This is a genomic window from Kiloniella laminariae (assembly GCF_027214005.1).
Classification (GTDB): Bacteria; Pseudomonadota; Alphaproteobacteria; order Kiloniellales; family Kiloniellaceae; genus Kiloniella; species Kiloniella laminariae_A.
Genome location: NZ_JAPWGY010000001.1, coordinates 854,847 through 912,517 on the forward strand (window position 1 = coordinate 854,847; position 57,671 = coordinate 912,517).

A 57,671-nucleotide genomic window follows, 5' to 3' on the forward strand; every position below is an offset into this window, starting at 1 on the left:
CTTTGCTCCCTGGTCGCAGTTTTTTTAATACGCATGTTAGCAGCAAAAAAAAACAGTAACCATCACCTTGGGGTGTGGTTTAGTTTATTATATCAACCCATGATAACAGCGTTGCAGGGTGAATTATAGGGGAGAAGCAGGTTTTTTTGGGCAATGACCGGATTATCCGGCAAGAGGGTTGAGCGGGCCAGAGCCTATGCCTGTATGATACAGATCTTGTGATCAGCGATAGAATTCTGGGTAATTGCCCTGAAGAAGTAACCTGAACAAACAGCCTGAGTAAGCGTTCTCGGCACCCGCACCGTCATTCTGACTGTCCCGCGCAAGAACCAGGGGGGAAGCAAAAATCCTGGTCCGCAATTTGGCGCAGGATTTCGCTTTCCAGACTTGTCTATTTTGTCTTGATTTTACGCAAGATGGCCATGGCTTCTGCCGGACTGTATGTCTTGTCTTTTTCTTTTGTACAGGCAAAACCTGTGACGATATCGGTGGCGGAGCTGGCCTGTTTTCCGGAAACCAGATCGCGGTAAAACCAGAGACAGCTGCTTTTTGCTTCCGGGAAAAGGAAGCTGTAGCACTTGTAGCCGTCACACGCGATTTCCTGCATGCTTTCTTCTTTTATATTTTCAAAATCAGGCCAGATATAGACATCTTTCTTGCTGATATTTGGCGCTTGTCTCCAGACCTGAAAACTTTTTATCGGTTTATAATACAGGCGCCCAAAACTTGCACCTTCATCCCAGAACCAGGTGCCAATGAAATTATAGGTTTTCCTGTCTGCTGAAGTCTGGCGCTCACAAGCAAGCTGAGTGATTTCCTGTGGGGTCGTTGCGCCGAAACCCATGGGGCAATCTTTGGCAGTCAGCTCTTTTGCGGTTGCGGTTTGAATGACAGGGCCGAATTGGAGGGCAGCCCCAAGAAGAGTTGCTGCCAAGAGCAGGGGGAATTTATGGTTCACGATATAAAACGTCCCAAAGGCATAAGTTGTTTATTTGAATTTTGTACAGCTTCTAGATGAAGGGGGTGTCTTTTGCAACCATAAAGCCCCGGTTTGTGCTGTGGGAATAGGGGAGGGCTGATCACAAACAAGCCAAAAAACGTGTCGAAATGGGGTGCTGCTCAACAGGGGTATTATAAATGCGTTAAATCAGGATCGGGTTCTGGGGTACAGCCATGGGGCGGGTGCTTTTTCTTGAATTCGCCTCTGGGTAGAGGTATCTTGGATGCCGTTATTTTTTATTGGTTCAGTATTGGAAGAGGAAAAATTCAAAAAACAAGGAGTAGACAATGTTAAAATATCTATTGTTGTTCCTGTTATCCCTGGTGTTTATGACCGGATTGTCCGGCAGTACAATTGAGCGGGCCACGGCCCATGGCCTGCATGATATAGACCTTGCGATCACCGACAGCGCCCTGAGCAAACGCCCCGCCATCCTGATTGCCTGGCGCAATACCCAGAAAATTTTTGAAGCAGAAGTCCTGGTCCGTAATTTTGGCCAGGATGAAGGCCATGGCGAGGTCAAGCTGGAGATTATCGACGAGCTGGGCAATGTTCTGATGAGCCGGCCGGAAAGTGGGCCGGGTATTCCGGTGGTGGTTCCCGGTCGTGACGAGGGCGGGATTGATGGTGCCGTTGTCCAGATCCTGGGGTCAAAAGCCGCCAACCAGTTGATTGACCGCCTTGACCGTCAGGCCGTGCATTATTCGATCCGTGCCACGGTTGATACCCTTGAGGGGGATGCCAACGATCTGAACAATGTCAATTCCAAGACCTATAACACGGAAACGCGGGTCTTCCCCCAGAGCACAAATTTTTTCACCTACAGATTTGGCAATCCTGGGATCGTTCCCAAGAAAATCAGGCTGGATCTGGCGCATAACGACTTGCCCGAAGGCTGGTCTCTGGTTTCAGTGCCTGCGGCAGGAAGTGAAATAGAAATCCCGCCGGGGGGATCTGTTCAGGGCTATGCCACCTTGAGCGCTGGAGAAGCCGTGCCGGATGGCTCGTACAGTGATATTACCTTCTCTGCCATCGATCTGGCGAGCTGGACGGTTTACGACAGGCGTGAGTGGTATGCGGTTTCCGATAACCAGCCGCCCACGATTTCCGAAGATACCGTTGTAGAAGTCACCGATGGGGAGGTTTATGTCGAACTGGTGGCGACAGACGAACATTCGGGCATCAAGGAAGCCAGCGGCGTCAAGGTCGAGTTTTCAGTGGATGGCGGCATTACCTTTTCTAACAAGGTCATGGCCTATCTGGACGGCAACTTTGTCGAACCGACCTTGTTTCAAGCCTATCTTGGTCCCTTTGCCGCCAATACAGAGCTGGATATCTGGATCAGTGCCAGTGATTCCGCCGGGAATGTAACGCGCAAACAGCTGGAAACCATCCTCATTCCGCCGCAGTCCCAGGGATGAAATCATGGGGTTCCGGAACCACGGCTCTGGCAGGTGGTCCTGTGTTGCTCTTGTTTTCTTGCTCGGGGGTCTGACAAGCGACAAGGCAGAAGCGGCGAGTGCAGATGCGGCCTGTCTGGTCGGGTTGCCACCGCGACCAGCTGTTGCAGAAGAAGAACTGCTGGAGGAAAAAGATAGGGCCGAGCTGGTCAGGCTTGGTCAGATCCTCTTTGAAGAAAAGGGGCTTTCCAAAGACGGTTCCACCAGTTGCCAGAGCTGTCATTTGCCAGAGCTGGCTTTTGCCGAACCCCGGGCGGTTTCTGTCGGTGTGGAGCAACGCAGGGGCCGACGCAATGCACCGTCTGTTTTGAATTCTGTCTACCTGAAACAGCTGCTTTGGGACGGGGCAGCAGAGAACCTCGGGGATCAGATTGTCAAGGCCCTGACCCATGAGGACGAGATGGGGAGCGGGCTGGAACATCTTGAAGATTATCTTGCTGAACATCCGGCCCTGGCCAAGGGGTTAAAGCATCATTTTCTTCAGGAAAATGCAATGGAACAGGTCGCCAGCGCCATCGGGATTTTCCTGCAACAGTTACGGGTCGGTGGTAGTGCAGTGGATCGTTATCTCTATGGCAACGATCCCACAGCCCTGTCAGTACAGGCGCAGGAAGGGTTCGAGATCTTTGTTGGCAAGGGTCACTGTTCGATCTGTCACACGATCCACCATCCCCGCACCCATCCCTTTGGCGGGGTGTCCAGCCTCTATTCCGATCAGCGGTTTCACAATATCGGGGTTGGGACCAAAGAAGGTTTTAGGGACACTGGCCGGCAGGAGGTGACAGGGCGGGAAAGTGATCTGGGCAAGTTCAAGACCCCGATGCTTCGAAATGTGGCCATGACAGCCCCTTATATGCACGATGGCAGCCTCAAGGATCTGATGGCTGTGGTCGAATTTTACGACCAGGGCGGCGTGAAAAATCCGAACCTGGATCCGGCGATCCGGCCCCTGCGTCTGACAGAAGAGGAAAAACAGAGCCTGGTGGCCTTTCTCGAGGCCCTGACCAGTCCCTGTGCTGATGGAACCGGCTTTCCTCACTTGACCCAAGAAAGCAGGGATCAGTTCTGAAATATTTTAACCCAGTATGTTCATTCTCTAGATAAAGGTGAAAAAAATGGGTACCGCAAAAACCACACAGCAACACGTCACCCGTCGCAGCCTGTTAAAAGGGATCGGTTATGGTCTTTTGACCTGGCAGACGGATGTTCTTTTTCGACAGAACCGCGCCCACGCGCAGAACGTCGGTCGTGAAATCAAGGTGATCGACCTGAAGGGGGAGCATCCGGGCGTGCCGACCTTGATGCCGGATGACCGAACACTGGTCAGTGTCAATCAGGAAAGCAGCAATCTCAGTCTGGTGGATATGAAAAGCTACAAGCTGATTGATACCATTTCCCTGTCGGGAAAACGCGAGCCCTGGGAGATTGCCTTTACGCCCAGCGGCAAGCTCGGTTTTGTCTCGCACTCGGCTTTTGACGGTGACCAGGAGAAGAAATCTTTTGTCACAGTGGTTGATATGAAGCACCGCAAGGAGATCAAACAGATCCCTGTGGGTTTGCGCCCCAACGGGGTGGCGGTTGATAAAAAAGGGCAATGGGCTTTTGTCGCCAATATGGGGAGCAATTCTGTCTCGGTGATTTCTGTTGATGAGTTGAAAGTTGTCGAGGAGATCAAGGTCGGGCGCAGCCCCTTTGATCTGGCGGTTACCCCGGACAACCGCGAGCTTCTGGTGGTCAATTTTTATGATTCCAGCCTCAGCGTGATCAGTATGGACAATTTCGAGGTGCTGGATGTGATCCCGACCGGGACCCCTGGGCTTGATGATCCCTATCCGGAATTTGGCGGTGGTGACAGCTGTCAGATTGCGGTGCATCCGGAAACCGGCAAGGCCTATGTCAGCAACTATCGCACCCATGAAATCGCGGTGGTGGATATGAAAAAACGGCGGGTGGAGAAGATGATTCCGACGATCAAGTATCCCTTTGGCATTCAGATCGAGCCCAAGACCAATATCCTGTCGGTTTTAAGTGGAGAATCCCGCAAACTGGCAATCATCGATCTTGGGGTGAGCAAGGCCTTGAGCAATACGCTGAAGCTGCGCGAGACGCCGATGAGCGAACAGGACCGGCAAGAACTGGAAGCCATTGCCGCAGCCCAGGATACCGTTATTGAAACCATTCCGCTGGGCAAGGGGGGCGGCAAACCGCCTTTGCGTATCCCGACTTCACGGGCGCAGAATGTTACCTTTTCCTATGTAGATCCCTTGCGCGGCTTTTTCTATGTCATTCCTGCGGTACCAGATGCACAGATATTTGGCGTGCAGATTGCTGCCAGCAGTTCCCATTCAGGGGCATAACAACAGGAGACTGAAGGGAAGAACCCCAAGGCTGGTTGCTTTGTGACAGGTTGCTTTATGAAGTGATCTCCAGAGATTTATCTCTTTGTTCTACAGATTGCTTGTGGCACACATCTGGAACTTGACCTCGAAAGCGGTGTTACAGAAAGTGCCTCAAACAAACCGGCTTGAGAAAAGATGACCTGCTGTTGAACCGGAATTGCCAGATTTATTGTCTTAACGGCTTGTTGCATCCGTCAGAGGGCTTGAGTACTGTCTGTGGAGGAAATGAGCGTGTGTTCAAAACCCGGCATAACAAAGATACGTGACACAACAGCCGCAAAAGCTGCCTGATAATTATTGAAAAAATGGATTGTGATAATGGCGAATGACGAGAGTGTTATTGATTCCGTCTATGGAGTTGATAAATGGGGAATGGGGCTGGTTTCCGTCTTGCCCAACGGGGATATCGGACTGAAAAACCCGCTGATACCCGACGCTGTTGTGACAAGCCTGCCGGATATTATCCGAAATCTGGGGGAGCGCGGTATTCAGGCGCCGCTTCTGGTGCGCGTGGGATCCTTCCTTGAGCAGTCGATCATTGGCATCAACCAGTCTTTTGCCGAGGCGATTGAACGCAGCGATTACAAAGGGGTCTATCGCGGCGTCTTCCCGATCAAGGTCAACCAGCAGGCCCAGGTGGTCCAGCGGATTGTAGAGTTCGGACGCCCCTATTCCCACGGCCTGGAAGCCGGGTCCAAACCGGAACTGGCGGTTGCTTTGGCCCATCACCTTGCCAAAGACGCGATGATTATCTGCAACGGGGTCAAGGATGCGGATTTTATCCGCCTGGCTATCCTGTCACTCAAGCTGGGATTCAATACCGTTATTGTGCTTGAAAGCCCGAAGGAGCTGGAGACGGTTCTGCAGGTGGTCAAGGAAACCGGGCAGGAGCCTTTGCTGGGCGTCAGGGTGAAACTGACCAATCAGATCAGCGGCAACTGGGCCAAGAGTTCCGGAGACCGTTCGACCTTTGGCATGCACACCGACCAGCTTGTCTCGGTCATTGATAAACTGAAAGACCACGGGTTGTTGCACTGTCTGAAGCTGCAGCACTCTCATCTGGGGTCGCAAATTCCGGATGTAAACGATGTCCGTCGCGCTGTGGGCGAGGCGTCGCGCTATTTTGTCGAGTTGACCCGTGAAGGTGTGCCGTTGACCCATCTGGATCTCGGGGGCGGTCTGGGTATTGATTACACCGGTGAAAAAGCGGCCAATGAAAACTCGATCAACTATACCATGGATGAATACTGTGCGAACGTCGTGGAAACCGTTTGCCATGTGATGAATGAAGCCGGGATCGATCATCCGACGCTGGTCACAGAAAGTGGTCGTGCGGTTGTCGGCTCGTCGGCAATGCTGATTTTCAACGTGCTTGAAACAACGCTTTATGACGCCCAGACATCACCGGAACCTGATGCGGAAGATCACCATCTGGTTTCTGATCTGGCCAGGATCCCTGAGTATTTGAGTCTGGATCGCCTGCAGGAATCCCTGAACGATGCCTCGTTCTATCGCGACGAATTGCGGGCGCTTTTCCGCCGCGGGTACATTGGCCTGCGTGAAATGGCCCGGGCAGAGCGGATTTATCTGCACGTCATGGCGAAAATCAAAAAAGTGGCCCCGGCTATTGGTGTTGATCCGGTTATCGATGAACAGCTGGAAAAGCTGGTGGATATCTACCACTGTAATTTCTCGCTGTTCCAGTCCCTGCCGGATACCTGGGCCATTGATCAGCTGCACCCTGTTGCGCCGCTGCAAAGGCTGAACGAACTGCCGGATCGTCGGGCTGTTTTGTCAGATATCACCTGTGATTCCGATGGCAAGATCGACAAGTTTATTCTGGCCAACGGGGTGTCACCTTCCCTGCCGATCCATTCACTGGATGACGAAACGCCTTATTATGTCGGTGTGTTTTTCATCGGTGCCTATCAGGAAACGCTGGGCGATCTGCACAACCTGTTCGGGGACACCAATATTGCGACCATTGAACTGCGCAAGAATGGCGGTTTCGATCTGCTGCACGAGCAGGAAGGCGATACCGTGGGCGAAGTTCTGTCCTATGTGGAATACGACCCGCGTGATTGTATCGATGCTTTCCGCCAGATGGTTGACCGGACGACTTCCGAAGCAGACCTGACGGCTTCAGACCGGAAACAGCTGATATCGGCCTACCGGGCGATCATCTCTGGCCCAACCTATTACGCGTAACAGGAGCCTGTTGCTCTGAAGTTTTTGGGTTGGAGCCTCCTGGTTTACCCCCTCAGGTGTCTTGCGATTAGTTGGTGGTCAGGTTCACGACAGCAAACTGATGCCTGATTTCCACCTCTGGCCAATGTTGCTGATAAGGCCTGTAGCAGCCAGAAAATCAGAAAAGCCATCGCTGATGAAGGCGCTCTGGCTGTCATCCCCTCAAAAAGGAACGCGAAAGATCCTGTCCCGCACGATCAAAACCTTTATGTAATGCGAAATATTGTCGAGCGGTTCTTTTGTAAAATGAAGGGTATAAGGCGGTTGGCAACGAGGTTTGAGAAAAAGGGAACCAACTTCCTGAACATGCTATAGCTGTTCTCAATAAGATGTTGGATCAATTGAGGCCACAGCCTAGTTAGCATTGTATCCAAATTTTCGTGTCCCCAGTACTTCTTTCCAATAATTTTCTCTTTCTCTGATCTCATCAGTAGTCGTATGGGTATCAGCAATTTCGAGTACTGAGTATTGAAAATTATTAACATACTCGTGGCCGAGAGACTTAAGTGTATTTCTGAGCTCTACATTGCCGCCATGACCTGTCAGGGAGTAATCTACCCAACGTTGCCATATGCCTCCTTCACCAGTAGCACTCCCTACATACATTTTACCTGAGTTCAAATCAGTAATCAGATATATGCCTGACACACTGGATAACGAATTGTACCAACTGCTAACCTTTTGTTTTACGACAATATCCAGATGGGCCTTGCTAAGCATCGTAGTTGAGTAACCTGTGAAATCTCGGATAATTATTCGCTCAGCTAACAATTCATTTACATTTAGTAGCTCACACCAGTTCTCAGCTTTTAAATAAGATTGCCGCCCTGTTCGATTGAAATGAATTTTTAATCTTCCTGTATACTGTTCTAATTCTTCCACTGGTGAAGTATCGTAATCATAATGATTTTCGTTCCAGTCACAATTTAATGATTTAAAAGCACCTGCAAAAAGCCAGGTATTTGGTTCTGAAAGTTGAATTAAAGAAACAATAAACTCTCTATTAAAATTTTGCTTTGATTGCCAGCTCTGCCATTTTTCAAAATTTCCCGCTATAAACACATCAAACGGGTTTTGATATCCATTCCAAACTGCTAAATGAATTTTTGTTTTTTCGGGGTTAATATCTGGGCAACAAACTGATATAAACTTGAATAAGTTCATTTGTAACTCTTGTTATATTCTGCATAGAATTTTGCATTTATTCGTTCACAATTTTTTACACTTAATTTAACTCCACTAAAAGATGTATTTTGATAAGCTCGTTGGGGTAAAAAAACTTACGCGGCTGACATCTAAACCGGATACACCCTACAAACACCGCTAAACTGTCCGGATAACCGGGACCACTTCACACTTCAATTTAAAAAAAATTTTTAAGGATCAATAAAATGGACCCGAAGCTATTAGATCTACCGTATGAAGTTCAGCTATATTTAGCTTCGGGTTATCTTGCATACATAGTTGCAAGCGGAGGTCTTGAGAAAAATCATAAAGCAACTGATACAATATTTCACGCTTTGATTTATAGCGTTATTGCAAAGATAATTGGATACAACCTTGTTCAAGATATTTTGATTATCTGCTCTGCGCCTTCTTATCTAATTAAATATATTCCTTGGGTGACGGGGTTTTCAATACCTATTGTTTTAGCTGTGTGTTGGAAAAAATATCTAAAAAGAATAATTATAAAGAGGTTACAAGATTTTAAAATAACTACTGAGAATTACAGAGGAACAACCCTTAACTCTATAATCGAAGATGATTACAAACAGCTTTCGTTTATTTCGATAAAGCGAATTGATGGGAGCCATTTTGACAGTGATCTTGCTGCAATAAGTTATGAATTACCAGAAAACAGTTTAATTACAAAGAATTGCGATATTGATGAGGAAGGTAATATTGCAATTTATGTAACAAAGGTGACTGATCCAAATGGAAAAGAATTACCTATACCAATAAAAGGGGGTGTTCTCGATGAAAATAGACGAGAACACCTTAACTACATTCCGGCTTCACAAATTGCTGGGATTGTTTTTTCTCGAGAAAAAAAATAGCTACTGCCTCTTTGGAGGAGGTGGTGGCGGTGGAGCATCAGATGTAGCCCTTGGAGGATTATAGGAATTTTGGCTAATTATCTTTGGGTTTTTACTGTCCATTACTGGTACTGAGTTGGACTTACTGTCACTTTTACGACTCATAATTTTTCCTTTAAATTTAGAATCAACGTTTTAACGGTATTCTTTAGACTCGATGAGTGTCAAAATATGATCGGATAAAGTGTGATTATAGAGACAGAAACAAATTTGGAGCGGTTATTTTTTGTCGCCTTTTTTACATCTAAAAATTGGATATGCTCTTTTAAAATTTGGGGGGACTATCCGTGAACATATCAATTGAATTTGCAACAACGCCGCTTTTGGCAGTAGTCGAAGTTATAGGAATATGGTTTGGAGCGATAGCTACTACAGCAGCAGTTATTGCATCTTTATATCTTGGCTTATCGGCTCGGAATATCCGACTTGATGTTAATGTAAGTTTGAGAAAACTTGTTTACCGTTTACAGCCAGAAAAGACAGTTGTTTGCGTTGAGGTGGTAAATAAAGGCTTGCGAAAAGCAAGGGTAGTATCAATAGGTTGGTCTTTAGGATTTTTATCTATACATGCAGTGGTACAACAACCTGGCGAAGAAGCAATTTCGGCTCAGCTTCCCCAAGATATGGACGATAGTGATGTTAGACATTTTTGTGTAGAGCTCAAAAACGATCACGCAAACTGGTTAGATCTTGTTGCCCGTGATGTGATTAAAACAACTCCTAAATTTATGCCTTGGCAACTTACTTTGTATTCATGGAAATGGATTGTTGTTCCCCAAGTGGGAAATGCAATAAAAGCTAGACCAAATAAGATCCTTCGGAACACAGTTAAACGATATATTTTAGATAATGAGTATCACCGTTGTTTACCCGATAATTGATATTTTTTTGAACTAGGGTGTGAACCCAATTCAATTTCTTGATGTATATGTCTTTTTGTGATTCATAACTTGGAATTAGGGGGGGGCATGGCAAGATTTGATTTAAGCGATGCAGAATGGTGGGTTATTGAGCTTTTACTGCCGAAAAGAGGCCGTGGTCCGGCCAGTCGGGACGACCGGGTTATTCTGACCGGAATCTTTTTATATATTGCGCACAGGCGCGCCATGGCGTGATCTTCCTGAGCGTTACGGCCCTCACACACAACAGTCTATAACCGTTATGTCCGCTGGGGTGAACGCGGTATCTGGAAGGGCATATTTGATGCTTTGGCTAAAGAATGTGAAGGCGCCCTGATTTTTATTGATGGTTCTATTGTAAAGGCTCACCGCGCAGCGGCTGGCTCAACAAAGGGGACCAACTTCCTGAACATGCCATAGCTGTTCTCCATAAGATGTTGGATCAATTGAGGCCACAGCCTAGTAAATTACATGTGGCAGGAAGCGCGAGCTGTCTTTGGTGATGGGCGAGTTGTCTTCGCGGATGCCGATGCCACAGGGTTTGCTGGCGATCAGCCAGGAGCCGATTACCGTGTGATTGCCCTCGAAGATCGGCAGGGGATGCAAAGCCTGGATGATGGCGCCTTCGCGGCCATAAGGGCCTTCGACCGAAACCGGACGCTGGCCGGGGCGGATGATCTGCACATTGCTGCCTTCGCGGGAAAACAGCGGTTTTTTGACATAGCCTGCCGCCAGACCGGGAACCATGCTCAGGTCGCCGAGCCGGGAGATACGGGGATCGTCTTCGAAGAAAGATGGCAAGAGATTGGGATGGCCTTCGAACATTTCCCACAACAAGGGCATGAGCCCCTTGTTGGAGAGGATGGCTTTCCAGCCCGGCTCGATAAACCGCAGGCCTGATTCAGGAACGGATTTGCCAAATTCATCGCTCATGATCCATTCCCAGGGATAGAGCTTGAACAGCGTGGCGATGCCCATGTCGTCGAGATCGGTAAAATGCCCCTCGGGACTGATCCCGATGTCTTCGATATAGAGGAATTTGGTATTCAGTCCGGCCTGACGCGCACATTCTTCGAGATAGCGCACGGTGCCTTCATCTTCCGGGCTGCCCTGACAGGAGGCGAGGTGGAAGGGGCCTTCGATGTCTGCGGCTTTGAAAGCATCAACCAGCGCTTCGTGCAGCGAGTTGAACTGGTCACAGCCTGCGGGGATGATTTCCCGCTCCATCGCCTGTTCAAGCCAGAGCCATTGAAACACGGCACTTTCATAAAGCGCGGTCGGGGTGTCGGCGTTGTATTCCAGAAGCTTTGCCGGGCCTTTGCCATCATAGGAAAAGTCCAGGCGGCCATAGAGGTTTTTCTCGCGGTTCAGCCAGCTGTTGCGGATGTAATCCCAGAAAGTTTCCGGGATGGCGAGGCGGGCCATGACCTCGCTGTCGTTGATTGCGCGATCGACCACTTCGAAGCAGAGGTTTTCGATTTCTTCGCTCGGGTCCTCGATGTCGTTCTCGATCTGGGCCAGACTGAAACGGTAACAGGCGGTTTCGTCCCAATAGGGCTCGCCATCAAAGGTATGGAAGTCAAAACCGACTTCTTCTGCCTGGGCGCGCCAGTCGTCGCGTTCCTCGATCGAGATCCGTTCCATGCTTGTGTTCCTGTGCTTTTACAGCTGTGTCTTTACCAGATTATCCGCCGAAGCTTCTCAGGCTTGGGGCCGAGGCGCCAAAGCCGCCACGACTCAGGGTGCTGGTCTTGACGGTCGGGGCTTTTGCAACCTTGCCCGGGACAGTGGAAAGCCCGGTTTTTCCGGCGACTTTCTGGTTGTCTGCTGTGCGGAAATTGCTCGGGTCGTCCTTGGAACGATAGAGCGGCTGGGTTGCCACACGGGAATTGCCGCTGAGCATATTGCCCATCATGTAGCCCATCATCAGGGGCATGAAGACTGAACCGCCGCTCTGGGTCTGCACCGGGGCAACCTCACAACTTGCCGCACCGAAATCGGCTTCACAGTCTTCAATGGCGCTGTATTTTGGTGCAACCGAGATATGTTCTTCGCGGGCCAGATCCATATTGCGCTGGCAGCTGTCACTGTCAAAGCCATCCTGCTGGCTGCACTGTTCCACCGATTCAAAGATCGCGATATCCTGGGGCTGGTCACAGGCGGTAAGGGCAAGGGCAGAAGCACCCATAAAGGCAAGTTTCAGGGATCTGGATCTTTTCATGGGAACTCCGGTGGTGAAGTGCAGAACTAGTGAATAAATTGACTAAAAAATGACAGGTAACAGATCAATTGGTGAGAGATAACAGAAATATAAAAATCGGCAAGAAGATAGCGCCTTGTCCGGGTACATGGGGTTCCGGATATATGGGGGTTCCGGTATACGAGGGTCCCGGGTATATGGGGGCGGGAGTGTCATATTCCAAGGTAGAAGCCGAAAATATTTATCAGGGCATAGGGAAAGCAGTAAGGAGTTGTATTTTCTATTCATTATGAAGATAAAACTTCTAATGTTATCAAAATCTGGATACCCTTATTGCAAGAAGAAGCCCTGCTGGAGCATCAAAGCGGGGAAGGTTTTATCTGTTTTACATCGCAGCAGGAGGCGATTATATCCGGGGCTGAAGAGTATGTGTTGCAGACCTCTCCGGTAAAAGGGCTGTTTGATTACTGGAAATCACTGCCAGCTGACCAGGGGCTGCCTTTGAAAAGTGCTCTGGATCCGCTTGGTATGCCTCCGCGTGTGCTACCTTACCTTTTCCTTTGCGAGCTGACGTTTGTTCCGGAATTTTCAGTCTACTTTCGCCTGCAGGGGACATTTCTCAGTGAAGTTCTCGGGCAGAATTTTACCGGAAAATATCTTGATGAGACGACTTTCGGCAAGGATGCCTCACGGGTTATCGGCCACTATTATCGTGTGGCAACAAACCGTGTTCCCTGTGTTACGCAAGAGCGCATTTCCTCCGGGCGCGGGGTGTCAATGATCATGGAGGTCATCCATTTGCCGCTGGCTGACGAAAAAGGGGAACCGCGATATATCATCGGAGCCCTGGCCCGGATACAGGATGCGGTGGTCCCGGAAACCCCGCCAGAAAACTTTGTTTCCCGGTACTGGGATATTGAAATGTTCAGCGAAATTCCGGCATCTTTCAAGTTATAGTTAATTTTTTGTTAAGTATAATTTGAAAGAAATGGCAACCTATGGTATTTTATCATTTCGCCTTGAGGTTGTCTGAGTAATTTATCTCAAATGCCAGATAATTTCAATATGGGGGCCTGTCCCGGGGAAACACGATCAAGTTAGTATGTGGTCGTCATAAGGGGGAGGAGGCGCAGAAGTGTACTTGTCTGTTGATAAAACACTCAGGAGCCACACCATGAGCCCCTTGATCCAGGATAAAATATCAGGCGCGCGCAACGAACCGGATGTAGCCGATGTTAATGACGAAGGGCTGCTGATTCAAAGCCCGGTATTGCGTGGACTTCTGAGCTATTGGCAGTCTTTGCCTCTGAAGCAGGATCTGCCGTTGAAGGCATCGTTCGATCCTCTTTCTGTACCCCGCCAGATCTGGCCGCAGCTTTTCCTGTGTCAGCTGTTTTATGAGCCTTTTTCCGTGTTGATCCGCTTGCAGGGAACCTATCTGAACGACAAGCTGCATCAGCAGTTTACCGGTAAATATATTGACGAGACCACCTTTGGGGCCTCTGCCAGCAAAGTCTTGCGGGCCTATCAGCGCGCAGCCCTGAAAAGGGTTGGTTATCTGTCACAGGAACGGCTCTGTTTCGGTGAAGGTTTCGGGGTGTTCCTTGAAGCAATACATCTGCCGTTGCTGGATGAGAAGGGGCAGGTCAGTCATATGCTCGGGGCGCTGGAACGCCTGCCTTGTCAGGCGGATTGTCTGGATAATTTTACCCCGCGTCGCAGGGATATCCCGCGCCAGTCGAGTGAGGAGCCGTTATGTCGCCCTCCACGGCCGGGTTCCTTTTTGAACCAGTTTTCCCGGCCTGATTGACTTCTGGCAGCTGTTACAGTTTTTCCCGATAAGCCTTCAGATATTTTTTGGCACTCCATCTGGTCGTTCTTCTGATAAGGTCGCTCGACATCTGTGTTCTTGCCCGGATTTTGTTTTTGTCCGGGTTTTGTTCTTGTTTGGCAAAGGACGATTGCGATAATCAGGAGGCGGCAGTGCGACCAGAGATCAATCAATCTGTTATCTTTACCTATTGTGATGATTTGCCCCGGGCATCAGGGTTCTTCCGGGAAGTGATGGAGCTTGATCTTGTTGTTGATCAAGGGGCCTGTCATATCTATCGACTGACCGAGCAAAGTTACCTCGGGGTCTGTTGCCTTCCCGATCGCCCCCGGTCACAGGCTGGAGTGACCATTACGCTGGTGTCAGATGACGTCGAGGGCTGGTACCGTTTTCTTACCGCCAAGGGGGTGAATTATGTCAAGCCACCTTCCCATTCAGAACAGTTCGGGGTTTTTTCCTCGCTCTTTATCTCGCCTGATGGCTATCGTATCGAGATCCAGCACTTTAATAAACCTGACTGGTGTGAGGGGAAGCTGGCCCGGGAAAACAGAGAAGGATAACAGGTTGCTACAGGAACTATCTGACCTTTGGTCGGGGATAAACCAGCCAGTAGACCAGAGCGACAAAGATGCTGCCTCCGATAATGTTGCCAGCAATGACAGGTAGAAGGTTACCTGAAAAAGCAGAGAAGGTAATGGTGTCAGCTCCGGCAAGATAGCCAAGAGGAATGATGAAGAGATTGGCAATGGAGTGTTCGAAACCCAGGGCAACAAAGGCTGTTACCGGGAAGAGCACAGCCAGAACTTTATCCGTAAGGGAGCGGGCGGCAAAACACATCCAGACGGCAAGGCAAACCAGTATGTTACAGAGCAGTCCCCGGACAAAGGCCTCGATAAAACCAAGCTGAAGTTTGGCAAGAGCTACGGTACGGATTGTTGTCGCCAAAGCACCATCTGCCAGTCCGGGTGATGTCCCGTCAGGAGAGAGCCCAGACCAGCCGATAATGCCTGAACCATAGACCAGAACGGCTGTTCCAAGTGCGCCAAGGAGATTTCCCGTAAAGACAATGCCCCAGTTACGCAACAGTTGTCGGGTTGTGATCAGGCGATCTGCCCAGGCCATCACAATCAGGTTGTTACCCGTAAAAAGCTCTGCTCCGGCAACGACGACCAGTATCAGGCCAAGGGAAAAAGCAAGCCCGCCGAGCAGCCTGCCAGGACCGAAACCAAGATCGTTTCCTGTCATAACCAGAAGAGAAAAAAGCCCGCCAAGGGAAATAAATGATCCAGCCAGGATTGATAAAACCAGACAGGGCAGGAACGTCAGTTGGGCTTTTCTACATCCGGCATCTTCAACCCGAAGGGCGATTTCTGACGGGCTGTAGACATCGAAATTAAAGATGGGCGGTGTCGTTTGTTTGTTCATTGAAGCTTCCGCCACCTTTCTGGTTTTGGTTTCAAGTCCTGATTCAAAAGGCCAGACTTCTGTTTCCCCTCAATCTGGCGGCTATGTGCTCGGGCCTCCCATTATGCAGGTACGGGAAATACTGTCGTTGATCTGTCTCAAGCAGGATCAGAGCCGGATCTTTTGTCAGTGCCTAATGCCTGTTCTATCCGGAAACAAAAAAAGGCCCCGGAAATTCCTTTCCGGGGCCTTGGGCTCACAGGTACCAGTTGTACATAGAGTCTGTGGTCAGTCAGTGGTCAGGCGGATTTTACATCACGTATGAAATTGGAAACGTAACTGTTCAGCTTGTCAGACTCACCGGAAAGTTCGGTTGAGGCCAGTTTGACCTTCTTAGCGGCGGCTTCACTGTCATTTGCAGCAACACTGACCGACCCGATGTTATGGGTTACAGCTTCTGTGCCGCGGGCAGCCTGTTCAACGTTTCTGGCAATTTCCTGGGTGGCAGCCATCTGTTCCTCGACCGCTGCGGATATGGCTGCTGCAATTTCGTCGATATCACCAATGGTTTTCCCGATACCGCCAATGGCATCGACTGCTGCCTTCGTTGCAGTTTGAATATCGGTGATCTGGGCACCGATTTCGTCGGTGGCCCGCCCGGTCTGGTTGGCCAGATTTTTAACCTCGGCTGCAACCACGGCAAAGCCTTTGCCGGCTTCCCCGGCGCGTGCGGCCTCAATCGTGGCGTTGAGGGCCAGCAGATTGGTCTGTTCGGCGATATCGCTGATCAGTTTCAGAACCTCACCAATTTTTTCTGCAGAGGAAGCCAGTCCCAGTATGGCCTTGTTGGTGCTGTCAGCCTGTTTCACTGCATCGGAAGAAATGTGGGTCGAACGGGAGACCTGGGAGCCAATTTCGCGGATCGAAGCCGCCAGTTCTTCCGAAGCAGAAGCCACGGTCTGAACGTTGGTTGAGGCCTCGGTTGCGGCCCGGCTGACCTCACCAGACTGGCGGCTGACCTGATCGGCAGAGGAATTCATCACCGTGGCTGTATCATCCATCTGGTTAACTGCAGAGGCAACGGTGCTGAGAATACTCTGGATCTGGGTCTCGAAGTCCTGGGTCAAACGGTTCAGGTTGTCCGTTCGGCGGAGCTTTTCGGCCTGATCGGCTGCCTGGGCTGCGGCGAGTTCTTCGGCCTTGATCATGTTCTCTTTGAAAACCAGAACCGCCCGTCCCATCTCGCCCAGTTCATTCTGACGATCTGTCGCCGGAATTTCGATTGTTTTATCCCCTGCGGCCAGAGCTGCCATGGCATCGGTCAGGCCTTTGAGCGGGGTGGCGATCGCCCGGCCAATCAGGGTTCCGATTGTCAGTACCAGCAGGGTGATAATACCGATAAGCGAAAGGGTAAGGACCCGGCTGTTTTCCACAGCGGCAGTGCCCTGGTCACTGGCGTGATTAAATTTCGCAAAAGTCGTATCAAACACCAGATCAAAATGGGGTTCCATGTCAGAAAAAATCTTGCTCAGGATTTTTATGTTTTCTTCTACAGAAAGGCGTATCTGAGCCAGAGCATTAAAATCCTTGTGGTAGGTCGCCAGCAAATCCAGAATGGTTTTCTGTTCGGAAGCGGGAATATCCGAACTGGCCATTTGCGTTGTAAACTCTGTCACCCGGTCATTCATGTTGCCGATATATTTATCGTCCAGACGCATGAGGAAGTCTTTTTCATGGCGTCGCATCATCAGCATGGTGACCAGCAGGGCATCATTGTCGAATTCCTCGAGCTTGGTCTCTACATTATGAACCGAGTTGCGCAGATTCCCCCTCAAACCGGTTTCTTCATCCAGACCGAGAGCCTGCCATTCGTCCGTAACTTTTTTGAATTGTGCCTGATAGAGCTTGACGCCTTCCAGGGTTGCATCGATGGCGGCCAGGGTTTCCGGGGTGGAGTAGTATGTCCGCAGTTCTTTTAATTCGTTCTGGGCCTTTTCCATCGTTTCGGCGTGCTGGCCAATATATTTGGCATCAAGACGGATCAGAAAGTCCTTTTCCCGGCGGCGGGCGTTAAGGAACTCATACTTGACGTCATCAACCAGCACCATGCTTCTGGCAGAGTCAGTTTGCGATTTCTGTGAGGTAAGCACGGTAGAGGAGCTGTTATAGAGAATTATCCCGATCAGGACAAAACCGAGAAGGGCTACAATGCTGGTCAAATTGGCTTGATAGATCAGTTTGGCGTTTTTTAAAGACAGATATCGCGTTAACACGGTTTGTCTCCCGTATAGTTATTAAGTTACAATGACTTGGCGCGAGCTTTATCTTGTTTTGCATACCTGCTGGCAAACAAGCATACGATTGTGAACGTATACAAAATATATTCACAAATGATTAAATTGTTAGGTATTATGTTTTTGTTTGTTTGTGATGGTGGGAATTCTTTATTTCAACATATGGTTTTATTATTTTGAATTTCTTCTTTTAGTTGTTTTTTTGTGTCGCTATTCCGGACGGATTGAGAAGAGGCTGCTGATTTTCAGGTATGATCTTTGGCCAGGCCTTGTTTTCTTGGGGACAAAGGCTGCAGACAGCTGTGCATCCAGCCGCACAGGATACGGGTTATTGACAAAAGTCGACTGTTCTTGCTGCCGAAATTCTGCAATTTTGAGTGGTGTCCGGTGTGAACCCCTACCCGGAGGGCCACAATCCTGCAACCATGTAACCCTACAGGCCTTCAGTGTAGTGGCCGAAGAGATAATCGTGCAGCCAGGCCCGGTCTTCGGGGCGCAGGTCAGGGGCGAGATAAAAACCTTCGTCTCCATTGATAAAAACCAGGGGGGTCTCTTCTTCGGGTTTCCCCAGATGCAGGACTGTCAGGGCGGCAGGCGTCAGGGTCAACTTGCGACGAAATCCGAACAAGGCCATCGGGGAACTTGTTCTGTCACAGATGCGAATGATAAAGGCACCGATGCTGGCACGGGTGCAGCCCGTATCAAAAACACAGTGAGTCTTTTTAAGCAGGAAAACCTGTGGCAGAGGCGGTCCCATCAAACGGTAGCTGAAGATACCGGAAATTGCGCCTGCTCCCATGACGATAATCGCCATGGTGATGCGGTCGCCGATGGAGAGCGTTTCACTCGGTTGAATGAAGCTAAAGGTTGCCAAGAGGCACAAGCCGCAAATAAACAGGAAAATCGTCCCGAAGAGATAATGCCAGATCCGCGCTTTACGATAGGGAATTACCAAACGGGGATAGCCCTGGTTCCAGTCAAGCTTGATGCGGGAGCCTGCAGGCGGGCGGATGGAGAGACGGGCGGCCAGATGTTGACGGGCCGATAGCGCCGGGTCAGGCAGTTCTTCCTCGGGAGTATCCTGCCGGATTTCAGTTGCGGCTTTGTTGGTCTGGTCAGGTATCTGGCTGTTCACTGATTATGTATCCGCAGTTTATGCCGGGGAAAATATCTTTAACCCGGCAATGCCCGCGACGATCATGAGCAGGCAGAGAATACGCATGATATCGCGCGGTTCGTCAAACAGGATCATCCCGAGAACCGCCACGCCAATGGTGCCGATCCCGGTCCAGACCGCGTAGGCGGTGCCGACGGGAATGCTTTTCATTGCAACGGAGAGAAGCCAGAAACTTACCGCCATGGCGGCAACCGTCAGCAGAGAGGGGACAAGCCTGGTCCAGCCGTCGGCGTATTTTAATCCGATGGCCCAGCCACACTCGAACAACCCTGCCAGTATCAGATAGGCCCACGCCATTTTTATTCCCTTTTCCGGTTCTGCTCTCAAACGGTCTTGTTTTCTCTGCGCCAAGATTATGCCGGATGTGGTTGAGGAAACAGGAGGAAAATACTCCCGGAATGAAATTTCTTTTGCCTTGTCGGGTCAGAGGCCAGCCACAGAACCGAGAACAGAACCGAGAACAGAACCGAGCACAGGATCAATCACGGGATCAGTGAAAGGGCGCACGATAGCCCTGGTTGGTCTGGGAAGAAGTTTCCTGTCTGGTTGCTTCTTGCTGCTGCTGGTGCTCTTCCGCGCTCAAGGATCTGGTCTGGACCGGGGTTTCCCCGGCTTTGATTTCGGGATTTACAGCTTGTGCGATACGTGTCGTTTGATAGGCGTTAAAATAGTCAGTGAAAATTTCCATCAGTTCATCATTGCTGGTTTTCAATCCGACCATCATGATGTTGACCGGACTCCCGGACAGAAAGTTGTTTGCTGCGTTGATTGTCTGTCTCAGGATGTTCCCCCGCCGGATGTATTTTCCCGGATCCTTGAGCAAAACGGTGATCATGGTCTGGTTCTTCATCTCGGCCTGATGCAGTTCACGGACATCTGACCAGAGGACAAGACCGGCAGGAATGGCGGAGGAGTTGTCGAAAAAGCCGTCTTTGGTCAGGCGCAGACCGGGAGCCTTGCTACGTAAAACCTTGATCCCGGCAAGGAAGCAGAGCAGGAAAAAGACAATCGCGAACAGCGCGACATCATGCATGTTCAACAGCCCGCCATAGATCTCGAAATCAGAATATTCGTCAGCAGGGATTTGATACATATAAAACCCGGCAGCAACAAAACCAAGCGCGCCCAACAGTATGAGGATAGCCATGCCACGGCTTTTTTCTATAATGATTTCATCTGGATAGCGCACTGTCGTTCCCTTGTCTGGTAATCTTTGGTATCACATGCAGCGAATTTTGTTCATGGTGCCAATTAATTTCAGCTTTCACAATCAGGAATTGAATCCTGATCTTCGTATCCCCGGATCTGTACCCCTGAACTGTATCCGGGTTGTTTCCAGCGGGACCTGGTATGGGCTGCCAGCCAGGAAAGCCATTACAGCAAAGATCCGCAATTCTACAGGACAGAAAGGGATTTTTTTGCTAGACTCCTGCCTGTGAGGGGCACTGGATCTAATGAACAATTTACCTCCTGCAGGTGACTGATGACCCTTGTGGCATGGCGTAATAAAAAAACGGGATCTGTTTGTCTTTCGCGCTTCTCTTTTGTCTGTGCCTTGATTTTCTTCGTCTTTTTCTCCGGATTTCTCTTTTTCAGCAGCACGGGCCGAGCGGAGGCTCCGCTTTCTATCGGACTTTATACCTGGGCGCCCTATACCGGAACGGATTTACCTGGAAGCGGATTTGCGACTGAGGTGATACAGGAAGGCATGAAACGGGCGGGTTATGAAACAGTGGTCAGGCCTGCACCCTGGTCGCGGGTTCTGAAACAGGTAGAGCAGGGCAGTGTCGATATTATTCCCGGGCTGTGGTTTGCCGAAGAGCGTCTTGATATCATTGCCTATGGTCCGGTTCTGGCTTTCAACAGTCTGGTTTTGATCACCCGCAAGGATGCGGCCCGAAAGGTCGAGGCGATATCAGATCTGGCAGGGCTGGTGGTCGGGGTCGGGCGGGATTATGCCTATCCGGAAGAGTTTCTGGCAGCGGGCAATTTCAAACGCGATGAGTCCATTGATCTGGAAACCAATATCCGCAAGCTGGTTGATGGCCGGATCGATGCCACAATAGGGGATGCCTTTGTCGCCAGCTATACCAACCGCCAGATCCTGAAGAACGACGTCCCCCTGCATTATTCCAGCAAGCCTGTTGAGATCAAAAACCTTTACATAGGCATCAGTCGCCAGCGGGCGGATTACCAGATTATCCTCGACAAGTTCGAGGAAAAGCTCAGGGAAATGTGGCTGGACGGAACCTATAAGGCGATCATAAAACGCCATGGGCTGGAATAGGGCCTGCAACTTCCACTGGGCCAATATTGGAGAGTTAGTGTGACGCGCCCGGGGGGTGTGAAAGTAATTGTAACAGGGCTGGAAGGTAGCGGGGCCAGAAAGTAGAGATTTTGTCTCTCGAGCAAACGGGTCTGTACAAAGGTTAGGGCTGGCTGGTCATAATTTATTTGCGGCGTGTTTGTCAGGTTTTTGGGTGATGGAGCTGAAGCAGAAGTATTCATATCCGAACAAGGTCACGCCCCCAAGGATAATCACGCCAATGGCAAAAATTGCGGCGGCAAGACCCAGGTAACCCGCAATGGCGGCGATAATCAGCAGACCAACAATACTTCCGCAGCGTTCAAACAGACGCAGAGCCCCCAGCACGGAATTGGTGCCGAGTTGTTTGAGTTCTGTTTCTGCCAGTTTCATCGTCAATTCGACCTGTGGGCCACGAAGGAGGCCATGGCCAAATCCTGTACTGGCTGCCGCGACCAGCATGGTCCACTGGGCCGGCATTCCCGCAGTGAGAAGCAGCCCGGTGCCTGTCAGCAGAGAACCGAGCAGAGCGATGGCACGGTCTTCGAGCCCCAGCGCGTTCAGCCAGCCGAGAATGGTCCCCGAAATCATAATGGTCAGGAAATAGAGCATTAACATGCGGGCTATATCTGCCGCCGAAGCGTCAAGAGCATCGAGTTGCAGGGAGAAAAGATAGGAAATAAAGACCTGGTCCATCAGGCTTTGCGGGATGGCAAGGCCAACAACGACGGCAAAAAACTTGCGGTTTCTGAAAGGAGCCAGAATGGATTTGAGCGTCAGTGGCGGCTCTTTTTCTACCGTAACCCGGACCCCTTGAGGAATCATATTGTAAAAAAGCAGGGCAGAAAAAAGGATCAGTCCGGCGCTGAACATAAATACGGCTGATGGGCCAAAGCGATCGGCAAGCACACCACCAAGAGCGGTCCCTGCGTAAATCCCGCCAAAGAGCGCGGCAGAGAAGATGCCAAGGGATTTGCTGCGCTGATCCCTTGGGGTCATGTCGATGACATAGTCCTGACAGGCAAGAACAGCCAGTGCGTAGCCTGCTCCGGCCAGGGTGCGCAAAAGAATGATTTCAATGACATTTGTCGCAAAGAACATCCCAATGTTGGTCAAAAGTACCAGCGTAAGCACACAAGGAATAAACTTTCTGGGTCCCCATTTTTCGCAGAGGCCGCGGGAAAAGGGAGTGGCGATCATATAGGCAATCAGATAACCGGCCAGCGGGAGGCTGATGACAATGGCCGGGTCAATCCAGGTTAGGGGATTTTCCGCTGCACGGGTAAAGATCGGGAAGAAGGAAAGGGCGATTTCATCGGCAGCAGCAAAGAGAAAAAGTGCCAGCCGGATGTCATTGATATAGGGAAAGGTCAGGATGCGTGGTTTTCCTGCGCCCAGGTGGAATTTTTCAGCCTGCTGCTGAAGTCTGGCCACAAGGGAGCATTTTTCAGGGTTCTGGCCGGCAAGCCTGGTGAGCTTGTCCCGCTGTATCCGATACTGTTGGTTGATTTGTATCACCCGGTCGGAAAGGTGGTTGATCAGTGCTTCGCCAAGATGCCCGCGCCGCTGTCTGACGTGGTTGGAGAAATCGCTGTCAGCCTGAAGTCTGGCAAGATGTTTGAGACGGTTGAGCGGAGAGGTCAAAGATTGGGTCATGACCAGTGTCATCGTTTCATAGGCCAATAGCAGAACCACCAGAATAACCACTAGAAGATCAAGGGCTACCGAACGGAATTGTAACGCGATATAGTCCGAGCTGGGGTCAATCAGAAGATAGCCGATCTGTTCCCCTGAAGCGGTCAGGGGATAAACAGGCATCTTCTGGCTCTGGTTTAGGGCCGTAGGTAAAAGCGAGTGTTGCCAGTCCCCGGCCTGAAAGACCAGCTTTCCGGTGGCGACGCCAAAGAAGGAGACTTCGGGGAAGTTTGCCAACAGCTTGTCAAAATAGTCTTCCAGCCCGATCATCTGTTCAAGCATGACCCCGGCATCAATGCTGCGTTGAATATTACTGCTCGCGATCTGTGCAATCAATTCGGTTCGCCTGGACAACTCGGGCGCCAGAGAACTGTCGATGCTTTTATAGGTGACAAACCCGAGCGAAAGAGCAGAGAGCAGAATAAGGGAGATCGCCCAGGGCAGAAGCTGGCGTCCATAGCTTCGGCCCAATGAGGTCAAGGTCAAGGGGGACATGATGATCTGGACAGTCTGATCTGTCAGATCAGGTTGATCGGTTGACACAGGGTGAGCTTGTGTTGCCTCGGCTGTTTCAGCCAGTCTGGTTTTCAGCAGTGTATAGTTTTTATCGGCAGTTAAAAGATCCTGCTGCAGTTCAAGAAACTGGGGGTCCAGATCCGGATCACCTGGCCGCGGCGGATGGTTGTTTTTCGACGTAAGCAACCAGTTGTGCAGCATCCGGGCACCCTTGATGGCACGGGCAAGACGCAGGCGAAAGATAAGGAAGGTCAGCAGGGAAAAAATCAGGAGCAGGGCCGCCGTTGCGATGGTAACTGTCCAGGAGACCCTGTCAATCATACGTTTAAAGGTCTGCTTTGCGTAAATGATTTCTATGGTGCCGACAGCCTTCTTGTTTGTATCAAAAAGTGTGCGATAGCTTTTTAAATGTTCTTCCGTATTCAGAGCCCAATTGCCGGATTGATTCTGGGGCCGCTGGTCAAGGTCTTCGAGGGAGAGTCTGGCCGGAAATTGGGCCTGACTGGAATGAACCGGGGTGCCGTTGGGCGTGAAAACATGAATGGCTTCGATTTCCGGATCCAGTGATTTGGCCTGGACAAGCAGGTTGTGGGCATTGTCCAGACCGGAGAGCGGTAAGCCGGGATCTGTCACCGGAGAGAAAGAGGTGGCAAGAGACTGGGTTATCACGTTGAGACGTTGATGTATCAGATCAGACAGCAAGGCATTGTGCTGCAAGACTGACAAGAGAGCCAGAATACAAAGCACGGTCGCTATGAGAGCAGTAAAGGCACTCCAGCAACGCCAAAGCAAAAACATCGGAAATCCCCCCCCCCAGGGTTTGATTTTTACTACCCTAACGTGCCTGTATCCTGATTGACAGGACTATTAAGTCTTTATTTACCATGATTTTTTCCTGTCTCTCATCAGTTCTCTGCAGATTGCCTGACCAGCTTGTGTTTGGATTTCATTGAAATCATTCTAAAAACTCATGAGCAAATGAGAAAACACTGTTTTCTTTGGTGCATTGCAAGGTGTTATACCAAGGCAGATGGTCTCTTGTTTAGTCGCCTGTTTCGGCTGTATAAGCCCGGCGATGAGAACAGTAGATAGTTTCTGTTGCTGCGTGTGCGAAGGAAGATAAAGTGATGAGTAACGATAATATCCAGTCCAGGTCCACTTTTGTTCCGGCGAATGAAATCAGATCGCAGTTTTCCCAGGCCATGTCGGCCATGTACCGCGAGGAAGTTCCGGCCTATGGCGAGCTGATGGCGCTGGTCGAGGAAATCAATGCCACACGTCTGGCGGATGACGCGCAGTTGCGCGATCAGCTGGATCACAGCAACGGGCTGGACCGGATCACCGAGGAGCGCCACGGGGCGATCCGGGTGGGAACCGCGGCGGAACTCAACACCCTGCGGCGTCTGTTTGCGGTGATGGGCATGGAGCCTGTGGGCTATTACGATCTGGCGGTTGCGGGCATTCCGGTGCATTCCACCGCCTTTCGCCCGGTGGCTGAAGCAGACCTGAATATCAATCCTTTCCGGGTTTTCACCTCGCTGTTGCGGCTGGAACTGATCGAGGATGCCGAGCTTCGCCGGGCTGCCGAAGCCGTTCTGGCTGCCCGTGATATCTTTACCCCGGCGGCGCGCAACCTGATTGACCGGGCCGAGGCCCAGGGGGGGCTCAACGAAGAAGACGCGGCGCGTTTTGTCACCGAGGCACTGGAAACATTCCGTTGGCACAGCAAGGCGATTGTTGATGCGGATCTCTATCAGAAGCTGCACGACGAGCACCGCCTGATCGCCGATATCGTGTCGTTCCACGGCCCGCATATCAACCACCTGACCCCGCGCACCCTGGATATTGACGCGGTTCAACGCGCCATGCCGGGCCGGGGCATCAATCCGAAAGAGGTGATCGAAGGCCCGCCCGAACGGAACTGCCCGATCCTGCTGCGCCAGACATCGTTCAAGGCGCTGGAAGAAAAGGTGCTGTTCAGGACGGCTGAGGGAACAGGCTGGAGCGAAGGATCACACACGGCCCGTTTTGGCGAGATTGAACAGCGCGGTATTGCCCTGACAGCCAAGGGGCGCAAGCTCTATGACGATCTGCTGGAGGCAACGCGGGCGGCGGTGCGCGCGGGTGAGGGAACCTATGAGACCCTGCTGCTGGAAAAGTTCCGCGCCTTTCCGGACAGCTATGCCGAACTGCGTGCAGAGGGACTGGCGTTTTTCCGCTACTCCCTGACCGACAAAGGGGCAGAGCTGGCCCGTTCTGTCGGCATCAGCGGAACCCTTGAAGGACTGTTGGAAATCGGACTGATCCGTTTTGATCCGATTATCTATGAAGACTTCCTTCCGGTATCCGCCGCCGGAATTTTCCAGTCCAATCTGGGCGATACAGGGGCGGAGATCGTCTATGCCAACCCGAGCCAGAGCAGCTTTGAAGCGGATCTGGGGGCAAAGGTCCATGACGAACTGGCCCTCTATGCCGAGCTGGAGCAGGCCTCTTTTGCCGCCTGTCAGGCCCTGTTGTCGGAAAAAGCCCAACCTGCAAAAGCTTCAATCGACAAGGCAGATGTCGCGGCTTGATCCCCTGACCGCAGCAGGCCTATAAAGAATACACCGGAACGGGGGGACGATAGCGTCCCCTTCGTTTGTGTTGCTGAAATATACCGAGTTCTGGAACTGTCATGTCTGATCCTGTTGTAGCCGCGTCTTCTTCTTGCGTAACCGCATCCTCTGTAACGGAAAGACAGCTTGCTGATCTGCAGGAAATTCTTGGCGACAAGGGGCTGCTACAGGGAACAGCGGATCTGGCGACTTATGAAACCTGCGTGCGCTATGGCGCTGGGACAGCGGCTTTTGTCGCCCGCCCGCAAAACAGTGCAGAACTGTCGCGGGTGCTGGCCTATTGCGTAACCCAGGGCATCTGCCTGATCCCGCAGTCGGGCAACAGCGGTCTGGTCGGGGCCTCGACCCCGGACGGCACTGGCACGCAAGGCGTGCTGTCGCTGGATCGCCTGACTTTACGGGATCAGAATGGAAAGATCGAACTGGACGAAGACAACCGCTCGGTCACCGTCGGGGCCGGGGTGCGGCTGTCAGATCTCAACAGCTTTCTGGCCGAACGCGGTTACAGCTTTCCCATCGATCTGGGTGCAGACCCGCGCATTGGCGGCATGATCGCAACCAATACCGGCGGCGCGCGCTTCCTGCGCTATGGTGATGTGCGCCAGAACACACTGGGTATCAAGGTTGTGCTGGCCGATGCACAGGGCACCGAGCTGGATTTCATGTCGGGCCTGCGCAAGGACAACACCGGGGTGGACTGGAAGCAGATCTTTATCGGCACCTCAGGCGTTTACGGCGTGATTACCGAAGCCGTGCTCAATGTCGAGCGCCTGCCGAAACAGTCTGCCGCCGCCCTGCTGGTGCCGCGCGATGAAGAAGCTGTGCTGCCGCTGTTGCGCGCGCTTGAAGAACGATGTGGCAGTCAGCTCACCGCCTTTGAAGGCATGTCCGCCGAGGCCATGGCTTGTGCCTTTGATCATGTGCCTTCGCTGCGCAATCCCTTTCCCGGCGGCGAACTGCCCGGCTATGCCATTCTTGCCGAGGTCTCTCGCAGCTGGGACAAACGCGATGCGGAAGAAAGCCTGGATGACCTGCTCGAAGCCGTGTTGGCTGAGATCTGGGAATTTGACGGCGAACCGCTGGCCAATGCCTTTATCGGGCGGCCCGAGGAAATGTGGTCTCTGCGCCACGCCCTGTCAGAAGGGGTCAAACACGCGGGCAAGCTGGTGCCCTTCGACGTTTCCTTCCGCCGCGGTGTGCTGATGGAATTCCGTGCGGCCATGGCGCAGGACCTGCCCAAGCACTTTCCCGAGGTGCGCATCTGTGACTTCGGCCATATCGGCGACGGGGGCCTGCACTTTAACCTCGCCATCGCCAAAGACGACCCGCGCCTTGCTGACGAGAGCTTTATCCCCTCCTTGCGCAACTGGGTCGTCACCCGCGTGGTCGAGGATTTCAACGGCAGCTTCTCGGCCGAACACGCGATAGGCCGCAGCAACCAGGGCTTTTACGACGCCTATACCCCGGAAAAAATCAAAAACCTCGCCGCCGGACTGAAAGACCTGACCTCGCCCGGTAAACTGGGCGCAGTCAAACTGGGCTAGGGGCAGGGGCTTAAGACCGGAAGGGGAATTTCCCCTTCCAGACCATCCCGTTTGGGGACTTTCCATCCGGCGCATTTTCAGGAGCATAAAATGACTATTCGTTATGGTCATTTTGGATTATGATGACCATATGAAGCCGTCATCAGAGGAAATCCAGGAAACTCAGGTAATGGAAACTGTCTCGAAAACTGAATTCAAGGCCAAGGCGCTTGAGCTTTTCCGCGGGATAGAGCAAACCGGGGAAAGCAAGATCATAACCGATCATGGCAAGCCGACATTGGAAATCCGTAAATTGCTGCAGGATAAACCCGATCCGCTGACCCTGCTTCGGGGAACCGTGGTAAAGTTTGAAACGCCCCATGATCCGGTGGGCGAGAACGATTGGGATCTGGCCTGATGATCTTGCTGGATACCCATGTACTGGTCTGGTGGGTGTCGGGGGATAGTGCGCTTTCTGATAATGCAGCAAAGGCGATTGAGCAGGCCCGGGCAGAGCAGGGGGAAATCCTTGTCTCTTCGATATCTGCTTGGGAAATTGCCATGCTGATACAGAAAGAACGGCTGGTTTTGACCATGGAAGTCGACCGTTGGCTTGAACAGGTTTCACAAATAGAAGGACTGCGTTTTGTTCCGGTAGATAATGAGATTGCAGTCAAATCAACTCTGCTGCCCGGACTGTTTCACAAAGACCCGGCGGACCGGATGATTGTTGCCACTGCCCGGAAGTTCGCCATCCCCCTGCTTACTGCCGATAGCAAGATTCTGGCTTATGAGCATGTTGCGACAATCTGGTGAGCAGGTTTTCAGAACGGTGGGTCATCAGGGTTTACCCCGTTTTTTACTGAAAAGCCCGGTCTGTTCTTTTCCTCCCTGCTAGAAGGAATAATTTCTCTCACTTACTTAAAAAATCGGATTAATTCTATTCACGGTCTTTAATACAAAGGACAGGCGCGGGTAGAGGGTTTTTGTGATCTTGGCAGTGTAGATTTTGGCCTGTTTTTCTTCGTCCCTGTCGTGATCTCTGTGCCCGAAAACACAATGCGCGACTTCCTGGTATAAACTGATTTCACGCAGGAAATTCAGCCCCCTGCCAAAGACGAGCTGTAAAAACCGGTTGTCCGGTCTGGCATATCGATCCCATCTCAGGGTGATAACATTGAACCAGGCGAGGTGAAAGCTGGCGTAATCGTAGTCCTCCCGACCTGGAAGGATAAAAATTCGCGAAATCCGGGAACGATCCTCGGCAGAGATATTGTGCAACCAGCTTTCGACTTTGGCACTCGCCTGCTGTTCGGGATCGATGGTTTTGTCTTCAAAGATCTGGATCTGCCCAAGTGTGATTGTGCGGTAATTGTCAAGGCTGAAGCGTGCGACAATCCCAAGCGTCCGCCGGATCGAGGGATGACATTCCTGTTGCAAGGCCTCGGTGATAAAGGCGCGGGAACTGGCTTCGTCGAGATCATGTAGAATGGTACTGATACTGCTGATCAGGGATATTATATTTTTGTGTTCAAGCCGGGTCAGGTCAACTTTTCGCAGTTCCTGAAGCAGAGGGGACACGGCATCCCCGCGAAAGCCATAGAGCTTGACACAAGCCTCGGCAATCATCCCGGGATGCTCGATAAACGCCGCTTTTTTAAGTTGCTGGATCGCCAGATCAACGGGATCACGCGGGATATTTTTTGAAACCTGAGTTTCCGTCATGAAAACCTTGTCGCTGATTGTTCCATGGGATTTTTGCTAACTCTGTTCCGCCCGTCGGAATAAAGTTTTAGATCCTGATTAACACCAAAACAGGTCTTTATCGTGGGCTTTCCAAGATCAGAAAAAAAGGGGGAAAATCAAAAAAAGTTGCCTAAACTAGAACAAGCCAGAAACGGGAATGTCAACCTGTTACCATCTCTTTACAGGCATTCCGGAGTTAGTGGGATCAGATCACTTTCAGCAATTAACGAAATATCATTACTGCCGCTAGGGACTAAACCAAATATCTCAAAATTCATTTTAACGAGTTTCTCAAGAAATGGCAGAGTATCTTCGATACACCTGCTAATACGATAGCCAGCCATGGCATTAGCGGGTAGTGCTCCCTGTCCTTTTGGGAAATCAAATAATTTTGCCAAAAACATTAAAGGTTTGGGAATTTTGTTATGAAGCTCTTGAATTCGTGCTGAATTTGGGACAGAACCGCTTTGAAGCAGTCCCTCATAGTCTTTAACAATTTTCAAAAAATCTTCACTCTTAATTGCATATGTAGACAGCACCTCATGTGAACTTTCAGGGTGTTTGAGATACCATGCTCGTGCGAGAAGTTGGGCTTGTGTAATATTGAGAAAGATATGTTTCTTCCCTTCAAGTTGGCCGAAATGAATCAAGGGAAGGACACCGCCAGCATAATTATCCACAAGAGATCCAGAAGACTGGACTAATATACGACCAGGTATAGAAATCATCGTTGGTGGCAAACCAGTCGAATTGACGACACGATAAATTGCTTTTACAAACTTCGCATATGCTGAATCATCTTTTCGACGAATATTTTCCTGATACAGACTTTCCAGTATATAATATTCAGTATCAATATATTTGTTTCTATTATCGCCCTCTTCTTGAGAGTGTGCCAAAAGAGAAAAACTACAAACAAGAGTTACTATAGTAATCAATGAGTTGCTTATTCTCTTACTACCACTTAGGAGAATATCTTTCATTTAACACCGTTTAATCGCCCGTTTTTTTGCTTTTTCCCCGAATCATCTGATATTGCCGGGTCATAAGTGCTTGTTCATTCCGCAGTTACTAAAGCAGTTCGCGGAATGATCGTAAATAAAATATAGGAACTTAGTATTGCGATTGTTCAGGGCGACCCCGGCTCATGCAATTGTCAGAAAAGATCAAATCCAGCCACATCCGTAACAAACAGGTAAGGATTTTGACGATAGGATAGGCTAGAATATCTCGGGGAATATCTTGGCCGCAGGAGATTGGCAACGCGGGGGCAGCTGGCAGGTGATTATTTGTACAGTTACTGGAAAAATGGAAAAGGTCTGAGGCGTTTTTTTGCCTCTGGAATTTTCCTGTTTCTTGCCGGGCTTCTGGTGCCGGTGATTTCCAGTGCAGACACACTGGCAAAACCGGGCAAACGACCGCTGGTCATTGGCGTGTCAGACTGGGCACCCTATACCGGGGCGGAGCTGCCGGGGCACGGCTTTCTGACCGAGTTGACCAGCATCGGCATGAAACGTGCGGGCTATGATACCGTGATCCGGGACCTGCCTTGGTCGCGTATCCTCAAGGAAGCCCAGCGCGGCGAGGTCGATCTGATCCCGCATATATGGTACACCGACGAACGGAATGAATATGTGGCTTTTGGCCCGGTTCTGGCGCAGAACAGGCTGGTGCTGATTTCCTGTCTTGATCGCGATCCCGAAATTGAAACCATTGCCGATCTGGACAACCTGATTGTCGGCACGATGCAGGACTATGCCTATCCGGAAGAGTTCCTTGCCGCGACCGGGTTCAAACGCGACCCGACGCAAAGTCTGGAAGGCAATCTGATGAAGCTGGCCAATGGCCGGGTTGATGCCGTGATCGATGATGAACTGGTTGTTCGCCATACCGCCCGGATGCTCTATCCCGAAGGCGATCCCTTTCGTTATGCAAAGCACGTGCTGGAGGCCAAGGATCTCTTCCTTGCCATTTCCCGAAAGAGCCCGGACCATCAAAAGATCATGGCGCTTTTTACCCGGGAACTGGAGCAGATGAAGGCCGACGGGAGTTATGACAAGCTGCTGGAAAAACACGGTTTGTCCCCATCTGTTCCGCCGTCCTGAGGGGGGAGTTAGTCCCCCGGATTGAGGAACCCTTTAGCCGCAACCCTGATCCCACCGACCCAGCGGTCACGGCTGGTCAGGTCAAGATAATTGGCTTTTCCGGCCAGCACATCTCGCCCGCATTGTGTAATATGGATCAGACGATCCGGCCAGATCTGCGGCGGTGCATCCGGATCGCGGTTGTCGTCCAGCAAAGGCTCTGCCGCCTGTCGCAACATCACCAGTTCATGCCAGTACATCAGATCACCCAGATAGGGCAGGGGTTCACGTTCGCGCATCAGCTGGCCAAAAAGCCTGCCCCCCGTAAGCGGCCCGTCCTGATCGAGGATTTCCAGCGTCAGACGCTGGGTCAGGCTCAACCCGGTGAGCGGATCGGGCAGTTCCTGCAGGTGGCGTTTCAAAGCCGCAGCCATAGGCGGAATTGCGGCGGTGCCTTCTGTGACCAGCGTCTCAAGCGCCTGTGGGGTGGGCTGGCGCAGGGCGTTCCAGACCCGGGTACCAAGTTTGAGCTGTTCGGGTGTGATTTTTTCCCGTCGGTTTTCCCACAGCCAGATCAGCAGTTCCGGTGCCAGTTGTCCCAGCCCGGTAAAATCAGGCAGGCCGGGAACCTGATCGACGCAGATCAGCTCGAAGCGGGGGAGGCCTTCTGCCGGAGAGGGGCCGTTGCCGGAAGTCGTGCTGTCCGGATCAGCCACAGGGGAAAGCAGTGACGGGAAAGCGCGGGCGATATAATCCAGCAGAAAAGCCAGGATCAGCTGGTCATAGCTGTCGTGTTCAAACCAGAGCACAACCCGGCTGTAGTCCTGCAGCCTGTCCAGCCCGTCATAGGCCTGACGCTGTCGGCCCAGAGTATCTTCCGGATCAAGTCCGTAGGCCGAGGTGATAAAATCAGCCCGCTGTTTCAGAAACCCCTCAAGGGGCAGGTCGGGCAAGGGGCCTTGACAGAAGGGGTCGGAAAATTCGTGGAAAGCCCCGGTAAATCCAGCGATCTCAAGCGCATGGCGGATGTCCGAACCACAGCGAAGATGCAGGGTTTGCGGACTGTCCAGCCGGGGAACAGTGCTTGTGGCAATCTGTTTTTTGCGCAGGGCCAGACGGTCGCAATGGGTCTTGAGTTTGGGCCAGCTGGCAAAACCGGCCTCGCGGGCGATCACCAGCTGGGCATCGGCCAGTCTGGCAGTGGCTACACCTGACGCGTGGCCAGAGGAATGGCAGGCGGCAAAGCGCTGCAGGGCAGATCTGTTTCCGGTTGCAAAGGCCTTGAGCAGATCCTTGGCACGTTTTTTCTGTTGTTCAAGATTGAGCGCCCCGCTGAACATGGATCGCGAGGCCGGGGTCTGCTGTGGCTGTTGCGGTGTTTTTGCCTTGGCGTTGTCGTTGTTGTCGGGGCGTGGGGCCGGGCTTTCCGGTTTTTGTGAAGACATACGATTATCCCATGAAAAAGCCTGCGTCCGCCTGACAGGTCAGGAAATCGTTTATGAAAAACTCTGGTTTCTTGTGGGCGCAGCCCTTTCCGCGGACGGGGAGGCTTCGGGAAAAGCCCTGCTCATTTTATGCCACGGCTTTTGACCGGGCGTCAACTGCATCCGCTATCTCATGCAGGGCTTCGATCCATCCCCGTCAAAAGGATGATTATTGCAGCAACAGCTTGAGCTGGGCGGTGCGGCTGTTGCTCAGCCAGCTCAGCAGATCCGGTTGCTGGAGAGAGGGGTTGAGAGCCTGTAACAGCTTTGCGGTGCTGTCGCGGTAGGGCAGCCAGAGGCGCTGGACCTCGCGCAGATCGTCCGGGGTCGGCAGATAATCGGGCTGATCCGGTTGGGCGAGAAAGGCCATGGCGTCTTTATAGGCGCTGTTCAGGGCGCGGTCAGTGCTGGCGAAATCCTGCGGGCTGCGGGGAACCAGCTTTCGGTTCTGGACCTGCCGAACCATGGCAATCCAGGCGTTTTTCTGTTCCATGGCCGAATTGTTGATCCAGGCGGCGCGCCCGGTGCCGCCGTGGCCTTCTTCCTTTGTTGTTTTGGCATTGATGAAAAGGCTGGCATCGCTATAGGCCTGCTCTAGCAGCGGGTGGAGTTCCGGGGCGATTCCGGCCTTGAGCAGGTCAAGCTGATCGTTGCGGGTCTGGTTGTCCTGTTTTTCACTGCGGGCGGCGCAAAAGCCCATGCCTGATCCACTGGTGACATAGTCACAGATATTGAAGGGAACAACCTTGTCGGCTTTCCAGTTGGTGTAGCTGTCGCGGATCGCCGCCGCGGTTTCCGCCGGGACGGAGCCGCCGCGGATCACAAGATTAAGCACCAGTTCCGGGTCAGGCTTGCCAAAGCGTCCGCCGCGCGAGGCTTCCTCGGCCAGTTGCCAGATGCCATAAAAATCATCTTCCAGGGCGGCTTCGTCCAGCTTGTAACGGGTGATGAAAGCGTCGGGGTCAAAGTTCCGGGGTTCTGCCGCCATCTGTAACACCCGCAGCTTTGCTTCGCCGTCGTAAAGTTCCAGCGCCGGATTGACCTGCTGGGCCTGATAAAACAGATCGAGGGCGGCTTGGGGATTGGCGCGGCGCAGGCTGTCGGCGCGAAAGACCAGGGCATCAAGCACATAACCCAGCGCCTCGCCATGGCCGAGTTTTGCTGCCTCGCTCAGGTGATAAAGCCGTTGTTCTTCCGGCAGGATGTATTTGTAGGACAGCTCGAAATGGCCTTCGGCAGAACCAAGCCCGGCGGCCTGAAGATACAGGGCTCTGGCGGCTTCCTGATCGCCGTCATCATAAAGTGCGTCGGCCTGTTCCAGCAACTCCAGCGCCGGGAAGCTGGTTGCTGAAGAGGTTTGGGCAAGGGCCGGACTGCTGAGACCGAGAGAGACAAAAAAGGCGAGGAACAGGCTTTTCATAATGCGACCATGGCTGAAGGACAGGGTTCGAGCGTTACAGCTAACACCCGCATTGTGGAATTTTCATGGCTTGTGAGCAAGTCGTGTTGGACGAAGCGATCAAAGCCGGAGAAATGATCCCAAATACAAGGGTTACAACGTAACCTTGGGACGCAGGATGGTGTTGGAGACCAGCAGGCCCGCGGCAATGGTCAGGGCAACGATAAACATCTGCATGAACTGGTCCACCCCCTTGTCGGTTTCACCTGCGGCGGCAACAATCAGGCCGCGGAAACCGATCGAACCACTGACCAGCACGGTGATGGCCGGGATCAGCACGATCGAGGTCGGGCGTCCGGTGGCCCGTGACCAGAGGTTGGCAAAAATCCCGGCAACGATAGCGCCAAAAAGTGCCCCGAGATTGGCCGAGAGCAGCTGGCTGGACAGCATCACCCCGCCATAGGAGAGCGCGCAGCTGACCAGGACCCAGAAGACATCGCGCCAGAGAGTCTGGTAGGCGACACAAAGCCCCATGAACAGCAGGCTGATATAGAGCCAGATGAAATGATCGCCGAGGGTTGATTCCGTGGTGCCGGGGGCGGCATCCCAGAGCACACCGACCGAGGCAATGCCGAGCCAGGCCCCGGTGAACTGTTTGATCAGATAGACCAGCCCGCCGATAAGGCGCGCGGAACCGGCGACTACATAGTTATCGACAATTTCGATAATCCCTGCACTGACGGCAAAGCCGGGAATCAGAATGACAATGGCCGAGAGGGTAACAACCGTGTGGTTGATTTCGGGCAGGAACAGCTTGAGCGCGGCAGCGCAGAGCCCGGCAATATAGGCACTGACAAAGGGCAGGGCATCGGCCAGCCGTCCGCCGACCCGTTCCGATATCACGGCGATGGCATAGACCAGCAAAGACAGCAGGCCGGAAAAGAGAATGTCCCAGCGGTTGCCCTGGATCAGCCCGGCAAACCCGAGGCCGACCAGCGCAAAGCTGAGAGCGTAGCTGGTGACGCCCCAGGGATTGGGCAGGCCGTCAATTTCGTCAAGGCGCTTTGAGGCCCTGGCAAGAGACAGCTCGCCCGCGACCAGCTTGTCGACCAACTCGCCGACATAGGCCAGCTTGGCCATGTTGTAGCCGCCCGCCGGGACCGCGACAATATGGGTGCGCTGCCACAGCTGGTCTTCTTGCCAGAAGGCAAAGGTGATTTCGGAAGGTGTCGAGCGAAAGACTCCGTGATAGCCAAGAGATTCCGTGACCCGGACAAGGAATGATTCCAGCCGGGCGGCAGAAGGGCCATAGCCATTTACCGCTGTGCCGAGCTTGATGATAAACTGGCAGGCCTCGTCAAAGGCGCGATCATTTCTCTTGAGCTTGTTCATGGCCTGTCTGGTGATACTTCAGTTTGTTAGGAGGTTGGTTGTTCAGCTTGCTGTTCTCTTATGGATGAGGGGCTGCACCACCAAATTCTTCTGCAAGATAGCGGGTGATTGCGACCGGATCGGTGATGGTCTGCTTTTCCCCGTCCTTTTGCCCTTCCCAGTCGGAGAGTACCAGTACGGGCAACCACTGTTTGTCTTCTCCGAGTAAGGCCACCAGTTCCTGTCTCGGGCGGGGAAAGGCGATCCGTTTGAGTTCAATATGATCCAGCCATTGCGGGTTGACCATCAGGGCGCCTTCGATCAGGGCACAGTGGCTGCAAAACCAGCTGTCGCTTGATGACGGGGGAACAAGTTCAGGATCGGTGAAAGGCATCTCAAGGACAAACAGGCGTGGTTTCATGGCAGATCTTACCTTGCGCAGGTGGCCGTCGACAGGAAAGAGTTTACTTGTTCTTTTGAGTATACTCGCTGGCCACACTTTGCAACTTTTTGAGGATGTCTTCGACCTCTGCTGTAAATTCAGCCGGGGGTTCTGCGTCAGCGTCTGCGTCTGCGTCTACACCTGCTTCCGGCTCTGGTATGGGGACGGGGGCTTTTGTGGATTTTTTGGCAGGTTTTTTAGGCAGCTCTTTTCCGGATAGAGGCTGACTGGCCCCCTCTTTCTCCTGGCCGTCCGGCCGGGTGTCAGGGCTGTGGATTTCTGTACTCATAACCCGATTGATTGCCGCGACAAGTTCATCGCGATCAATCGGTTTGGTGACACAGTCATTCATGCCGCTATCAAAATATTCCTGCCGGTTTTCAATCATTGCATCCGCCGTGACGGCAATAATCGGGATCGACGCCTTTTCACCCTCCAACTGGCGGATCGCAAGCGTCGCTTCTGGCCCGGACATCTCCGGCATGCGGACATCCATCAAGATAAGATCATACTGACCCTTCTTATGGGCCAACATTACCTCGCGTCCGTTGCTTGTGAAGGTGGTTTTATGCCCCAGGGCCGTGATCACCGCCTCGATAATTTTCTGGTTGATCCGGTTGTCCTCGGCAATGAGAATATCGAGAGAACGGTTGGTGTTGTAGTTCGACTGCGGCAGGATCTGATCCAGCTTGGTGATGTTGCCCGTTGCCTCGATCCAGGGCAGGGAGAACCAGAAACAGCTTCCCTGACCAAGCTTGCTGGTTGCGCCGATTTTACCGCCCATCAGTTCAGCCAGACGTTTGCAAATAACCAGCCCCAGACCTGTGCCTTCGAACTTGCGGGAAATAGAGGCGTCAGCCTGACTGAATTCCCTGAAAAGTCGTGGCAGTATATCCGGGTGAATGCCAATCCCGGTATCGGTGACAGAGATTTTGAACTTGTCAGTCCCGGTACCAACAGCCTTTTCAAGGCTGCCCTCAATCGTGATACTGCCTTTCTGGGTGAATTTGTAGGCATTGCCGATGAGATTGATCAGGATCTGGCGGATACGGGTCGGGTCAGCCTTGAGAGCTGTTGGAAAGTCCTCTGAAAGTTTGAGAACGAGCTCAACTTCCTTTTTTTCCTTTTGCTGAGGGGCAAAGAGAGTCAGTACATCGTCTATCAATTCCGGAAGGGAAAAATCTATCGGGGCGATTTGCATCTTGCCGGCATCAATTTTCGACATATCAAGGATATCGTTGAGAATGCGGAGCAGAGCATTTGAGCAGTCCTTGATCCAGCCGACTTTTTCCCGGTTTCCAGGGGCAAGATCCCCAGCCAGCAGCAGGTCGGCAAAGCCGATGACGCCGGTCATGGGGGTTCGGATTTCATGGCTCATGGTCGCCAGAAATTCGGACTTGCTTCTGCTGGCCTGTTCTGCTTCGGCTTTGGCAACCAGTAATGCCTGTTCCGCCAGTTTGCGTTCTGCAATCTCGCGCCGGAGATCCTTGGTTCTCTCGTCAATGGACTGTTCCATCTGTAAAAAATGGCCCGTGCGGAAAAGGGTAAAGAGGCCAATCAGGGAAGAGATGATCAGGCCGGGAATCAGGACATCCCACCCGCTTTTCTCGAGGCGCTGGCTCAAAAAGCTCTGTTGTACGTACGTACAGAGTTCCCAATCACGACCGGGCATCGGGATTTTATAGGTCCAGCTTGCGGTTTTGCTTGTTGAATGATCGAGGTTGATATCCTCAACCGAGACATTGGGAGCGAAGGTACTGAAGAGAAGCTGCTGTCCAGGCTCGGCAGTGCGATCGAACAGCTGAAGATCCAGGCCATAGGTCCGGGCATAGGGAGCCACTGTTTCAAGAATGTCTCCAATACGCAGTACTGCAGTGTGATAGCCAACCAGATTATCTTGCCTGCTTTGCGGCGTATCACGAGGCAGGTTCTGGGGGAAATGGGGGCGGAATACGAGCACAGCAGATTGCGTGCCGGTTTCCTGAATAAGTCTTATTCTTCCTGTCATGGTCTGTTGAGCAGTGTCCCGGGCAAGGTCGAGGGCCTGCTGGGCCACCGGGTTAGACAGAACATTAAACCCCAGTGCCTTGAGGTTTTTTTCCAGAGGCTCGATCATCATCACCGATACATATTCCGGGTTTTTCTCAGCCGGGATCAGGGTGCCATCAGCTGTACGCTGGGTTATGCGGCGTTTCGGGCCGTAGTGTTGTCGATAAAATGCTTCTATGTCAGGGCGTTCTTCGTCGCTGAAACGCTGGTTCCAGGACAGGGCGTGGAGGGCCGGGAATTCTGTTAAGGCCGGAGAAGAAAAATCCCTGAACTGGGCCGGGGTAACATTTTGTAATGCGTGGAAAACCCCTTCCTGGGTTGCAAGCACGCTGAGATGCCCTTTGAGAGTCAGTTCAAGCTTCTTCGAGATGTCCTCTGCCCGGGTATGCAGATCATCAATGACATTTTTTTTGTCGAGGGAGAGTACATAGAGATAGGCGCCAATCGCCACAACGAAAGTCGTGAGCAGTAAAAGAGTAACCGGGAGGCGACGGTTTCCTTTGGCATCCAGTCCCCACACGAGGATCAGGGGGGTGAAAATCAACACGCCGAGGGTATCACCGCTCCACCAGGTGAAGGCTGTAACGAGCCAGGCTTCTGAGGGAATGGTGCCTGTCAGCAGAAGGGTTGATGAACCGACGAGGGCATTGATCAGGCAGCCGAGTGGTCCGGCATAAATGAAAAAAAGAATGATTTTTCCCGGTTCGATAAGGGGATTGGGATAGCCACCGAAACGCCGGACGAGCCAAGCCGAACCCGCGGCCTGGAGAGTGGCTCCCCCCGCAATCACGGCGGCAGCCAGATAAGCTGTCGGAGTTGTCTGGCTCAACATCTCAAATGAATTTACTGAAAGAATATTGGCAAAAAAACTTCCGAGGAAAACAGCGGGGGCGACGCGATAGCCAAACAGGAGAAGCCCAGCGAGAGCAATACCGGAGGGGGGCCAGATTGCTGTGGCAAAGCCCGTGTCAATCGCCCAGGTCAGCCCGGCCCAACCGGTAATGAAATAGGTTGTGGCCACAAGCAGAATGGCAAGGGGAAAGGAAATGTTATTCGGAGAATGGGAGGACGCTGATGGTTGCGGTGAGACACTAACGGTTTCCGCGGAGGAGGATGCATCCTCAATAACTGGATCCTCCCTGGTGGTTCCTGCTTCCCGGGAGGGAGCAAAGACGGGGCGGGAAAGTGACGTATCTATACCGAGATCCATAGGAGAAAAGGCTTACCTGATCTGTTAAGTAAACGGGAGGCGGTGCGGGTTTCTTAAAGCCAAGTATACTGTCGAGTGGTTTGCACAGAGTTAATTTTCACAATTAATAATGAGTGATGATCAAAAGGCTACTGACCCTCCGGAAACTCTCTTAACAGGAATGTCATTGAAAAGGCGATGACAGGGCAAAGTGATACAAAAAGTGGTTCCCTCACCCAGATGACTTGACAGTGTCAGGGTACCTCCATGCAGTTCGATCAGAGCCTTGGCAATCGGAAGCCCCAACCCTGTTCCCCCTGCTTTGCTGATATAGTTGTTTTCGACCCGGCCAAAGGGAGTTAATACCAAAGGAATATCCTCGTCGGCTATACCAATACCAGTGTCGGTGACAGAGATATGAAGATTTCCTTCCGGGCTTTGTCCTGCGGTTACGCAAACCTGCCCCTGTTCAGGTGTAAACTTGATTGCATTGGCAAGGCCATTGACCAATGCCTGTTTCAGGTGGAGTTCGTCTCCCCGGAAAATATGCTGCTGTACATTAAGCTCACATGAAATTGTGATGTTTTTCCGCTGGGCGTTCTTCTCGACCAGCTTTATGCTTTTGGTAATGAGGGTATTGATATTACAGTCGGTTTCTTCGAGTTCAAAGTGCCCGCTTTCTATCCGGGACATATTCAGAACATCTTCAATAACGGCCAGCAAATGCTGTCCGCTTGAAGTGATGTCATCAAGGTATTCCAGATATTTTGGCGAGCCAATTGGACCAAATATCTGCAGGGATAGAGTTTCGGAGAAACCAAGAATGGCATTGAGAGGGGTCCTGAATTCATGGCTCAGGTTTGCCAGAATCTCCGACTTTGATTTGCTGCGTGCCTCTGCTGCTGAAGCAGCCTTGATCAGATCAAGTTTCTCCCAGTTCTGGATTTGGGTGAGCCTCTCGCTTCTCCAGACAACAAAAAGCAGAAGCAGGTAAAGTATCAAGAAGATCGATCCAACAACCGTAATCAGAATAATCACAGATTGTCGGGCATGGGCCATAAAGGCTGTAATATCCTGATAGATTTCAAAGACGCCAAGTAGTTTCCCCTTTTCATCATAGCTTGGAACATAGCTTTCCAGGAGATCCAGATTTTCCACCACACCTTCCAGACTGTTGAAGGTATCCCGGTAGGTCAAAGCGCTGACAACCTCTCCTCCTGTTGCTGCCAGGTACCCAAGGTGCAGACTTTTGTCGTCACCGATCTGGGCTGGATCGGTCGAAAAGACTGTAAGGCCATAGCGGTCATAGATCTTGACCTTGACCACCGGCAGGTTTCTGATCTGTTTGACGACGTCCTGTTGAAGGCGGGCTATATGTTCATGCTGAGGCAGGGAGCTGATCTCCAGCCTGTGGGCTTCTTCAATAAAAGCTGCGTGGTCATCCATGAGTGTATTGGAGAGGGCACGGGCCAGAACGACATTATTCTCCTCAGCCATTTCCTGCAGATCATTGAGGGCATGCTGGCGACTGAACAGGGTAAGAGCAACTGAAGCCGTGATAAGGCAAAGACCGGCAATAATACCAAAACGCAAAGTCTGGCTATATGATATTATCCTCAAAAAATTCTCCCGGAGCATAAGCTCTCTGCAACAGCCTCTTGGGACTGAACAGTTTAAACCGTTGCGAGCCGGCTTTGCTGATCGGTTGTAAGGTTCCTAACTCCCCAGATATTCCCTCTTGATTCTGGTAATAAAACACCTTGTATGTTGTGCCTGAATTATGTGGTCAATCTTGAATTTGTATACATATCGTATGATAGTCGACCTGGAGATAATAAAGGGTTAATGAGGCCATGATCACGCTGTAGACCTGGGCTTTGTACAGATGATCAGTGTTATACGACTCTGTCGAAACAGGCAGTGGGGCGGCTGTTCCGCAATTTTCTTGATGGCATGCTATTTGTCGCTGGGCGGAATCGCCTATGACGTGTAAAAGATCAAAATTACAACATTTTGCAGTCATATTTTACCGCCACTCTTTGGTTGTCAGTCCCAATACCTGCCGATTTTACAGTTCGTAAATCCTGGTAAGGAGCTGAATCCGGGCGGCTGTTTTCTTTTACTTTCGCCGGGGCTGTTTCCATGCCGTTCTTCCGGTGAGACCACTTTCGTGAGCCGGTTCAGGTTCACATCTTGTAGCTACATCCAGATATGACCCTCGAGAGGGCAAAACAGGAAAAATTCGATGCGATATACTCAGGCAGGCAGGTTGTTAAGGCTTTGTGGGCTTTTTCTGATGACCGTTCTGGCACTTTCTGCGGTTACTGGCGGGAACACGCTGTTGACCGTGGCCCAGGCCCAGGTTGAAGCCGCGCCCGCGCCCATACCCGCGCCCATAACGGAGACTGTTGCCGCGGTTGAGAGCAGCGAGACTGAATCATCGCTGATTGATCCTGAGTTTGTCGTACCGGATTATTCCGACAAGGCCCGCAAGCTGGACCGCACCCTGAAGGAACTGGTTGCCCGGCTCAAGGACAAGGAAAGGCGCAAGCAGAAGCTTGAGGGCAGTGATCTCTATGCCGATATGATCCTGCCTGATCAAGACAGTGGCTGGGAAAATAACTATCGCGACGAAATATCTTCGATCGAGTATCCGGATTACCGCGGGAATTGGGAGAGTATGTATCGCCGGTATCTTCGCGATGGCAATTATGAAGCAGCCATGGGGGCGGCCTATCGTACATATGAACTGAGTGGCTATGCGATCGAAACTGCGTCGGGAATTTTTGCCATGGCGCAGGTTGCGATGGCTCAGGGAGATCCGAAACTCGGGCTTAATCTCATTCGAAAAGGGCTTGAGCTTGCGAACAATGAAGGGATGCAGAACTGGTATCAGACCCAGCTTGGACGCTTTGATCTGCGGCTGGTGAATATCGCGGTCGATCTGGAGAAAGCCCGGCCAAGTGCCTGTCTGGTCTTTTCAGCCCTGCTGCCCCGGGATCCCGGGTTTCATGGGGAAGACTATGTGAGCCTGAGCGAAGCAAGCGATGTGGACATATCAGTTGCGGGCGAGCGGATCTGTCTCAATGGGCTGGAATTTGGCAAGAGCTATGACGTAACGATCAAGGCAGGTATGCCCGGTGAAGAGGGGGGCAAGCTCTATCAGGCGACAACCCGGTCTTTCAAAGTCGGAGATATGCGGTCGCGTATTCTGCTGGGCCGGGATAACTATGTTCTGCCAGCCCAGAGCAACAATGTCGTGCCATTGAAGACGGTCAATCAGGATGATGTCCAGCTGAGCCTTTATCGCATTGGCAGCCGCAATCTGGATACCGTCCTGATCCAGGGATTACTGAGCAGCGACCTTAATGCCTATATGGAGCAGGAGATCGAGTATAACAGCGGGATGCTGGTCTGGAAGGGAACAGTAGAGATCGCCAGCCAGCCCAACCGGGAGGTGGTGACCAATATCCCGCTCGATGGCCTGTTCGAAACCAAAAGTGAAGCCCGCAAGCCGGGGATCTATGCCCTGGTGGCAAGTCCGGGTGATCGCGATGAGCAAATGCGCTGGCAGGCCCAGGCCACCCAGTGGCTGGTGGTTTCAGATCTTGGCCTGACCAGTTTTACCGGCGCTGATGGCCTTCATGTCTTTACCCGCTCGCTGGAAAGTGCTGAGGCACTGGAGGATGTGACGCTGGAACTTGTTGCGCGTAACAACGAGATCCTCGGAACGCTCGAGAGTGATGATCAGGGAATGGTTTCCTTTGCGCCTGGACTTCTGCGCGGCAAGGGGGGGAACAGTCCCGCCTATCTGACAGCCCGCAGTGAAAAGGGCGACTACAATTTTATCCAGCTTGATGGTCCGGCACTGGATCTGAGCGAGCGCGGGGTTTCCGGCCGTCAGGCGCCCCAGTCCATGGATGCTTTTCTCTTTACTGAACGCGGCGTTTACCGCCCGGGCGAAACCGTCCGGCTGTCTGCGATTTTGCGCGATGCCGAAGCCAAAGCGGCGGGTAATGTTCCCCTGACCCTGCGGGTTATGCGCCCCGGGGGTGTCGAGCTGTGGAAAAAGACCGTATCAAGTGATGCCCAGGGCGGTCTCGGGCTGGATATTCCAATCTCTGGCGCGGCACGGTCGGGCACCTGGCAAGTGACGGCCCATGTGGGCGAGGACAGCAGTATTCTGGGATCGGTCGGTTTCCAGGTAGAGGACTTTGTTCCGCAACGGATGGCCGTCGAGCTGAGTAACACGGACGTGTTTCTGACGCCCGAAAGTCTGGCCAATTTCTGGATTGAGGGGAAATTCTATTTTGGACCGCCTGCGGCTGACCTGAAAGGGGAGATGGCCTTTTCAATCGAAGCCAACCCGACGCCCTATCCTGCCTTTAAGGACTATCAGTTTGGCGAGGTTCAGGAAAACTATGTGACCCACCAGTTCAATTCCGAAGCGTTTAGAACCAACGCGGAAGGAAAGGCCTATATCAGCCGGAATATGGAAGGAACACCGGAAGTTTCAACCCCGCTTCAGGCTGTGTTTGCCGGCAGTGTTTTTGACAGCGGTGGTCGTCCTGTGACCGGGATCAAGCGTATCCCTATTCGCCCACGGGAAGTTGAAGTGGGTCTCAAGCCCCGATTTGCCGGAAATATCGGTGAAAACGAAGAGGCGGTCTTTGATGTTCTTGCCCTGTCGCGAGAAGGGGAGGTCCTCGGCGGACGCAAGATCGCTTATCAGTGGGTCGAGGAGCTGTATGACTATAACTGGTACTGGCAGAATGGTTCCTGGTATTCCCGCAGTGATTATTATGACAAGTCCTTTGCTGCTGGCGAGGTGACCACCAATGAAACCGGGCTGGCAGAGATCAGCCAGCCGCTGGGTTATGGGCGCTATCGTCTGGATATCCGGGATGCAGATGGAACCTCTACAGCCAGCTATCGCTTTTATGCTGGCTGGTGGTCTGCTTCAAATCAGCCGAATACGCCGGACCAGCTGGAACTGACCCTTTCTGAAAAGGATCTGGAGCCCGGTGAAACAATCAAGGTTTTTGTCCGGGCGCCTTTCGAGGGCAAGGCGCTGATCTCGGTGGTCAACGAACGCCTGCGCCATAGCCAGGTTATCGATCTGGATGCCGAGGGTTCCGAAGTCGAGATTGAAGTCGAAGACGACTGGGGACCTGGTGCTTACGTGATGGTTACGGGCTTCCGGCCTGAAGCCGGGAAGGTTTCGCTTTTGCCGATCCGGGCCATGGGGCTGGAGTGGTTTTCGATCGGACGCAAGGATCACGAACTGGCTGTCGAGATAACCGCACCGGAAGTAACCCTGCCACGCCAGAGCATTGACATTGCGTTGCAGGTTAAAAAACTGTCGGGTGAAAAGCTTTCCGGTCCTGTTCGCGTGGTACTTGCGGCAGTGGATGAAGGTATTTTGGCCCTGACCGGGTATCAGAGCCCGGATCCGGCGGAACACTTCCTTGGGCAACGTTCTCTGGGGCTGGATATCCGCGATATCTATGGTCGCCTGATCCGTAGCGAAGAAGGAGCAGTAGGGGAATTGCGCAGTGGTGGTGATGGCATCGCCCTGCAGAACACCAAGGGCACAAATACCCGTACGGTCAAGACGGTTGCCTTGTTCGAGCGTAATGTCGAGCTTGATAAAAAAGGTCATGGCGTGATCACGCTTGAGCTGCCGGACTTTGCCGGACAGCTGCGGCTGATGGCCGTCACCTATAGCAGCGATGCTGTCGGGGCGGATGCTGCAGATATGATTGTCCGCGATCCGGTGGTTGCCGATCTGCTGTTGCCACGTTTTCTGGCACCGGGAGATGAGGCGCAGACAACCCTGTCGGTCCATAATCTTTCCGGTGGCGATCAGAAACTGATGGTGAGCTTCAGCTATAGCGATGGGGTCGAGCTGTCGAACAGTGGCAAGACCGGTGTGGCGGAGACGGAAAGCCAGAAGCTGGCCTTTGATATTCCACCCTTTATTGTCAAGGATGGCGGGAAACGCGACATTGATCTGCCGCTGCGCGGCAGGAAGGTCGGGGACGCCAAAATCTCGATGCAGGTGAGGGCTGAGAAGGTCGGGGATGCAAAAGCGCCAGCCCTGTCGTTTGATCGGGAATGGGATATTGCGGTTCGTGCGGCCCAGCCTTTTGTAACCGACCGTCTGGTCAGCTATCTGAAACCAGGAGAAAAGTTTACGCTTAATTCGATGGGTGAAGATCAGTATCTGGACGGCACCAGCGAAATGAACATTACGCTGGCAACCCGTCCCGATTTTGATGTGCCGGGTCTGCTGGAAGAGCTGAACCATTATCCCTATGGCTGTACGGAACAGACCGTGAGTGCCAGCTTGCCGTTGCTCTATCTTGCTGATGTGGCGGAGCAGTGGGAACAGGATCTCGACCGGAATGACTTGCGTTTCAAGGTGGACAGCGGGATCGCGCGGGTTCTGGAACGCCAGCGCCCAGATGGCAGCTTTGCCACCTGGCATGGTTTCGGTTCGCCCCAGCCCTGGCTGACGGCCTATACTTTTGATTTCCTGACACGGGCCCGGGAACAGGGGTACGAGGTTCCGACCGCGGCCTATAATCTGACCCGGACCTGGCTGAAGGGATATCTGGAGGATCGTTACTCTCCGGACCCAAGGTCTCATGTGCTGGTAACCCAGGCCTATGGGTACTATGTGCTGGCGCGGACCGGGGATGTTCGAGCCAGTGAGGTGAGATATTTTGCCGAACAGAATGCCGGAAATCTTGAAACCCGTCTGGCAAAGGGCCAGCTGGCAGCGGCTCTTGCCATTACCGGGGAGAAGGAACGGGCGACTGAGCTGTTTGCATCTGCCATGGCTTTCGAACGGCCCTGGAACCAGTGGTATCACGATTATGGTTCGGACCTGCGTGATGGTGCAGCCTTGCTGGCGTTGATGAGCGAAAATCTGGACGATTCCCAGAAAATGCAGGAAATGGGCAATGCGGTGGAGGAGATCTTTACCGAGCGTCGTTACTTCAGCACCCAGGAACAGGCCTGGCTGTTACAGGCGACCCATGCCATGGCCACCGCGTCACAAACCGATATGACGGTCACCCTGAACGGGGAACAGCAGTCTCCTAGACGGGCACCGCTTTATCTGCGTCGGGAAGTCGAGCAGATGGCACAGGCGCTTGATGTGACCAACAGCGGGGAGGGCAGCCTCCGGGTTATCCGCTCGATCAGAGGCGTGCCGACGGCTGATTTGCCCGCGGTTGAAGAAGGCTTCCGGATCAAGCGCCGTTACTACAGCATGGATGGGGAGTATCTTGAGCTGGAGAAGGTTCAGCAGAACGACCTGCTGGTGGTGGAGATCGAAGGCCATGTTCTTGGCGATACCCAGCATGAAGCCCTCGTGGTGGATCTTTTGCCTGCCGGGTTTGAAATCGAGAATTCGGCCCTTGGTAACGGTCGGGATGCCGAGGATCTGGCGTTTCTTGGCGAGCTGAGTTTCACAGAGTTCGTCATGGCCCGCGATGATCGCTATGTCGCGGCGATCAATCTCTGGGGCGACCAGACTTTCAAACTGGCCTATATCGTCCGGGCAGTTACGCCGGGAAGTTTTGTCCAGCCCGGGGTGTTCATCGAGGATATGTATCAGCCTCAATTCCATGCCCGGGGTGAAAAAGCCGGGATCACGGTGACTAAATAAACCAAGTGGAGATGTGACCCAGTAGAGATGTGCAGGTAAGAATGTTGCTTTATTCCCGGTTCCAGTGGATGGAGAAGCTGATCAGGCAAGTGCAGGTTTCTGCAGTGGGCCTGATGGTGCTTGCCCTACTGCTGGGCGGGGGGGCAGCAATCCTTGACCGGATATTCCCGCCGAACCTGGCCCGTTATCACGACCTTGCCCGTGTGGTGGTGGATCGTCATGGAATGCCGTTGCGCTATTACCTGAGCCGGGATGAAAGCTTTCGCCTGCCGGTTCTGAGCACCGGCGTTGATTCCGGCTATCTGGAAATGCTGGTTGCCTATGAGGACAAACGTTTCTATGAGCATCCCGGAGTTGATGTGCTGGCGCTTCTCCGGGCCAGCGGGCAGATTCTGGGATCGGGCCGGGTTGTTTCCGGTGCCTCGACCCTGACGATGCAGGCGGCGCGTTTGCTTGAACCCCGCCCGCGGACTCTTGCCAATAAACTGGTCGAGATGGCCCGGGCACTGCAGCTTGAGCGACACTACAGCAAGGAAGAAATCCTTTCGCTCTATCTGACACTGGCCCCCTTTGGTGGCAATGTTGAAGGGGTGGAAGCAGGGGCGCAGGTTCTATTGGGACGTCCCCCGCGGAATCTGACCCCGACGGAAGCCGCCCTGCTGGTTGCCTTGCCGCAATCCCCCACCCGCTTGCGGCCGGATCGGCATCCCCTTGCGGCCCGGGCAGCAAGGGACAAGGTGCTGACCCGTGTTGCGGAACCTCTAGAAATAGAGGCGGGACATCTGACGCGCCTGCTGGCGGAAGATCTGCCCCGGGGGCGGTCTGAACAGCCTTTTATCGCGCCGCTTCTGGCCGAGCGGATGCAACGGGGCCATCCGGACAAAAAACTGATCAAGACCACGCTTGATGGTGCTTTGCAACAGGGGCTTGAACAGCTGGTCAGGCGGAGCGCAAGCGATCTGGGGCCGGCGGTGAGTATCTCGGTATTGGTGGTGGAGAATGCAAGCCGGGAAGTCCGGGCCTATATCGGGTCCGCCGACTTTCGGGCCGAGGAAAGCCAGGGGCAGGTGGATATGGTCAGCGCAGTGCGTTCACCGGGTTCAACCCTCAAGCCCCTGATTTACGGACTGGCCTTTGAACGCGGACTTGCCCATCCTGCCAGCCGTGTAAATGATGCGCCGCGCCCCTTTGGTGCCTATATGCCAAAGAACTTTCAGGATCGCTATTACGGTGAGGTTGATCTGACCGAAGCCCTGAGAAAATCGCTCAATGTTCCGGCGGTCCTGTTGTTGGAACGCCTTGGACCGGTCAATTTTGTAGAACGGTTGCGTCGTAACAAAATTTCTATGGATTTCCCCGATGACAGTCAGCCTGCCTTGCCTGTTGCGCTTGGCGGTGTGGGGATGCAACTGGAAGATCTGGTGCGGCTTTATGCGGCAATGGCGGATGACGGCGTGGTGCGCCCGCTGGTTTTTGGTCCGGAAGATCTACAAGGTAATAAAGAAACACAGGAGGATAGTCCTCTGTTGAAGCCCGGGGTCCGGGCACAGATCCGCCAGATCCTGCTGGGCGTTGACCGTCCGGTTTTTGCGGCATCGGGCAAGGCGAAGAACGTCGCGTATAAAACAGGAACATCTTATGGTTTCCGTGATGCCTGGGCGCTGGGGTTTAACGACACCTATAGTGTGGGTGTGTGGATCGGTCGCCCTGATGGAACACCAAATCCGGGGCATTACGGATACAAGACAGCTGCGCCACTGATGTTCGAGGTTTTTGACGCGCTGCCGGAAAATCCGGGAGGGAAACCGAGAGCCAAGCTAGTGACTGTTTCCCTGGAAGATCCGGATCTGCCGCCGGGACTGCAGTATATCGACAGACCCCTGGCCGAACGGGGAGAGCGTAGTCGCCCGGGACCGCGTATACTCTTCCCTCTTTCGGGGGCGGAGATCCCCCTGGATCTTGTCGAGAGAGGGATTCCTCTTCAGGCGGAAGGCGGCAGCAGACCCTATCGCTGGATCATCAATGGTCGGCCTTATCAGACCGAGCAGGTCCAGGGGTTTTCAACTGCGCCGCGATTGATGCCGGATGGGCTGGGCTTTACCGAGATCACACTGGTTGATGCCCTGGGGCGGAAAAGCACAAGCCAGGTCCGGTTTGTCAAGGAAGCAGCCAGCGTGCTGAAGCGTTCCGCGCCGACGTTGTAATTCTGCACAGGGTAAAACAGGCTTTTCAGCAGAGGTTCTTTGAACGCGGACGCTGGCGGGGCGAAGCTTTTTTCGGCACTTAACCAAATTTAAAAGATCTTCTGCCTAATCTCGCATGGGGTTATTTGTATTGGGGCCGAAAATCTGTTCGGCTCTTTAATGAAAGCAGAGAGAGCGTGTATCTCATGCCTGGAATGACCCTGCCGTGTAAATATAGCCGCACCCCGCGAGTGCTTCTGCTTTTGAGTTTTCTGACCTTGTTTCCCCTGTGGCGTACGGAAGCCACGGAACTGAAACTTGTTACCGGGAACTATCCTCCCTATACCACTGAGCAGCGTAAAGGCGGAGGCCTGGTAACAGAAGTTGTTCGGCATGTTTTTTCCCATATGGGATACGAAACCTCTGTCGATTTTCTGCCCTGGAAACGAGGATATGTTCTGGCAGAAAGGGGCGATTTTGTTGCTACCTTTCCCTATTTACGTACAAAAGAGCGAGAAGCCGCTTTTTTCTTCAGCGACCCGGTGATTGAATGGCGGAGCAAAGTGTTTGTGCACCGCAAGGCTAATATTGACTTTGAAAATCTGTCTGATCTGGCCGGGTTAACGGAATGCCTGCCGCATCATTATGGCGGACTTGAACAGCTTGACAGGATGTATGCGGCAAACGAAATCCGTCGTATCCGGCCGCCTTTCATCAAAAGCTGCTGGCTGATGGTGCTCAAGGGGCGGGCAGATTTCTTCATTGAGGATATCTTTGTCGCCGGGATGGCCCGACGCGAATATCTTGGTAAAGATCGGGAACAGGTTGTTGACATCGGGTCATTCGTCAGTGTCGATCTGGGGTATGTCATTTTCCCCCGAGGATTGCCCGGTTCGGAAATGAGGGTACAGAGCTTTAATCAAAGTCTGCAGGAACTGACGGATCAGGGCGAAATAGAGCAAATCGGAAATGGTTCTTTGATGCGAACAGACGGGGTGCAGGAGCTGGTTAATTGAAAGCTGTGAACAGCACTTTCTTTTTTTGTGAAACCGTTTGGATTTCCTGTGCTGACCGGGCGATTCCTGTCACTCGAGCCTGCCGGAGTTAACGTCATATAAAGACATGAGAGGCTAGGATTGACCGACCAGTTCACCTTGCAAACGAAGTGATGACGCGCCCAGCCAAACAGTACATTTTAAGGATGATACCCGAGGCACAGCTGATTGCCAGCCTGTGTACGGTTGTTTTTTTTCTGTTGCTCCACGGTGTTGCCATATCAGCAGAGGCAATAAGCCCGGAGGGGGAAATCAAACTGGGGATGTCAACGGCGTTGAGTGGACCTGCGGCGGATCTGGGGCAGAATATGTACCTGGGGGTGCGCATAGGGTTGGCCGAGCAAAATGAAAAAGGGGGAATTCAAGGAAAAAAACTCCGCCTGGTTGCTCTGGATGATGGCTATGAACCCGTGCGTACTGTGCCCAATATTCATGGCCTCATTAGTGAGGAAAAGGTTCTGGCGATTATCGGGAATGTCGGGACGCCAACGGCCATTGCAGCTTTGCCAATTGTGAATGACGCCAAGGTACTGTTCTTTGCGCCCTTTACCGGGGCCGGGGGGCTGCGCAGGACCCCACCGGATCGATATGTTATCAATTACCGCGCCAGTTATGCCCAGGAAACCTCGGCCATGGTTGAGGCCTTGATCGAACATGGGGGAGTGAAACCGGAGGAGGTCGCTTTTTTCACCCAGTGGGATTCTTATGGCGATGCTGGATATGTCGGGGGAATTGCCGCGTTGATGCAGCATGGTCTGAGCTCGCCGTCGGCAATCACCCACGCGCGCTATGAGCGCAATACACTGGCTGTGGAAAATGCATTGGCAGATATTCTACTGGCGAACCCCAGACCGAAAGCCGTGATTATTGTTGGAGCCTATGCCCCCAGTGCACGCTTTATCCATCTGGCTCGCGATGCGGGGATAAAAGCCCTGTTTCTGAATGTTTCTTTTGTCGGCAGTGGTTCGCTGGCGCGGGAATTGACCGAAGAGCCTATGGCTATTCACGAGTATATGCAGGAGGGTGAAAAGGCGAGCCTGTTGACGACATTTGATATAAAACACGATGACAGTGTGGATTATTCCCGAGGGGTGATTGTGACGCAGGTTGTTCCTCATCCAAAGGACCTGTTGGTTCCAGTTGTCCGGGCGTACCACAAGGCGCTGGCAGAACATGCGCCGGGTATCCCGGAATCTTTTGGCAGTCTGGAGGGGTATATCGCGGCCCGTATCTTTATCAAAGCCCTGGAGAGCCTGAAGGAAGAGCCAACCCGGGATAATATCGTTGATGCACTTGAAAAGCTTGGGAGGTTTGATATCGGAACCGGACATACACTGTATTTCGATCCACAGCAGCATCAGGCAAGCCATGAAATCTGGCCAACAGTTTTTGTCGATGGGGAGTTCGTCCCTTTTGACTGGTCACAAATATCTTCTTTCCTTCCGCGTTGAGACGGGACGTCTATGAAACCAGGGACTGATAATCTTTCTCCGAAAAAAGGATCTGCCGGATATTCTTTATCTGGCGGAATATCTGGTTTACCGGGGGAGGCCGAGACACCGAATATGGAGGCCAGACAGGTCAACCGGATGTTATGGGCTCTGGTGGGGCTGATTCTGGTGACAGCCCTGTCGATCAATCTTCTGATGGGATGGGGTGTTCTCAACCAACAAAAAGAACTGGCGGACCGGACAGCGGAAAAGGTCGGCTTTGCAGCACAGAGTGCCCAGATCAGACTTTTGTTCAGCCGGAGCCGGGCAACGATCAATGATATTCTTAATCCGGAGGGCGTAATCCAGCACCAGGCAGGGCCGGAGCAGGTAGAGAATTTCCGCGACAGCCTTCTGCATCTTCTGGATGGCGATGAAGATAGCGACAAGGGCGGCGGGCTGGCTTTGCGCAGTTCTGCCGAGGGCTTTGTCACCCTGCTTGACCAGGTTAACAGATGGCGCAAGGCCTATAGGCCGATCCTGAATGACATTGAAAGCAGAAAGTCGCTGGAAAAGGTCCGGGGCGAGATCACGGCCATGCACGGAATCCTGACCGCTGTTGTTGGCCGGGAGCGGATCGAGTCTGCCCGTCAGATCCAGAAATATCAGGAAGCAACAGGGGACGAGGCGGAAAAGCTGGCCCATGAACTGGTGGATGCCCACATCCGCTACATCCGGGGAACCTGGAGCAATCTGCAGCGAGAACTGGCGGATGTACAGCGCCTGATCGAAGTCCTGTCAGGTGAAGATAACTATGATCATCTGGTTGATATCAAGGACAACAAGCTGAAACCGGCACTTGAGCGTCTGCAACGCGATATGGTCGCGCTCAATCTGGCCGGGGAAAACGGGGTTGTCTTCGGGGAAACCGAGCTGGAGGGCCTGATGAAGTCGCTTTTCGGTACGGGCTATGTGATCGATCAGCGTCATCAGACCATTCATGTCACCGGAGACGGATTTTACCCCCTGCGCCGGGATTATCTGTTCCTGCAGTTACAACGCCGAAGCCTGCAGCAAAACATGGAGGTTCTTTCCGGTAATTTTGAACGGGCCTGGGCCCGCTTTGTCCAGTTTGAACAAAATCGCCAGAAGAAGGCGGATCTCTTGTCCGGGGATGAGCTTTCCACGACCTGGATTACCGTTTCTGTTCTGAGTTTGACCGGGGCGGGGATTTTCCTGTTGCTGGTCAGTCTGATATTCCGCGAGATCAGCAAACAGGTCCGTATCCTGGCCTATCTGCGCGGTGCTGCGGAGGCATCCAACCAGGCCAAAAGCAAGTTTCTGGCGTCTATGAGCCATGAGCTGAGAACGCCCCTGAATGCGATTATCGGTTTTTCTGAAGTAATGCAGATGAAAACCTTCGGGCCCTTGGGCAACAGCCGGTACGAGGAATATGTCCGCGATATAGGTCTTTCCGGCAAACACCTGCTGGATATTATCAATGATATTCTGGATATTTCCTCGATCGAGGCCGGGCGTCTGGAAATGAACGAAGCACCGTTTGATTTCAACCAGGCCTTGAACGAGGCCCTGCAGATGGTCAAGTTCCAGGCCCAGGAAGCGCGGGTGCGGATTGAGGAAGATAGCGAAAGCGCGCCAATGCGCTTTTGGGGGGATGCCCGTCTGGTCAAGCAGATCCTGGTCAATCTGATGAGCAATGCGGTCAAGTTCACCCCGGCCAACGGATCGGTCATGCTGTCACGCTATTGGGATGAAGAAGGCCATTTCTGCCTGGCGGTCACCGACACGGGCATCGGAATGGATGATGAGGGGCTGGTTACGGCCCTGACACCTTTTGGGATGGTCAAGGGAGCCTATGACGGCAGCAGCCGGGGCACCGGGCTTGGCCTGCCACTGGCAAAGAACATGATGGAAATGCACGGCGGCAAGATTGACATCCGCAGCAACCCCGGCGTTGGCACCGAAGTGGTGCTGATCTTCCCGGGCGAGCGTGTACTTGGCAAGGAAATCGCCCCGGCAGTAGCGATGGTGCACTAATGCTTTACTCAGCAGGGGCCACAGGTGACGGAGTAGCGGCCGGGCCGAGGCTGAGGACAGCGGCCATGGTTTGGCCTAGTTTGGTCTGGTCTAGTTTGTCCTAATCAGGCCTGATCAGGCTTTATGCTCCAGCTGGACAGTCAAAAGAGAAACAGGGCAGATCTATTGATTACAGGCTTTACATCTAAACCTGCCCTGTTGGTAAACCTGTCCTGATGGCCTAGATGACAAAGAGGTTGAAGGTAAAGCCGCCGATTACGGCCATGCTGAAGATCACCAGTAAAAAAGCAAGCATCAAGGGCCAGTAAAACAGGCGTTTGAGCAAAATCATTTCCGGCAGGCTGGCACCACCGCTTCCGATGACCAGCGCGATGATCGCCCCCATGCTGACGCCCTTGGCGAGAAAAGACCCCACCAGGGGAAGCAATGCCGTCACCCTGATATAGAGCGGGATACCGACAAGTGCTGCTGTGGGGATGGCAACGGGATTATCTGCACCTGCGACTTCGGCAAAAAAATCAGCAGGGACAAAGCCGTGGACCAAAGCCCCGATTGCCATGGCAACGAGCATAAAGGGAAACATGGTGCGAAAGAGAGACCAGGTCTCTTTCCAGGCTTTTTGCCAGAGGGTTGGCTCCTGTTTCTTTGGGCCTCCACAGCAGGATACTTCCTGACTTGTTGCACAACCGGTGTTGCAGCCTGAAGAATTGGTCTGGAGCATTTCCTGTTTGATGTAACGCTCAAAGCCAAAAAACTGTAACAGAACCCCGGCGATGATGGAGGCACTGAGAGCCAGGGCTGCGTAGCACAGGGTGATTTTTAGCCCTAATACCGGAATAAACAGCACGATAACAATCGGATTGAGCAGAGGGGATGTGAACAAAAAGGTCATGGTCGGACCAAATCCGGCCCGTGCTTTTAACAGTCCGATTAACATTGGAATGGTTGAGCAGCTGCAGAACGGCGTTGCGGCACCCAGCGCGGCGGCAGTCAGATAGCCCCGCCCCTTACGTCCGCCCAATAGCTTTTGTATTTTCTCGGCGGGCAATTTTTGGTTGATCAGGGCAACGGCGTAGCTGATGACGATAAACAGAAATGTTAATTCGCCGAACAGGATTACGAACATTTCTGCACTGTCCATCAGCATGGTCTGAGTTTCAGGACTTGCCAGCAGGCCTTCAAGGTCGTCGTACATAGTTTTATTTTCCATATTTCCGGTATTATGGAAATACTATGGTTTTGAATAGTGCGGTTGTCAATGAATTTCGAATAATATCGAAATAAGGTTTTCTGAATGCTTTTTAAGGCAATGCTTTTTCAGGGAGTTCTTTTCAGGGAAGCGGAAAGAACCGGGGAGGGTTCCGGTGTTGGTTTCTTCCACCTTCGGTGCAGGGGCAGGGCTGAAGTCCTGGAGGGCCATGGCAAATATATCCAGGACCAGCCTATTCAAAACCCGGCCTATCCAGGGCCGGATATATTCGAGGCCGGATAGATCAAGGATCTGAATGACAGGGGGACAGTAAAGCAATACCCGGTGTATCTCTGTATGATTCCAGAGGTTAAAGGCCTTAACGGTTGGGGGCGGTTTCTTTCTGGGCGAAGCGTTTGCGATAGGCGGCGGGGGAGGTGCCGACCAGCTTGCGGAAGGCAACACGAAAGGTTTCGAGCGAGCGATAGCCGCACTGTTCGGCAATGTCCTCCAGCGCAGAGCGCGAGGTCTCAAGCATCTGCTGTGCCCGGTACATGCGTTCGCGCTGCAGCCAGGTCATGGGCGGGCTGCCGACAGTTTCGCAAAAGCGGCGCAGGAAGGTACGCTCGCTCATGGCGGCACGTTTGGCCAGCGCGGACATATCCAGCGGTTCTGACAGGTGATCCCGGGCCCAGTCCATCACCTCGCTCATGTTCTGGCCGGGGCGTTGCTGGATCGGCGCGGCGACATACTGGGCCTGTCCGCCGTCGCGATGCGGCGGAGTGACCAGCCGACGGGCCACGGTATTGGCAACCGCACTGCCAAAATCCCGGCGCACCAGATGCAGACAGGCGTCAATCCCGGCGGCGCTGCCTGCCGAGGTGATCACTGATCCTTCATCGACATAGAGCACGTCTTCTTCGACCTGCAGATCGGGAAAGCGTTGCTTGAGAAGCGGCATGTGGCGCCAGTGGGTAGTGGCGCGTTTGTCTTGCAGGATACCCGACGCGGCGAGGACAAAAACGCCCGAGCAGATCGAGAGACAGCGCGCCCCGCGTTCTGAGGCCGCCGCAATTGCCGCGAGCAAAGCCGCCGGGGGCTGTTCGGCCCGGTCGCGCCAGCCGGGCATGATGATGGTGCGGGCCTGCTGCAACAACTCCAGCCCGGCATCGGCCTCGACCGTGATGCCACCCGTGGCCCGGAGCTTTTTCCCTTCGGCGCTGACCACGGCAAAGCGGTACCAGGGAAAGTCGAATTCCGGTCTGGCGAGGCCAAAGACCTCGACCGCGATGCCGAATTCAAAGGTGCAGAGGCCATCATAGGCAATCACCACGACAAGGCCGGGGTCTGCTCGTGTCGGGTTTTCCGGGTCGGGATCAGGTGGTTCGACCGGGGGAGTGATTGGGGGTTCGCCGATCTCTTCCGGGCTGACGGTGCGGGGTGCGGGAGTATCCGGATAATCTGGACAGTCAGGATGTTCAGGACAGTCCGGGTGCTCGGGGGCTGAAGGCATGGGCAAAGGCTCTGCAGGTTGGGGCCGGGGAGGGAGGAAATCACCTGATGACATGTTTGGCGAAATATTACCAGTCTTTGTCATTAACGCCAATGGTGTGTTTTTGCGAACCGGGTTTATATGGGGCAGTCAAATCTGACAGACACGTTCACACCAGGGAGTTTATGATGACCAGTTCCGTAACCCAGACACCAGCCGCCGCATCCGATCTGGCCCGGCACCATTTTGAAGCCATGCTGAGCTTTGAGACCGATTGCTGGGATGTACATGAAAGCCTGGGCGCTGCGGCACAGGCCGGGGTGGAACCGGACTTTATCCTGGTCGATGTACGTGGTCCTGAAATGTATGCCAAAGGCCATGTCCCCGGTGCGATCAACCTGTTGCACGGCAAGATGATCGGCTCGCGTATGGCCAAATTCCCCAAGGATAAACTTTTTGTCGTCTATTGCGCCGGGCCACATTGCAATGGCGCGAACAAGGCGGCGGTGCGACTGGCGCGGCTGGGCCTGCCCGTCAAGATGATGATCGGCGGGATCACCGGCTGGCTTGATGAGGGCTTTGATTTGAGTGAGGCTGCGGCGCCTGAGGTCGTGGGTCAGGCCGCGGGTGCCTGAGATGCCCGAAATGCCAGAGGTATCTGAAAGCCTCAGTCCGAATGAACTCGAGGTACCCGTGGTACCCGAGATGCCCGTGGCTCCTGTGATACGCCGCGCAGGAGTTGCGGATATCCCGGTTCTTGCCGATCTCTGCGCGGCCCATGCCGCCTTTGAACAGGCCGGGTTTGACGCCACCCATTTTACCGCGGGGATTGCTGCGGCGCTTCTGCCTCCGCCGCAATACGCAGGAGAGATAACGACAGAGCAGGAGGGGCAAGGGGAGAGGTGTAGGGCGGATCCAGCGTTTGCCTCCCCCTGGCCCCGGTTGCTGGTCTATCTTCTGTTTTGCGGGAAAGAGGCGGCGGGGTACCTTGCGCTCTCGCGCGAGTTTTCAACCTGGCGGGCCAGCGACTATCTGCATATGGATTGTCTCTTCGTCCGCCAGGCATACCGCGGACGGGGACTGGGGCGCAGGCTGTTCAATGTTGCCTTGGAAGAAGTCCGTGAACAGGGGCTGGAGAGGCTGGAATGGCAAACCCCGGAC

General features: G+C 52.9%; 44 protein-coding genes (1 of these 44 only partly in view). 23 read left to right on the forward strand and 21 right to left on the reverse strand.

All coding sequences use genetic code 11. The features are described from left to right. Positions 1-391: 391 nt before the first annotated feature. A complete protein-coding gene (locus O4H49_RS03985) occupies positions 392-958 on the reverse strand; it encodes a hypothetical protein (RefSeq protein ID WP_269422123.1) in 567 nt (188 codons plus the stop codon). A gap of 329 nt (positions 959-1,287) precedes the next feature. Here O4H49_RS03985 and O4H49_RS03990 point away from each other — a divergent pair, with 329 nt between their 5' ends. The 4 genes from O4H49_RS03990 to speA all read left to right on the forward strand — a co-directional run bounded on the left by O4H49_RS03990 (position 1,288) and on the right by speA (position 7,067). Next, positions 1,288-2,421, forward strand: a complete 1,134-nt coding sequence (locus O4H49_RS03990; RefSeq protein WP_269422124.1) for a hypothetical protein — start codon at positions 1,288-1,290, stop codon at positions 2,419-2,421. A 4-nt stretch (positions 2,422-2,425) separates the two neighbouring features. Beyond that, positions 2,426-3,529 carry a cytochrome-c peroxidase gene (locus tag O4H49_RS03995; protein WP_269422125.1) on the forward strand — a complete coding sequence of 368 codons (1,104 nt, stop codon included), beginning with the start codon at positions 2,426-2,428 and terminating at the stop codon, positions 3,527-3,529. 46 nt (positions 3,530-3,575) lie between these two features. Continuing rightward, complete coding sequence (locus tag O4H49_RS04000; RefSeq protein WP_269422126.1) at positions 3,576-4,817, forward strand: YncE family protein; 1,242 nt, start codon at positions 3,576-3,578, stop codon at positions 4,815-4,817. 360 nt (positions 4,818-5,177) lie between these two features. Then, positions 5,178-7,067: a biosynthetic arginine decarboxylase gene (speA, locus tag O4H49_RS04005; RefSeq protein ID WP_269422127.1), complete on the forward strand. Its 1,890-nt coding sequence runs from the start codon at positions 5,178-5,180 to the stop codon at positions 7,065-7,067. Between the two features lie 393 nt (positions 7,068-7,460). On the opposite strand, the gene O4H49_RS04010 is transcribed toward speA, so the two are convergent. Continuing rightward, positions 7,461-8,270, reverse strand: coding sequence for a GIY-YIG nuclease family protein (locus O4H49_RS04010; protein WP_269422128.1), 810 nt, complete (start codon positions 8,268-8,270; stop codon positions 7,461-7,463). 227 nt (positions 8,271-8,497) lie between these two features. Between O4H49_RS04010 and O4H49_RS04015 the strand changes: the two genes are divergently transcribed. The 3 genes from O4H49_RS04015 to O4H49_RS04025 all read left to right on the forward strand — a co-directional run bounded on the left by O4H49_RS04015 (position 8,498) and on the right by O4H49_RS04025 (position 10,317). Next, a complete protein-coding gene (locus O4H49_RS04015; protein ID WP_269422129.1) occupies positions 8,498-9,163 on the forward strand; it encodes a hypothetical protein in 666 nt (221 codons plus the stop codon). 326 nt (positions 9,164-9,489) lie between these two features. Beyond that, the gene (locus tag O4H49_RS04020) at positions 9,490-10,083 is read left to right on the forward strand and encodes a hypothetical protein (RefSeq protein ID WP_269422130.1); all 594 of its coding nucleotides are present in this window, start codon (positions 9,490-9,492) and stop codon (positions 10,081-10,083) included. An 87-nt stretch (positions 10,084-10,170) separates the two neighbouring features. Next, on the forward strand, positions 10,171-10,317 hold the full coding sequence (locus O4H49_RS04025; RefSeq protein ID WP_269422131.1) for a hypothetical protein: 147 nt from the start codon (positions 10,171-10,173) through the stop codon (positions 10,315-10,317). Between the two features lie 243 nt (positions 10,318-10,560). Here O4H49_RS04025 and O4H49_RS04030 read toward each other — a convergent pair whose 3' ends face one another. Next, a complete protein-coding gene (locus O4H49_RS04030; RefSeq protein ID WP_269422132.1) occupies positions 10,561-11,745 on the reverse strand; it encodes a glutathionylspermidine synthase family protein in 1,185 nt (394 codons plus the stop codon). A gap of 40 nt (positions 11,746-11,785) precedes the next feature. Further along, a complete protein-coding gene (locus tag O4H49_RS04035) occupies positions 11,786-12,322 on the reverse strand; it encodes a DUF1190 domain-containing protein (protein ID WP_269422133.1) in 537 nt (178 codons plus the stop codon). Positions 12,323-12,634: 312 nt separating this feature from the next. On the opposite strand from O4H49_RS04035, the gene O4H49_RS04040 reads away from it, so the two are divergent. The 3 genes from O4H49_RS04040 (at position 12,635) to O4H49_RS04050 (ending at position 14,692) form a co-directional block, all read left to right on the forward strand. Beyond that, positions 12,635-13,258 (forward strand): PAS domain-containing protein, encoded by a 624-nt coding sequence (locus tag O4H49_RS04040; protein ID WP_269422134.1) that lies wholly within the window; start codon positions 12,635-12,637, stop codon positions 13,256-13,258. A gap of 217 nt (positions 13,259-13,475) precedes the next feature. After that, the gene (locus tag O4H49_RS04045) at positions 13,476-14,111 is read left to right on the forward strand and encodes a PAS domain-containing protein (RefSeq protein ID WP_269422135.1); all 636 of its coding nucleotides are present in this window, start codon (positions 13,476-13,478) and stop codon (positions 14,109-14,111) included. A 173-nt stretch (positions 14,112-14,284) separates the two neighbouring features. Further along, complete coding sequence (locus O4H49_RS04050) at positions 14,285-14,692, forward strand: VOC family protein (RefSeq protein WP_269422136.1); 408 nt, start codon at positions 14,285-14,287, stop codon at positions 14,690-14,692. Between the two features lie 16 nt (positions 14,693-14,708). On the opposite strand, the gene O4H49_RS04055 is transcribed toward O4H49_RS04050, so the two are convergent. The 5 genes from O4H49_RS04055 to O4H49_RS04075 form a co-directional block, all read right to left on the reverse strand. Next, a complete protein-coding gene (locus O4H49_RS04055) occupies positions 14,709-15,557 on the reverse strand; it encodes a formate/nitrite transporter family protein (protein ID WP_269422137.1) in 849 nt (282 codons plus the stop codon). A 278-nt stretch (positions 15,558-15,835) separates the two neighbouring features. After that, complete coding sequence (locus tag O4H49_RS04060) at positions 15,836-17,809, reverse strand: methyl-accepting chemotaxis protein (RefSeq protein WP_269422138.1); 1,974 nt, start codon at positions 17,807-17,809, stop codon at positions 15,836-15,838. A 454-nt stretch (positions 17,810-18,263) separates the two neighbouring features. Next, positions 18,264-18,965 (reverse strand): hypothetical protein, encoded by a 702-nt coding sequence (locus O4H49_RS04065; protein ID WP_269422139.1) that lies wholly within the window; start codon positions 18,963-18,965, stop codon positions 18,264-18,266. 18 nt (positions 18,966-18,983) lie between these two features. Next, positions 18,984-19,304, reverse strand: coding sequence for a quaternary ammonium compound efflux SMR transporter SugE (gene sugE, locus O4H49_RS04070; protein WP_269422140.1), 321 nt, complete (start codon positions 19,302-19,304; stop codon positions 18,984-18,986). Between the two features lie 193 nt (positions 19,305-19,497). After that, positions 19,498-20,196: an STM3941 family protein gene (locus tag O4H49_RS04075; protein ID WP_269422141.1), complete on the reverse strand. Its 699-nt coding sequence runs from the start codon at positions 20,194-20,196 to the stop codon at positions 19,498-19,500. Between the two features lie 294 nt (positions 20,197-20,490). Between O4H49_RS04075 and O4H49_RS04080 the strand changes: the two genes are divergently transcribed. Beyond that, on the forward strand, positions 20,491-21,294 hold the full coding sequence (locus O4H49_RS04080; protein ID WP_269422142.1) for a substrate-binding periplasmic protein: 804 nt from the start codon (positions 20,491-20,493) through the stop codon (positions 21,292-21,294). Positions 21,295-21,450: 156 nt separating this feature from the next. Here the strand turns inward: O4H49_RS04080 and O4H49_RS04085 are convergent, their stop codons facing one another. After that, positions 21,451-24,321: an MFS transporter gene (locus O4H49_RS04085; protein WP_269422143.1), complete on the reverse strand. Its 2,871-nt coding sequence runs from the start codon at positions 24,319-24,321 to the stop codon at positions 21,451-21,453. Between the two features lie 329 nt (positions 24,322-24,650). On the opposite strand from O4H49_RS04085, the gene O4H49_RS04090 reads away from it, so the two are divergent. From O4H49_RS04090 to O4H49_RS04105, 4 genes are all read left to right on the forward strand, one after another. Continuing rightward, positions 24,651-26,096 (forward strand): VOC family protein, encoded by a 1,446-nt coding sequence (locus O4H49_RS04090; protein ID WP_269422144.1) that lies wholly within the window; start codon positions 24,651-24,653, stop codon positions 26,094-26,096. A 101-nt stretch (positions 26,097-26,197) separates the two neighbouring features. Beyond that, positions 26,198-27,682, forward strand: coding sequence for an FAD-binding oxidoreductase (locus O4H49_RS04095; RefSeq protein ID WP_269422145.1), 1,485 nt, complete (start codon positions 26,198-26,200; stop codon positions 27,680-27,682). Positions 27,683-27,785: 103 nt separating this feature from the next. Next, a complete protein-coding gene (locus O4H49_RS04100; RefSeq protein ID WP_269422146.1) occupies positions 27,786-28,079 on the forward strand; it encodes a type II toxin-antitoxin system Phd/YefM family antitoxin in 294 nt (97 codons plus the stop codon). Beyond that, positions 28,079-28,477, forward strand: coding sequence for a type II toxin-antitoxin system VapC family toxin (locus tag O4H49_RS04105; RefSeq protein WP_269422147.1), 399 nt, complete (start codon positions 28,079-28,081; stop codon positions 28,475-28,477). The genes O4H49_RS04100 and O4H49_RS04105 overlap by 1 nt, the downstream gene beginning before the upstream one ends. 105 nt (positions 28,478-28,582) lie before the next feature. Here O4H49_RS04105 and O4H49_RS04110 read toward each other — a convergent pair whose 3' ends face one another. Continuing rightward, the gene (locus O4H49_RS04110; protein WP_269422148.1) at positions 28,583-29,386 is read right to left on the reverse strand and encodes a hypothetical protein; all 804 of its coding nucleotides are present in this window, start codon (positions 29,384-29,386) and stop codon (positions 28,583-28,585) included. A gap of 200 nt (positions 29,387-29,586) precedes the next feature. Then, the gene (locus tag O4H49_RS04115) at positions 29,587-30,390 is read right to left on the reverse strand and encodes a hypothetical protein (protein ID WP_269422149.1); all 804 of its coding nucleotides are present in this window, start codon (positions 30,388-30,390) and stop codon (positions 29,587-29,589) included. Between the two features lie 306 nt (positions 30,391-30,696). On the opposite strand from O4H49_RS04115, the gene O4H49_RS04120 reads away from it, so the two are divergent. Beyond that, positions 30,697-31,512, forward strand: coding sequence for a substrate-binding periplasmic protein (locus O4H49_RS04120; RefSeq protein WP_269422150.1), 816 nt, complete (start codon positions 30,697-30,699; stop codon positions 31,510-31,512). Positions 31,513-31,520: 8 nt separating this feature from the next. On the opposite strand, the gene O4H49_RS04125 is transcribed toward O4H49_RS04120, so the two are convergent. From O4H49_RS04125 to O4H49_RS04155, 7 genes are all read right to left on the reverse strand, one after another. Then, complete coding sequence (locus O4H49_RS04125; RefSeq protein ID WP_269422151.1) at positions 31,521-32,936, reverse strand: DUF1835 domain-containing protein; 1,416 nt, start codon at positions 32,934-32,936, stop codon at positions 31,521-31,523. 208 nt (positions 32,937-33,144) lie between these two features. Continuing rightward, positions 33,145-34,395: a lysozyme inhibitor LprI family protein gene (locus tag O4H49_RS04130; RefSeq protein ID WP_269422152.1), complete on the reverse strand. Its 1,251-nt coding sequence runs from the start codon at positions 34,393-34,395 to the stop codon at positions 33,145-33,147. Positions 34,396-34,527: 132 nt separating this feature from the next. Continuing rightward, positions 34,528-35,766 carry a threonine/serine ThrE exporter family protein gene (locus O4H49_RS04135; RefSeq protein ID WP_269422153.1) on the reverse strand — a complete coding sequence of 413 codons (1,239 nt, stop codon included), beginning with the start codon at positions 35,764-35,766 and terminating at the stop codon, positions 34,528-34,530. A gap of 58 nt (positions 35,767-35,824) precedes the next feature. Further along, positions 35,825-36,166: a DUF3088 family protein gene (locus tag O4H49_RS04140; RefSeq protein ID WP_269422154.1), complete on the reverse strand. Its 342-nt coding sequence runs from the start codon at positions 36,164-36,166 to the stop codon at positions 35,825-35,827. Between the two features lie 43 nt (positions 36,167-36,209). Continuing rightward, positions 36,210-39,446, reverse strand: a complete 3,237-nt coding sequence (locus O4H49_RS04145) for a CHASE domain-containing protein (protein WP_269422155.1) — start codon at positions 39,444-39,446, stop codon at positions 36,210-36,212. A 120-nt stretch (positions 39,447-39,566) separates the two neighbouring features. Further along, positions 39,567-41,045, reverse strand: coding sequence for a sensor histidine kinase (locus O4H49_RS04150; RefSeq protein ID WP_269422156.1), 1,479 nt, complete (start codon positions 41,043-41,045; stop codon positions 39,567-39,569). A gap of 383 nt (positions 41,046-41,428) precedes the next feature. Then, entirely contained in the window at positions 41,429-41,569 is a 141-nt protein-coding gene (locus tag O4H49_RS04155; protein ID WP_269422157.1) for a hypothetical protein, read from the reverse strand. Positions 41,570-41,670: 101 nt separating this feature from the next. On the opposite strand from O4H49_RS04155, the gene O4H49_RS04160 reads away from it, so the two are divergent. The 5 genes from O4H49_RS04160 to O4H49_RS04180 all read left to right on the forward strand — a co-directional run bounded on the left by O4H49_RS04160 (position 41,671) and on the right by O4H49_RS04180 (position 53,829). Continuing rightward, positions 41,671-47,103, forward strand: a complete 5,433-nt coding sequence (locus O4H49_RS04160; RefSeq protein WP_269422158.1) for an alpha-2-macroglobulin — start codon at positions 41,671-41,673, stop codon at positions 47,101-47,103. Positions 47,104-47,144: 41 nt separating this feature from the next. Further along, a complete protein-coding gene (gene pbpC, locus O4H49_RS04165; RefSeq protein WP_269422159.1) occupies positions 47,145-49,307 on the forward strand; it encodes a penicillin-binding protein 1C in 2,163 nt (720 codons plus the stop codon). Positions 49,308-49,492: 185 nt separating this feature from the next. Beyond that, complete coding sequence (locus O4H49_RS04170) at positions 49,493-50,302, forward strand: substrate-binding periplasmic protein (protein WP_269422160.1); 810 nt, start codon at positions 49,493-49,495, stop codon at positions 50,300-50,302. A gap of 152 nt (positions 50,303-50,454) precedes the next feature. Beyond that, the gene (locus tag O4H49_RS04175) at positions 50,455-51,792 is read left to right on the forward strand and encodes an ABC transporter substrate-binding protein (RefSeq protein WP_269422161.1); all 1,338 of its coding nucleotides are present in this window, start codon (positions 50,455-50,457) and stop codon (positions 51,790-51,792) included. Between the two features lie 12 nt (positions 51,793-51,804). After that, positions 51,805-53,829: an ATP-binding protein gene (locus O4H49_RS04180; RefSeq protein ID WP_269422162.1), complete on the forward strand. Its 2,025-nt coding sequence runs from the start codon at positions 51,805-51,807 to the stop codon at positions 53,827-53,829. 220 nt (positions 53,830-54,049) lie between these two features. Here the strand turns inward: O4H49_RS04180 and O4H49_RS04185 are convergent, their stop codons facing one another. Both O4H49_RS04185 and ftrA read right to left on the reverse strand, forming a co-directional pair. Beyond that, positions 54,050-55,024 (reverse strand): permease, encoded by a 975-nt coding sequence (locus O4H49_RS04185; protein WP_269422163.1) that lies wholly within the window; start codon positions 55,022-55,024, stop codon positions 54,050-54,052. Between the two features lie 373 nt (positions 55,025-55,397). Beyond that, positions 55,398-56,531 carry a transcriptional regulator FtrA gene (gene ftrA / locus O4H49_RS04190; RefSeq protein ID WP_269422164.1) on the reverse strand — a complete coding sequence of 378 codons (1,134 nt, stop codon included), beginning with the start codon at positions 56,529-56,531 and terminating at the stop codon, positions 55,398-55,400. A 164-nt stretch (positions 56,532-56,695) separates the two neighbouring features. Here ftrA and O4H49_RS04195 point away from each other — a divergent pair, with 164 nt between their 5' ends. Beyond that, complete coding sequence (locus O4H49_RS04195; RefSeq protein ID WP_419715207.1) at positions 56,696-57,145, forward strand: rhodanese-like domain-containing protein; 450 nt, start codon at positions 56,696-56,698, stop codon at positions 57,143-57,145. Position 57,146: 1 nt separating this feature from the next. Further along, positions 57,147-57,671, forward strand: partial view of a GNAT family N-acetyltransferase gene (locus tag O4H49_RS04200; protein ID WP_269422165.1) — the 5' portion only. 96 nt of this gene lie beyond the right edge of the window; 525 of the gene's 621 nt are visible here — the first part of the coding sequence; its start codon is at positions 57,147-57,149; its stop codon lies beyond the right edge, outside the window.

Bases quoted from the DNA above. Each gene is read 5' to 3' on its own strand.
- O4H49_RS03995 (WP_269422125.1), top strand. From the start codon at position 2,426: ATGGGGTTCCGGAACCACGGCTCTGGCAGGTGGTCCTGTGTTGCTCTT.
- O4H49_RS04160 (WP_269422158.1), top strand. From the start codon at position 41,671: ATGCGATATACTCAGGCAGGCAGGTTGTTAAGGCTTTGTGGGCTTTTT.
- O4H49_RS04125 (WP_269422151.1), bottom strand. From the start codon at position 32,936: ATGTCTTCACAAAAACCGGAAAGCCCGGCCCCACGCCCCGACAACAAC.
- ftrA (WP_269422164.1), bottom strand. From the start codon at position 56,531: ATGCCTTCAGCCCCCGAGCACCCGGACTGTCCTGAACATCCTGACTGT.
- O4H49_RS04140 (WP_269422154.1), bottom strand. From the start codon at position 36,166: ATGAAACCACGCCTGTTTGTCCTTGAGATGCCTTTCACCGATCCTGAA.
- O4H49_RS04195 (WP_419715207.1), top strand. From the start codon at position 56,696: ATGATGACCAGTTCCGTAACCCAGACACCAGCCGCCGCATCCGATCTG.
- O4H49_RS04090 (WP_269422144.1), top strand. From the start codon at position 24,651: ATGAGTAACGATAATATCCAGTCCAGGTCCACTTTTGTTCCGGCGAAT.
- O4H49_RS04135 (WP_269422153.1), bottom strand. From the start codon at position 35,766: ATGAACAAGCTCAAGAGAAATGATCGCGCCTTTGACGAGGCCTGCCAG.
- O4H49_RS04055 (WP_269422137.1), bottom strand. From the start codon at position 15,557: ATGAACAAACAAACGACACCGCCCATCTTTAATTTCGATGTCTACAGC.
- O4H49_RS04180 (WP_269422162.1), top strand. From the start codon at position 51,805: ATGAAACCAGGGACTGATAATCTTTCTCCGAAAAAAGGATCTGCCGGA.
- O4H49_RS04145 (WP_269422155.1), bottom strand. From the start codon at position 39,446: ATGGATCTCGGTATAGATACGTCACTTTCCCGCCCCGTCTTTGCTCCC.
- O4H49_RS04175 (WP_269422161.1), top strand. From the start codon at position 50,455: ATGACGCGCCCAGCCAAACAGTACATTTTAAGGATGATACCCGAGGCA.
- O4H49_RS04010 (WP_269422128.1), bottom strand. From the start codon at position 8,270: ATGAACTTATTCAAGTTTATATCAGTTTGTTGCCCAGATATTAACCCC.
- O4H49_RS04170 (WP_269422160.1), top strand. From the start codon at position 49,493: ATGCCTGGAATGACCCTGCCGTGTAAATATAGCCGCACCCCGCGAGTG.
- O4H49_RS04000 (WP_269422126.1), top strand. From the start codon at position 3,576: ATGGGTACCGCAAAAACCACACAGCAACACGTCACCCGTCGCAGCCTG.
- O4H49_RS04085 (WP_269422143.1), bottom strand. From the start codon at position 24,321: ATGTTTTTGCTTTGGCGTTGCTGGAGTGCCTTTACTGCTCTCATAGCG.
- O4H49_RS04045 (WP_269422135.1), top strand. From the start codon at position 13,476: ATGAGCCCCTTGATCCAGGATAAAATATCAGGCGCGCGCAACGAACCG.
- O4H49_RS04035 (WP_269422133.1), bottom strand. From the start codon at position 12,322: ATGAAAAGATCCAGATCCCTGAAACTTGCCTTTATGGGTGCTTCTGCC.
- O4H49_RS04155 (WP_269422157.1), bottom strand. From the start codon at position 41,569: ATGGAAACAGCCCCGGCGAAAGTAAAAGAAAACAGCCGCCCGGATTCA.
- O4H49_RS04115 (WP_269422149.1), bottom strand. From the start codon at position 30,390: ATGAAAGATATTCTCCTAAGTGGTAGTAAGAGAATAAGCAACTCATTG.
- O4H49_RS04105 (WP_269422147.1), top strand. From the start codon at position 28,079: ATGATCTTGCTGGATACCCATGTACTGGTCTGGTGGGTGTCGGGGGAT.
- O4H49_RS04025 (WP_269422131.1), top strand. From the start codon at position 10,171: ATGGCAAGATTTGATTTAAGCGATGCAGAATGGTGGGTTATTGAGCTT.
- O4H49_RS04110 (WP_269422148.1), bottom strand. From the start codon at position 29,386: ATGACGGAAACTCAGGTTTCAAAAAATATCCCGCGTGATCCCGTTGAT.
- O4H49_RS04185 (WP_269422163.1), bottom strand. From the start codon at position 55,024: ATGTACGACGACCTTGAAGGCCTGCTGGCAAGTCCTGAAACTCAGACC.
- O4H49_RS04080 (WP_269422142.1), top strand. From the start codon at position 20,491: ATGACCCTTGTGGCATGGCGTAATAAAAAAACGGGATCTGTTTGTCTT.
- O4H49_RS04130 (WP_269422152.1), bottom strand. From the start codon at position 34,395: ATGAAAAGCCTGTTCCTCGCCTTTTTTGTCTCTCTCGGTCTCAGCAGT.
- speA (WP_269422127.1), top strand. From the start codon at position 5,178: ATGGCGAATGACGAGAGTGTTATTGATTCCGTCTATGGAGTTGATAAA.
- O4H49_RS03990 (WP_269422124.1), top strand. From the start codon at position 1,288: ATGTTAAAATATCTATTGTTGTTCCTGTTATCCCTGGTGTTTATGACC.
- O4H49_RS04100 (WP_269422146.1), top strand. From the start codon at position 27,786: ATGGTCATTTTGGATTATGATGACCATATGAAGCCGTCATCAGAGGAA.
- O4H49_RS04095 (WP_269422145.1), top strand. From the start codon at position 26,198: ATGTCTGATCCTGTTGTAGCCGCGTCTTCTTCTTGCGTAACCGCATCC.
- O4H49_RS04015 (WP_269422129.1), top strand. From the start codon at position 8,498: ATGGACCCGAAGCTATTAGATCTACCGTATGAAGTTCAGCTATATTTA.
- sugE (WP_269422140.1), bottom strand. From the start codon at position 19,304: ATGGCGTGGGCCTATCTGATACTGGCAGGGTTGTTCGAGTGTGGCTGG.
- pbpC (WP_269422159.1), top strand. From the start codon at position 47,145: ATGTTGCTTTATTCCCGGTTCCAGTGGATGGAGAAGCTGATCAGGCAA.
- O4H49_RS04030 (WP_269422132.1), bottom strand. From the start codon at position 11,745: ATGGAACGGATCTCGATCGAGGAACGCGACGACTGGCGCGCCCAGGCA.